The organism is Stenotrophomonas sp. SRS1, from assembly GCF_026130205.1.
In the GTDB taxonomy this organism is placed as follows: domain Bacteria; phylum Pseudomonadota; class Gammaproteobacteria; order Xanthomonadales; family Xanthomonadaceae; genus Stenotrophomonas; species Stenotrophomonas rhizophila_B.
This window is the reverse complement of sequence record NZ_JAINFD010000004.1, coordinates 339680-396776: the sequence shown is the minus strand read 5'-3', so window position 1 is coordinate 396776 and position 57097 is coordinate 339680. Positions and strand designations below refer to the sequence as shown.

Below are 57097 nucleotides of genomic sequence, written 5' to 3'. Positions count from 1 at the left end.
GCGGAGAACAAGGCCAAGCCGTTTGGCTTCGTACCGACCCTGCTGCGCGATGGCCCGGACGGCACCGAAGGCGCACTGGCGATCCTGCGCATGGGCGGCGAGAACGGCCAGGCGCTGGTGATGAAGAACACCAAGCAGGGCATGGGTCACGGCCACTTCGACAAGCTCAACTGGTTGTTCTACGACAACGGCCAGCGCGTGGTGACCGATTACGGCGCGGCGCGCTTCCTCAACATCGAGGCGAAGGCCGGTGGCATCTACCTGCCGGAGAACAGCAGCTGGGCCCGGCAGACCATCGCGCACAACACGCTGGTGGTGAACGAACAGAGCCACTTCGGCGGCGACTGGAAGAAGGGTCAGCCACTGGCACCGACGCCGCTGCTGTTCGCGGTCAGCGACGATACCCAGATCGCCTCGGCACGGATGGAGGGCGCCTACGACGGGGTCAGCTTCACCCGTACCCAGGCGCTGCTCTCGCACCCCTCGCTCGGCGAGCCGGTGGTGCTGGATCTGCTGCGTGTCACCGGCAGCAAGGCCGCACGCTATGACCTGCCGCTGCACTTCAATGGCCACATCATGGACGTGGGCTTCAAGACGCAGTCCGCGGTCGCCGCACGCCCGGTGCTGGGCAAGGCCAACGGCTACCAGCATGTGTGGATCGATGCGGCCAGCGAGCCGACCAGCGACGCACGCAGCCTGACCTGGCTGCTGGACGGCCGCTTCTATACCTACCGGTTCGCCAGCACCGCGCCCTCGCGCGCCCTGATCGGCGAGAGCGGTGCGAATGATCCCTTGTTCAACCTGCGCCGTGAGCCGATGCTGCTGCAGCGGGTGGATGGGCAGGCTGCCACCACGTTCTACGGCGTGCTCGAACCGCACGGCCAGTACGACGGCACTGCCGAAACCGTGCGGGGCGCCAACAGCCGCATCGACCGCCTCACCCACTACCGCGGCAAGGATGCGGACGTGCTGGTGCTCGACCTGGCCGGCGGCAAGCAGCTCGCCGTGGGCATCGCCGATGATCCGGCCGAGGGCGGATCGCATGAAGTGAGCGGCGGCGGACACAGCTGGCGCTGGGACGGTGGCTGGAAGCGCTTCGATACCGGCACCCGCACCGGCAAGGACGGCAAATGAAGGTCACCACGCAGGCCCGCACCTATGTCCGTTGGCTGATCGTGGCGCTGATCGCCATTGCCACGGTGATCAACTACATCGACCGCAACGCCCTGGCCGTGATGTGGCCGCAGATCTCCAAGGACGTCGGCGCGACCAAGGAAGACTACGCGCTGCTGGTCACGGTGTTCATGCTGTTCTATGCCGCCGGCCAGTTCGTGTTCGGCCGCCTGTTCGACATCATCGGTACGCGCCTGGGCTTCGCGCTGTCGATCGCGGTGTGGTCGATCTCGATCGCACTGCACTCGGTCACCCACTCCATCCTGTCCTTCAGCATCGTGCGCGCCATGCTCGGCATCAGCGAAGCCGGCGCGTGGCCGGGTGCGGTCAAGGCCAATGCCGAGTGGTTCCCGGCACGTGAGCGCGCGCTGGCACAGGGCGTGTTCAATGCGGGTGCTTCGATCGGCGCGATCGTGTCGGCACCGCTGATCGCCGTGCTGTTCCTGTGGCTGGGCTGGCGCGGCACCTTCATCCTGATCGGTGCGATCGGCTTCATCTGGCTGCTGCCGTGGCTGATCATCTACCGCGCCGGCCCGGACAAGCACCCGTGGGTGAGCGCGGCCGAGCGCGCGTTGATCCTGGATGCACCCACCGAACAACCAACCGTGCCGGTCCCCGAGTACGTGCCCAGCATGCGCCAGCTGCTGGGCCATCGGCAGACCTGGGGCATCCTGATCTCACGGTTCTTCCTGGACCCGATCTGGTGGCTGTTCGTGTCCTGGCTGCCGCTCTACCTGGCCGATACCTTCGGTTTCGACATCAAGCAGATCGGCATCTTCGCCTGGGTGCCGTATGTCGGCGCGATGATCGGCAGCCTCGGCGGCGGCTGGTTGTCCGGGCGCCTGATCGGCGCCGGCTGGAGCGTGGACAAGGCCCGCAAGGTGGTGATCACCCTGGGCGGCGCGATCATGGCCCCGGCGCTGCTGGGCGCGGTGCTGGCCACCGATCCGGTCTGGGCCGTGGTGACCATCGCCTTCGTACTGTTCGGCTTCCAGATCGCCATCGGCAACATCCAGACCCTGCCCGGCGACATCTTCAGCGGCAAATCAGTCGGCTCGGTCGCCGGCCTCGGCGGCATGGCCGCGGTGGCCGGCACGCTGATCACCACCTGGCTGGTGCCGGCCATGACCCACGACTCCTACGCACCCATTTTCATCCTGGTGGCGGCCCTGGTGCCGGCCTCCCTGCTGGCGCTGTGGCTGGTCACCGGTCGCGTGGAAAAACTCCACGGCCCGGTCGAGCGCCGCTGAGCCCTCTTCTTCCCTTTCCCCCAACGCATCACAGGAGTGTTTCATGACCCAATTCAAGGACAAGGTGGCGATCGTCACCGGTGGCGGCCGTGACATCGGCCGCGAGATCTCGCTCAAGCTGGCCGCGGCCGGTGCCAAGGTCTGCATCAACTACGCCAACGACGAAGCCAGCGCGCAGGAGACCCTCAAGCAGGTCGAAGCCGCCGGCGGCACCGCGATCGTGCATCGCGCCGATGTCACCGATGCCAAGGCCGTGGCGGCGATGGTCGCTGCAACCCAGGCCGCGTTCGGCCCGCAGATCGATGTACTGGTGAACGTCGCCGGTGGCATGGTCCAGCGCCGTCCGCTGGCCGAGATCGATGAGGCGTTCTTCCACAAGGTGATGGACCTCAACATGAGCTCGGTCTACCTGACCACGCATGCGGTGGTGCCGCACATGCCCGAAGGCGGCGCGATCGTGAACTTCGCCTCGCAGGCCGGGCGCGATGGCGGTGGCCCGGGTGCGGCGATCTACGCCACCGCCAAGGCCGCAGTGATGACCTTCACCCGCGCCATGGCCAAGGAACTGGGCCCGGGCGGCATCCGGGTCAATGCGCTGTGCTGCGGCATGATCGCCACCCGCTTCCATGACGAATTCACCAAGCCGGAAGTGCGCACCGCGGTGGCCGGCAACACCCCGCTGCGCCGCCAGGGCCGACCGCAGGAAGCCGCCGATACCGCGGTGTACCTGGCCTCGGATGCAGCCGGTTTCATCACCGGTGCCAACGTCGACGTCAACGGCGGCACCTACTTCTCCTGATTGACCCGCTGACCGCCTGGGAGGGCCGCCATGCTGCGCTGGATCACTGCATTCTCTCTTGCACTTGCCACCAGCGCCGCGGCGCTGCCCGCCCAGGCCCAGGTCTGGGTGCCGGCCTGGACCGCCTCGCCGGCGCCGGATCGTCTTGATGGCACCCCCGAGGCCCCGGTGCAGTTCGCGAACCAGACCGTGCGCCAGGACATGCGCCTGGCCAGTTCGGCACGCGCCCTGCGCTTCCGCATCAGCAATGAACTCGGCCAGGCCCCGCTGCATATCGGCGGGGCCTCGGCCCACCTCACCGGCACCGCCACCGCGGCCAAGCCGGTCACCTTCAATGGTCGCGGCGAGATCGTGGTGCCGGTCGGCGCCGCCCTGCTCAGCGATCCGGTCGCGATCACCGCGCCGGCGCTGGCCGACGTCTCGCTCACCGTGTATTTCCCGGATGCCACACGGCCGGCCGTGCGCCGCACCGCGCTGCGCATCGCCGATGGCCGCGCAGCCACCGTGGGCGACGCGGTCAAGCTCGCCTACCGCCAGAACGTGGTCTCCGCCGTGCTCGCCGAACGCGCCAGCAAGCCGGTGGTGGTGGTCGCCCTGGGCGACTCGATCACCGAAGGCGCCACTGCCACCCGCGGCAGCAATGGCGACTGGCCGGCGCTGCTGTCCGCCCGTCTGCAGCAGGCGTGCCCGGACCAGGTGGTGGTGGTCAACGCCGGCATCAGCGGCAACAAGGTGATGGATCACGGCCGCAGCCACAGCGCGTTGGCGCGGCTGGACCGCGATGTGATCGCACTGCCGAACGTGGACCGCGTGATCCTGTTCGAAGGCATCAACGACATCCGCCATGATGGCGGCGTCCCGCCCGTGGCCGGCCGCAACGCCGAGGACATGGTGCTGGGTTACCGGCAGATCGCCGAACGCCTGCACAGCAACGGCATCCGCCCGATTGCCGCCACGATCACGCCCTTCGGTGGTTCGGACCGCTACGAGCCGATCGCGGCCGCCACCCGCACCACGCTCAACACCTGGATGCGCGGCGGCCGCAGCGGCTTCGATGGGTTGATCGACTTCGACCAGATCCTGCGCGATCCGTCCAACCCGGAGCACCTGCCCGAGGAGATCACCCGCGACCACCTGCATCCCAACGACGAGGGCTACCGGCGCATGGCCGCGGGCATCGATCTGGCGCTGCTCGGGTGCCCGGCGCGATGAGTGGCCAGACCTTCGTGGTGGCACCAGACACCGGGCAGCGCTGGGACGCGCTGGCACTTGGGGAGGTGATGCTGCGCTTGGATCCCGGCGAAGGCCGGATCCGCAGCGCGCGCCAGTTCAACGTGTGGGAGGGCGGTGGCGAGTACAACGTCGCCCGCGGCCTGTGCAGCACCTTCGCCCATCGCACCGCGGTGCTCACTGCCCTGCCGCGCAACGAGCTGGGGCTGCTTGCCCAGCAGCTGATCCAGGCCGGCGGGGTGGATGCCAGCCAGATCGTGTGGCGCGACTACGATGGCATTGGCCGCAACACCCGGATGGGCCTGAACTTCACCGAGCGCGGCTTCGGGGTGCGTGCGCCGCTGGGTATGTCCGATCGCGCGTACTCGGCGGCCTCGCAGCTGCAGCCGGAGGCGTTCGACTGGGATGCGCTGTTCGGGCAGCACGGCGTGCGCTGGCTGCACACCGGCGGGATCTTCGCCGCGCTGTCCGAGCACAGCGCGCAGACCGCGATCACCGCGGTGCGGGCCGCGCGCCGGCACGGCGTGGCCGTCTCCTACGATCTCAACTACCGCGCCAGCCTCTGGAACAGCCATCCCGACCCGGATGCCGCGCGTCACGCCAACTGCGCCATCGCGGCCGAGTGCGACCTGTTGATCGGCGATGAGTATTCGTTCGCCGCATGCCTGGGCATGGACCTGAGCGATCTCGGTCGCCGCCACACGCCGATGGATGTCGGTCCGGCGGAGGCGGCCGCCGTGCGCGCGATGGCGCAGTTCCCGGCGTTGCAGGCGGTGGCATTCACGCTGCGCGACGCCGCCAACGCTGCCCGCCACGGCTGGGCCGGTGCGCTGCGCACGCGCTCGCAGCTGTATGTCTCCGACGCACGCGAAGTGGATCTGCTCGACCGTGTCGGCGGCGGCGATGCCTTCGTGGCCGGCGTGGTGCATGCGCTGCTCAGCGGCAAGGGCGAGCAGGCGGCCGTGGATCTGGGCGCGGCACATGGCGCGCTGGCGATGTCCACGCCGGGCGACTACGCCATCACAAGCCTGGCCGAAGTAGAGGCCGTGGCGCGGGGAGATGGCGCCGCCGCACGACGCTGAGCGCCCTGCGCGCGAGGACTCAGTGCGCGAGGACTCAGTGCGCGATCGAGAGGTGTTCCAGGGCCTTGCGCGTAGAGAGCGTCAGCGGCGCGGGCAGTGCATCCGCGGTGAACCAACCCAGCCCGAGCAGTGCCTCGGGCTCCTGCACGGACGCGATCGCGGTGTCCTGCGCCCGCACCAGATACACCGGGGCGACCCAGTGCTGGCCAAGCGCGGGCTCGAAATGATCGACCACGCACAATAGACGCTCCACCGTCACCTGAAGGGCGGTCTCCTCTTCCACCTCGCGGATCACCGCGTGTTCGACGGTTTCCATCCAATCGACCTTGCCACCGGGCAACCCCCAATGCCCCTGCTCGGGCGGGCGCCCACGCTGGACCAGCAGGATCGCGCCATCGGCACGCTGGATGACGGCACCACAGCCGAGGCGAGGCTGCTGCAGATCGGTGGATGGGGACATCGGGCATCTCCATGAAAGTGACTCATTATCCCTCGGGCCCCGTGCCTGGATCGCGCCCACGAAAAAGGCCCGGCAATGCCGGGCCTTTTCTGCCACGCCGATCAGGCACGTGGCGATGCGGTCACGCTGGGATTACCAGCTGAAGCGCGGGCCGACCGACCATTCCTTGTCACCATGGCGATCCATCTTGATGTCGCCATTGATGCCCCAGTTCTGGTTCAACTTCACCTGGCCACCCAGGCGGCCGTAGAACTGGCCATCCGGATTGACGCCGTGCTTCTTGCTGTAATCCTCGTAGCCGGCCATGGCATAGACTTCGGCGTGCTGGCCGAACGCGGTACGGATACCGGCTTCAGCGCTGTAGCCGTTGAAATCCAGGCCTTCCTTCGGGTCGAACTTGTTGTAGGCAACGCGGCCCACGAAGTCGGTGCTGTTGCCGATTTCCTGGTTGTAGCCGACGCCGACGCGCCACTGGTCAACCTTGAAGTTGCCGATGTCGGTCTTCTGCTGGTTGTACTCACCGAAGGCGTGGAAGTTCGGCAGGAAGGCATAGGAACCCTTCACGCCCCAACCATCGGCCTTGCCGCCATCTGCGTCGGTCTTGACGTAGTCGGCTTCAGCGTAGTTGTAGGACAGGCCTTCAGCCGCCGAAGCGGTGAACGGGAGGGCGGCAGCCAGGGCCAGAGCAATCAACGAAGTCTTCATGGGGGTACACCTTTATGTCTTGGACTACTTGCACCCGGCATGGAGGCCGGACTGCATCGGGAATGTAAATTCTCCGTTATTCGACACAACCCCCCCTGAAGTTGACCGCGTCCACAAAAGTGAATTTTGGGGCGGCGTTCAGACGCGCTCTGGCATACGCGCGTGGCCTTTCTCAGGCGATGAAGGCGTGAATGCCCGTACGGCGCGGCGCTCACGTGGGCAACTGAAAAGGAGGGGCCAAGACCGCGCGCGCGAACCACGCACGGAAAGGACTCTGGTCACGACGGTGCCCTTGCGGGGCGTCACGCGCTGGGGAAGCCGCTCTTGGGGAGTAATCGGCTAACGCGTCCATCCTCCTGAATGCACCGAGGTCCATGCCGCGAGGCACTGGACCGCAGGGCGCCGTGGGGCGTCCTGCCCGGCATCGCCATCATGTGCTGAATGCGTCAGATACAACATCAGGAAGTTCCTCACTCTGACTCAGAGTTTTCTGACCCGGCCCCGGTCAGCGGCGTTCACCCTCTGCGAAGGGCCGCCGGCGCACTGTCGATTGCCCGCCCCCTGGTTCGTCGACTGTTTTGAAGGCGCCCATCCCGGCGCGTCATCTGGAGTTCTGCCATGGCTTACATCGATGGTTTCGTACTGGCCGTCCCGACCGCGAACAAAGATGCCTTCCTCAAACATGCCCGCATGGGTGATGCGATCTGCATCAAACACGGCGCCCTGCGTGTGGTGGAGTGTTGGGGCGATGACGTCCCGCACGGCAAACAGACCGACTTCCATCGTGCGGTGGAAGCCAAGGAGGATGAAACGGTGCTGTTCTCCTGGATCGAATGGCCGGACAAGGCCACGCGCGATGCCGGCATGCAGAAGATGATGGAAGACCCGCAGATGAATCCGGAGAACAACCCGATGCCCTTCGATGGCAAGCGGATGATCTACGGCGGCTTCGTGCCCGTGGTGGAACTCAAGGGCTGAGCGGTTCTGCTATCGCTCAGCGCGGGTGAGCGGATTCGTCGTCGCTCTGGAATCCGCCGCCCGTGCCGCCACCACCGCCCATTCCTCCACCACCACCGCCGGTTTTTCCACCACCTTTTTCTGCCGCATCGCCCTTGCCTTTCGCACCGGCCGACGGCCGTGCCGGGCCCTGCCGCGGGATGGTGACCGAAGCGGGAATCGGATCCAGGTCCAGCGCCTGGCGGATGAAATCGCGCAGCGAGACCACCAGCTCGGCCGTGGGCACGGCGCGGCCTTGGGCCATCTCATGGGCCGCATGCGCAGCCAGGCGCACCTGCTCATCCGTGCCCAGCAGCACTATGTCCGACAGGGCTGCTTCCACCGCATCACGGATCCGACGCGCACGCTCGCCACCGCTTTCGACCTCCGCCGGCAGATGCAGCGCATCACCTTCTTCGCTTCCGTCGGGCAGTGCGCGGAAATCACGTCGATGGCGTGGATCGACGTCGAGCGTGCCGGTGAACGATCCTCCGAGGACTTTGTAAGCGGCGATCAGCGTGCGCAGACGCTCGTTGATCTGCCGGTTCTCGCGCTCGCGGCGCTGCTGCATGGTCTGCATGACCAGCAGCCGGATGCCGACGCCGATCAGGGTGATGACCGCCAACCCGACCAGGGTGGAGAGCATGGCCTGCCAGGAGCTGAAATCGAGTCCGCGCATTGGAGTGCTTCCAGAAGCCGATGGCCAGATTAGCAAGACGGTGTGCGCGGCATCGTCAAGGCTGCGCCATGCTCAACCTGTGCAGTACTGCTCCAGCTGTACGATCCGGGCCTGATAGGCGTCTTCCAGGCAGGCCGCATCGCTGCACTGGTTGCGCCGATGCTGCAGCCACTGCCGCTGATCGGTGCGCAATGCGACCCGGTCACCCCCACATGCAGGCGCATCGGCATAGGCGCGCGCCATGCGAACGTCCAGCGCCGCCAGGATGGGGTGCGCGCATAGCAGGTGTTCGGCAGGATGGCTCGCCCTCGCGCAGTCGAAACTGGGCCGCGCCGCGGCTTCGTCAGCCTCCCGGGCCATGCGCGCCATCATGCCGGCGTAGCCGCTTTCATCTGCAGGGGCGGCTTGTACAGCGATCCGCTCGACGGCAGCGGCCTCACTCTGCGGATCACTGGTCGCTGTCGATTCCGGACCCAGGTCGAAGCCATCGGTAGTCGCCGCCATCGGAGGAACTTCGGAGTCGGAATCCGCATCGCTCAGCTCTGGCGCGCCGACCTCCCTGGGGAGGCTATCGGCCGCAGCCACGTCACGTCGCCGCTTCTCGTTCTCGGCAGCCACAGCAGCAAGTTCCGAGAGTTCATTGGGCGTCACCAGGAACTGGCCCGCCGCCAGACCGTAGGTCACCTCGATGTTGTTCATCAGAATACGCCGCCACCACCCGGGGCGATCCTGTTCATTGCGGTCGATCACACGCTGCAGTGCCTGACGGGCAGCGGCATAGGCCTGCGGATCCGGCTCGGGAATCTGTGCGTAGGCATCTTCCAGCCGATCAAGCATCAACTGCGTGGCAGCGACGTTGTACTTGACGCGCATGGCAACGCACTTTGTCGTCGCCCCCGCACCGAAACACTCGGATCGGAACTCCATCGCCAGCATGTCCAGGCGAATCGCCCGACCCTGCTGGCAACCAGCAAGCACGACTACCAGCACAACCAACAGAATTTTCTTCAATGCGTTTCCCCTGATGCATCCAATGCTTGATGACCTGCGACAACGGGATTTCTGCAGACATATTGCTTCATGCGCGGGCGATAATGCGGCATCAAATAAAAGACGTCACGTCAGGAGTTTCCCTACAAACTCCATGCGCATGCGTTTGTTCCCTGCCGTTGACTTTAGGATATCCTTGCCCGCGAAAGGATACAGGGGGACGGCGTGGCCGCCGGAGCAGAACGAGGTGCCCATTGGCACCTGGATAATGAGTCGTGGGTGCAGGATGGAACCGGATTTTCTCTGGTCGCCATCGACACAGCCGTGCCTCCACCAACACTGAGCGATCTGGACTATCTGTCTGGCGCGCATCGCATGCCCGAGGGTGGTTATCTGCCGGGCAGCTTCCGGTTTTCTCCCTTTACCGGCCGACCGCTTGCGCGGCGCCCGGTGCAGCAGTGGCGGACCCCGTTTGGCGGGGATGACGGTGGACGCAGTTGCACCGCCGCCGTGACGGCCCCGCTACCCTCAACGCTTCAAGCGTTGTTCGACCAGCTGCAGCGAAGCGGCCAGTCAATGCAGGACGCCGCCGAGGTGATCAAGTCACCGCAGCCCAGTGGCCTGTTCTTCTTCACCAGCCACGCCGGTGGGCATCGCGATGGGTTGTTCGCGGCGAGCCGTTCCGGCCAGCTTTCGCTGTGGCAGAACGGTCACCGCCATTGGGTGACGCTGGCACCCCGCGGTGTCTCACTCGGCCGCAGCCATCTTGAAACATGGGCGAATGCGACATTGACGCTGCCGCGCGACGATGGCCATCAGATGATCCTGGCGACCGCCGCAGGTGCCGATTGCGTCAGCGTCGATGCGATGACGTTGAGCTACCAGATCGATCGCGCGGTCGGCCGCACCTTGGGTGCCCCCGGTCTGCTGGACGATATCGCCCTCGTGCCACAGGAACATGAGGGCCGATGGGGCCTTGCGATCCGTCGGCCCGGTGAGGCGTGGCAGCAGCAGCTGCTGATGCTGGATGCGCCCCTGCAGTTGCTTTCGGCACCGATCAGCGATCCGGCGCACCGGAGCCTGTTCTGGATCGGCACGCAGGGCGTGCTGAGCGTGCGTCTGGACGGCCAGGGCGACGCATCTGCCCGCTGGCAGAGCTGGCCCGAGGGCTACGAGGCCAACCCGGTTCTGGGGCCTCCGTATCGCGATGGCGAAGGTTTCTGGCAGCTGCTGTACGACACCCGGGACAAAAAGTGGATCGTCATCCGGCTGGACGCCGCCCTGCCCGAGCAGCGCGCCGCGCCACGCGGATCCACCAGCACCGGCCGTACCAGTTTTCAGTTCAATGTGCGCCTGGAGCGCCCGTGGGACGAGTTCGACCATGACCTGTATACGGTGAGCCATGTGGTCTATCCGTTCCTGGACATCGTCGAACCGCAGCTGATGCTGTCGCTCCATGCGCCGCTTCCGCAGCAACGCAGCCTGCTGTCATTCTTCGAGAGCCAGGCGACCGTGCATGCGACGTTCTGCCTGGAGCAGATCGGCGGTCGCGCACACACCTATGCCATGGACACGCCCTCGCCCTGGAACGCGCAGTGGTTCGTTCACGATGACGCGCTGTGGCTGTGGGTGGACGCGCGCGGCACCCTGCTGCGTTGGAGCCTGCCGCAATGACCGGGTCCGTGCTGAAGCGTCTGCTGGGCGTCGCGGTGCTGCTGGCCAGTAGCATCGGCACGACCGTCGGGGCCGCCGAGCTGCGGCAGGCGGTCCTGGTGCAGAACTCCGGCTGGATGGAGCCGTTCTACGTCGATGCCGAGTCGCCTTTCAAGCCGCTTGTCGCACAGCTGGCCCAGGCGGCGGCTGGTCAGGGCGAGGTCGTGGTGGGCGCGTTCAACCAGTCCGACGCCACCCATCCCTCGCCGGAGTGGGTGTATCGCGGACCGGGAAACCACCCGGGGCTTGGCCAGGCGATGACGCGCCTGCAGATGGCGCGCAAAGGCAGCGGCGCGCTCGCCGATACCGACTTCAAGGAAGCGCTGCTCGGTGCGATCGAGGTGGGCCTGGAGGGCCGCCCGGGCATCATCTGGATCGTCACCAACAACAAAAACAGTCCCAACAACAGTACCGAGGTCGTGGCCCGCAACCGCGAGTTCTACGAGTTGCTGCACGGTGAGGACGTCATCAGCCGGATCGTTGCGTTCCCGCTGAAGATGCCGGTACAGGGGCAGCACTACCGCGCCAACGGCTTGATGCTGTACGCCCTGGCTTACGGCGAGCCGGCGTCGGCCGCGCTGGATGCGGTACTCGCGAAACCGGCTCTGACCGCACTGCTTCCCGAGGGACATGTGCGCCTCAAGCCGCTGACCGAAGCGGCCGTGCGCTTCAGCCCGACCGGCGTGACGGATTCGCCTGGCATCGCTGCTGGCCTCGCCGCCGACGGCCACACCCTCGTGCTGTCGTTCGACGCCAGCACGCAGGTGCGCACCGCGCAGGTGCAGGGCCGGTTCGAGAATCTGTTCAATCCCTACCGCATCGTCAGTGCTGACACGTCATTGGTGACGCCGCCGGCGATCGGCCTGCGGGGCGAGATGTCCACGCATTCGCTGCAGGCGCTGGATCCCGGCAAACAGAGTGACCCGTTGACCCTGCGTCTGTCGCTGCCCCCTTTGCCGTCGCAGTGGTCGCGTGAGGTGCTGCTGCGCAGCGGCTATGAACGGCGCGGGGCGATCGATATCCACCTGGACAACCAGCAGCTGGAAGTGTCGCCGCAGTTCCGCGCGCACATGGCCGACCTGTTCCCCGGGGATGCACTGCCTGAGGTCTTCCTTCCTCCCGTCACGGCCAATGCCTCGGTCACCCGGGTTCCGCTGCTGCTTCGGGTGCAGTATCCGGTGTGGCCGGCCGTGGTGGTGTATGGCGGTGGCCTGCTCGCGCTGATCGGTGCGCTGCTGTTTCTCGTGCTGGTGACCGGCGCGCGCAAAGCAACGGTCTGGATCGACGATCAGCCCCAGCACCTCCGGCTCAAACCATTCACCACTACCGACGTGCGCGACGCCAACGGCACGCACGTTGCCACGGTCCGCCGCGGCGCGCTCAAGCCTCGTGTGAGCTGGGCCCAACCCGATACATCCATCCGCATCAACTAAGCGTTTCACCGCCAAGGACAGAGCATGAGCCAGAAGAGTTCCCTCCCCGCGCCAGTGACCGACCAGCCGGCCACCGCCACGCCGTCCGAACAAACCGCACCGGCGACAACAGCGGGAACACAGCAGCCGACCGCTACCTTCACCGGTGACTGGGACATCCAGGTCGGCGAGCAGACCAGCAGTCGCGATGCACTGATTGGTGGGGTCGTGCTGCTGGTGCTGGCCGTGCTGTTCTTCGTGGTGAAGAACGCGTATGCCAACTGGCGGGTCAAGGAGCGCGTCGCGCCGAGCCGCGCCAATGCGTCGGGCTGGTTTCTGTTCATCGGTCTGATGGCGGTTGCCACCGTGACCGTGCTGGCCTTCGTCAACGCCGGGCGGTTCCTGGCGCCGTTGTATCTGGTGCCGATGAGCGCCCTGGCCGGCGTGTCGTTGATCGCCTGGCTCGCCACCTTCTCCGCCAAGCGTTGATCCAGGGGTCCGCCGCATGAACGATGCCACCGAAAGCACCTCCCTGCCCGGCCAGCCGCCGCAGGTAACCGAGAAGATCCGTCCGACGCTGTTCATCGCCCTCGGCGGCACCGGCATGAAGGTCAACATCCGTCTGCGCCGCCGCATTCTCAATGCGATCTGGGGCGGCAACGCGAAGGTCGAGAACGTCGCTGACTTCCCGGTGGCACAGTTCATCAACTTCGATCTGGATGCCGGTGAGGTCACCCAGGACGGCAAGTCGGTCAAGACCGATGTACTGGCCGAGCAGGTGGCCTTCACGCCCGAAGAGAAGATCATCGAGCGGCTGGACCTCAACAAGTACACCCAGTCCGACGACGAACTGCGGCGTCACCGGGAGGTCGCCGAGTGGTTCCCGCTCACGCCCGAGCGCATCCGCCTGCTGGGCGTGGACCCAAGCAAGGGCGCAGGCCAGATCCGTGCGCTGTCGCGTCTGTACTTCTTCGACAAGTATCCGGTCATCCGGGACAAGCTGCGTGACAAGATCGAAACGCTGCTGAGCAACATCGGCGCACGCGCGGACAAGCTCAAGAAGCTGGGGCTGGAAGTGGAGCCGGGCAAGGTGCGGGTGGTCATCACCGGTTCGGCGGCCGGCGGCACGGGCTCCGGGTCGTTCCTGGACATGGGCTATCTGGCCAAGGCGATCCTCAAGGAGAAGAATGTCGAGGGCAAGGTCGACCTGTACATGGTCCTTCCCGGCGGCTTCATCACCACCACCAACCCCGACCGCATCCAGGCCAACGGCTACGCTGCCTTGATGGAGCTTGAGACTGCACTGCGCGGCAATGTGCTCGTCAAGCATTGGGATGCCTCGGACAACCTGCATATCGACAGCCGTCCGTACGATGATGTGTACATCGTCGACAACACCAACGTGGCGATGGCCAAGACGAGTGAACAGGAAGACATCTACGAGATGCTCTCGGATGTGTTCTTCACCGATTTCACCTCGCAGGACTTCGCCAACCGCAAGCGTTCGGTGGCCGTCAATCAGAACCAGCACAAGATCCGTGCCTATTCGGTCCCGTTGCCGCAGGACTATGGTGACGATACGGAACTGCGCTTCACCGCCAGCTACTCCGGCGTCGGCCAGGCCGTGCTTGATACCCAGGTGGAGGCGCGCCAGAACGTGCGCATGAACCGCCAAGTGCAGGCAATGCTCAAGGCGTTCTTCGGCATCGCCAATATCCAGGCCCCGGGCAACCGCCCCACCGATAAAGAGCGCGATGATTTCCTGCGCGAGCAGCTGGCGATCGTACCGCGTACCTTCACGGACATTCCGCAGTTCCTCTCCCGCGGCGATCTGGCCACGCTCAACGGAGAGTTCACGCACTACCAGGTGGCTGATGATCTGTTGAAGGTGACCGGCGACGCCAGCATCGGCGCGCAGATCGAACAGAAGGTCGAGAATGCGTTCCAGCAGCTGATGCACGGCAGCGCTGACCGTGACCAATGGCCGCTGCACGTCCAGGATGTGATCAAGCAGCTTGAGCGCGACACCAAGGGCAACCGGGTAGACAGCGCCGACCGCAACCATGAAGTCCGCATCAAGGAAAACCGCCAGCGGGTGTTGCTGTCGATCACCGATGAGGCTGAACTGCCTGCGCAGATCTTCCGCCGGCTTGACGATGATGAGCGCGGTGGCCTGGATTACACGCTGGCCTTGGTGGAGATGATCAAGGACCGGCTGGAGAACGAAGGCACCGGTATCGTTCCTGCGCTGGAACGCAATGCACAGCGCTTTGCCGAGATTTCCGAGAGGCTGCAGAACGCCGAGCTTGCGCGCGAGTTCGAACGCCTCAAGGAGACCACCGGCAAAGGCCTGCTCGCGCGTATCAGCGGCAAGGACAAGCAGGCCGAAACCGTGCTGGCGCAGATCAAGGAGACGATCCGGGACAGCCTGCTGTTCTACGTGCGCTCGGTCGCTTCGCGCGAGGCGGCCAACCTGCTGCGCGACGTCTCGGCCTGGCTAGGTGTCAAGGAAGCGGTCGATGCCCATGGTCGCCCGCTGTGGAGTGGTTTTGTGGGGCGCCTGCAGGACGGCCGCCAGTCGGTCGAGTCCCTGCTGCAACACGTCGAACGTGACATCGGCAAGATCGAAGCGGCCATCGCCGAGAAGCATGCGACCCTGATCGCACTCAAGGCGCCGCAGGATGAAGAGCAGCCGGCCATCGATCCGGCCGAGTTCCGTCAGTGGGCCAAGGAAGCGTTCAAGGACTTCGGTGGCTCGCAGACGCTGTTCCAGAAGCTGCTCAGCGACGAAGGCGCCCAGGAAGTGCTGGGCAAGCTGCGCAACAAGGCCGTAGCACAGCTGCCCCAGGCCGATACCCGTACTCAGACCGATCCGCTGATGCAGGCGCTGGCCGCGCTTACTCCCGAGCAGTTGCGCGAGACCTTCCGCCTGCTGCTGCAGCGCGCGATGCCATGGGTGCCGTTGAACCTCAATGGTGGCTTCGACATCTCCAAGGACCGCTATACCTGCCTGGTCGGGGTAAAGGATGCACGCCTGTTCCGCCGCCAGTACGGCGCGCTGCTGGAGCAGGCCGTGCCGCAGGGCACCGGCATGACCGCCAGCCAGATCGACTTCGTCGAGTCCGGCATTCCCGGCAAGCTGATCTGCTTCACCGAGCTGTCCGGCTTCCCGGTACCCGCACTGACGCCACTGCCGACCTACCAGGCCGCGTACCGCAAAGAGGCGGCGCGTATTCCGCTGCACATCCACAAGCGGGTCAGCCAGTTCGTGCAGCCCATCCAGTTCACCCAAGGCCAGTACCGGCAGTTTGCTGAGGATTTCAAGGTATACCTGCATGCCCTCGGCCTGGGGGTGCTCAAGCGCCGTGCCGATGGCAAGTACGAAATCACGCTGGAAGGCGACGGCTTCAGCATCGGCGATGAATTCTCCGTGCGGCAAAGTGGTCTGGACGGCAATGACAAGCGCAACATCGAAGAGCAGCTTCGTCAGCGCTCGGCCAATGTGCGCGACCCGCTGCAGCTCGCACTGCTGGCGCAGCTTTTCCGGCATTACGCCACCGTGGCCTACAAGCCGATCAAGCAGGAAGATCAGCAGGGTCGCGAAAGCCTGAAGAAGCGCTTCCCCTACAAGCTGAGCGAAATGCTGGCCACCGACTATCGGCAGAAGCTGGTGCAGGCCGCCGGCGACGACGCCGACCGGATCGAAGAACGCGCCCGTGCCTTGTTCGACGCCTGGACGCAGCCGGTTTCCGGCTCGTCGGCGGATGTCTACGCTGACGAGGTCGCCGCCGACCGGGGCGACAAGCGGCAGGTGAATGATGCCTTCGCCCAGATGCTCGGCGCTACGTCCCTTGCCGGCGCGGGCATGGCGGGTCAGGCCCCGGGTGCGGTACCGCCCCCTCCCCCGCAGGGCAGCCTGCCCGGCGCCCCTCCGCCGCCGCCACCGATGGTCGATTACAGCTACTACGTCGGCTACAACAATCAGTCGCTGGGACCGTATACGGTTCAACAGCTGCAGCAGTTCGTGGGCACCGGCAACATCAACCGCAACAGCCTGCTCTGGCGCGAAGGCATCGAGTGGAGCGCAGCCGGTGCACTGCCGGAGCTGGGCCATCTGTTCGCCCTTCCATCGGCCCCGCAACCGCCGGCTCCCCCGCCGCCGCCCTCCGGGTACTGAGGGCGCATCACCGCAATGACTGACGCCACCACCGCCTCCCCGATCTGCTGTGTCAACGACCAGTGCATGAAGCCTCTGCCGGGGGAGGTGCGCTTCTGCCCGTTCTGTGGCGTGTCCGCGCCTGAGGTGGCGACGCCGCCGGTCGTGACGCCGCCGCTCGCGGGCCAGGTTGCGGCCCCGGCGGCGGCCGTACCGCCGCCCCCGATTCCTGCGGCACCCTCGCCAGCGGCGCCGGCAGAGGTGGAATCAGCGCCTCCACCCGCCCCTGCGGCACCGCAGCCCTCATCTCCGCAACCGCCACCTGCACCGGGACCGAAGCGCTCGGCCAAGCCCCCTGCGCCTGCAGCGCCGATCTCACCTGCGCCCGTTCATCGACCGCGCTCACGCGTGCCGCTGGTGCTGGTCTGCCTGGTACTGGGCGGGGTGTTCTGGACGATCTTCCTGCGCGATCGAGGTGCGCCGCCAACCGTGCCGGCCGGCCGCATCGAGCAGCATCGTGCGGCTGTGGAGTCATGCCTCGCGCGCGCAGACCTGGCCTGTGCGCGCATCGCCTTGCTGGACATGCAACGCGAGCTGCCGGGTGACGAAAACTGGCGCGACCTGCAGGTGCGGGTGACCGCATTGGAAACCAACCTTGCCAAGCAGGCCGAACCAGCGCGCCCCACCCGCGCCACTGCACCGGCACCGGCGCCGACCGAGGCACCCGAACCGGTATACACCCAGATTGCGCAGACGCCACCGGCACCTGCAGCGGTCCCGGACCGGGCCGCACAGGTAGATGCGGCATCGCGCGAGCGCGCTCCCGTACGCTATCCACCGGAGGCAATGCGTGCGGGTGCACGCGGCAACGTTCTGCTTACCATCGCGGTTGCCGAAGACGGCACTGCAACGGCCATCTCGGTGACACGCACCAGTCGGGAGCGGTCACTTGACCGTGCTGCGCTGGAAGCCGCGCGTCGCTGGCGTTATCTGCCAGCCATCCGGGATGGCCGCGCGTATGCCAGCGCGATGCAGCTGGAGGTGAACTTCAGCCCGGACGCGGGTAACGCCTCAGACATGGCCGACCTGCGCCAACCTGACAACAGCTACCCGCCCAAAGCGCCGACGATCGCGCCGCCGTCAGCAGCGCCGGAGGCCGGCTTGCTGAGCAAGGCCCGGGTTGAGCTGCAGCAAGGCCGTTACGACGTCGCCGTGGCCTTGGGCGAATCGGCGCTGCAGGTCAATCCCGATTCAGCAGCTGCCCGCTCGCTCATCCGCCAGGCAAAGGCAGAGCGCGACCGTGTCATGCGCGAAACCACCATTGAATGATGCCCGCCCCACTTCCCACCAGGTGTTGACCATGAAAAAGGAATATTTCGCCCCCGCCTCGCTCGGCAAGGTGCTGTTGATCGGCCTCGCTACCGCCGGCACGCTTACCGGTTGCACCACGGGCAATCAGATGACCCGGTCGGACTGGGGCAAGTGCCTGGGCGCGATCGCGCTGGGCACCGGTGCTGGCGCGCTGGTCAACGGAGAGAAGGGTGCCTATGTCGGTGCCGCGGCGGGCATCGCCGCCTGCTTCGTGATCAACGCACAAAGCCGCCGCACCCGCAGTGCGGCCCAGGTGGAGTCGGACTACCGGTCGCGTTACTCGCAGCTGCCGGAGTCCGCCGAGGTCGTGCGTTACCAGACCAGCCTTCCCGGCAACAGCGTACGGCGTGGTGAACCGCTGAAGATCGTATCCAACATCGAAGCGGTCAGTGGCCGCCAGCAGCCGATCCGCGAGGTCAAGGAACAGATCCGGATTTACGAACCCGGCCAGTCCGAGCCGTTCAAGACCGGTGAGAAGATCGCCAGCGAGAGTTCAGGCAGCGGTGCATACGAGAACACCTTCACGGTGACCTTCCCGTCCAACATGCCTCAGGGTCGCTACAGCATCCAGACTGACGTGTTCGTCAATGGCGAACGGCTGGACAAGGGCAGCAACCAGATCCAGGTGGTCTATGACGGCGAGCGCCTGATGCGCGAGTTCGCCGCGATCGCGGCGCGCTGATGATGCCGGGGTGCCCCTCCGGGCGCCCTGTTTCCTTCTGAGGGACGACCACCCCGGCCACGTGCCGGGTTCGGCGATGAACGCATCGCATGGCATCCCACCATGCCGCTCCCGCCCTCAGGCAGGAGCAGCACGTTACAACTTACTTACTTGCGGGCGCGCTTGGCCGGTGCCTTGCGGGCAACCGGCTTGGCGGCAGCACGCTTGGCCGGGGCGGCCTTGCGGGCCGGGGCCTTCTTCGCCGGGGCCTTCTTGGCCACAGCCTTCCTGGCGGTAGCAACCTTCTTGCCGACGGTCTTCTTGGCCGCTGCGGTCTTCTTGGTCACGGCCTTCTTGGCCGTGGCGACCTTCTTGCCAACCGACTTGCGGGCAACGGCGGTCTTCTTGCCGGCCACCTTCTTGGCGGTCGCGGTCTTCCTGGTCACGGCCTTCTTCGCGGTTGCCGACTTCTTGGCAACAGCCTTCTTGGCGGTGGCGACCTTCTTGCCGACGGTCTTCTTGGCGACAGCGGTCTTCTTGCCGGCGACCTTCTTGGCCGCTGCGGTCTTCTTGGTCACGGCCTTCTTGGCGGTCGCCGACTTCCTGGCAACAGCGGTCTTGGCAGCGGCGACCTTCTTGCCGACGGTCTTCTTGGCGGCCGCGGTCTTCTTGGTCACGGCCTTCTTGGCGGTCGCGGTCTTCTTGGCGACAGCCTTCTTGGCGGTGGCGACCTTCTTGGTCACGGTCTTCTTGGCGGCGGCGGCCTTCTTGGTCACGGCCTTCTTGGCGGTCGTGGCCTTCTTGCCGGCAGCCTTGGTGGTCTTGGTCACGACCTTTTCAGCGGCGGCCTTCTTCTTGGCAACCTGCTTCTTGATGGCGGTGGCTTCGGCCTTGGCGTTCTTCTTGGCCGCTTCCAGCTTCTGCTTGGCGGTAGCCAGGGTCTTGCCAACCGACTTGGCGGCCTTGTCAGCCTTCTTGGCGACGGTCTTCTCGACCTTGGTCACGGCCTTTTTGACCTTGGCGACCTGGGTGGTGGCAGCCTTGCGTGCGCGCTTGGCGGTCTTCTTCACCGAAGCGACTGCATCTTCCGCAACGTGTGCGATGGTCTCGCCCACATTGGTGGCGGTTTCTTTTGCATCTTCGACGGTCTGCGAGAGAACCGTGGTCACACCATTACCGTTGCTCATTGAGTGCCTCCTAAGGGGCCTGGTTAGTCAAATCGCTGGCGATGCTATACCGGCGCGGTCCATCGTGGAACGGTCTTGATGCGATGCTCGTGCCAAGCCGACAGTAGCACCCTCATCGGCGGCAGCAAGCAATGCACCGGTCGCGTGCACGAAACCCCTTGAAAACAGCAGTGGCGTTCCAGCACGTGGCACGCGCGATGTATCTCGATGCGCATGTTGGCTGCATGCAATGAGCCGATGATCGGTCGTCGCACTTGATCCATTCCCTGCCCTCGCACCCGGCATTTGCGCTGGTTTCGATGACGCGGATGCGCCTTGCCGGTGCATGAGCCGGGTTCGCCTGGACGTTGCCAAGCACACCACGCCGCCCTCCTTCGCACCTCGCCACCGGCCCATATCGGCCCCGCCCTCCATGCCCAGGCAACGTCACCGGAAGACCGACGACGCCGCGAATTTCATCCCGGGTTTAGCCGGTTGCGGACACACTCATTCAGGTTGAATTACCGTATACGTGTTTTCCCTGCCCCCGCCCCCTCCGACACGGAACCGCCGGACCATGCGACCGCTCCCGACCCTGCTCACGCTCGCCCTCGCCGCTGCCTTCGGCGGGTTCACCGCCACGGCCATCAACGCGCACCTGGACAACCGTGCCGAAGCGGCGCCGGCCGCGTACACGATTCCCAGCGCGGCCGCGCTGCCCGCAGCGGTCGCCGGGCAACCTGTGCCCTCGCTGGCGCCGATGCTGGACCGTGTGATGCCGGCGGTGGTCAGCGTCAACACCAAGCAAGTGGTGCGCGTGCGCAACCCCTATTTCAACGACCCGTTCTTCCGCCGCCTGTTCCCGGAAGTGCCGCAGGAACGCATCAACGAATCGCTGGGCTCGGGGGTGATCATCGATGCCGCCGAGGGCTTGGTGCTGACCAACCATCACGTCATCGACAACGCCGACGACGTGCAGGTGACGCTGGCCGACGGGCGGACGGTGAAGGCTGAATTCATCGGCTCCGATGCCGATACCGATGTCGCGTTGATCCGCATTCCGACCGGCAACCTGACCGAGATCAAGCTCGGCGACAGCGCGCAGCTGCGCGTGGGCGACTTCGTGGTGGCGATCGGCAACCCGTTCGGTTTCAGCCAGACGGTCACCTCCGGCATCGTCTCGGCGGTGGGCCGCAGCGGCATCCGCGGGCTGGGCTACCAGAACTTCATCCAGACCGATGCCTCGATCAATCCGGGCAACTCCGGCGGCGCGCTGGTCAATCTGCAGGGCCAGCTGGTCGGCATCAATACCGCCAGTTTCAATCCGCAGGGCAGCATGGCCGGCAACATCGGCCTGGGCCTGGCGATCCCCTCCAACCTGGCGCGCGACGTGGTCGACCAGCTGGTCAAACACGGGGTGGTGGTGCGCGGCACGCTGGGCATCGAAAGCCAGAACCTGACCCAACAGATCGCGCAGGGCCTGGGCCTGACCGAGACACGCGGCGCGCTGGTCACCCGCGTGCTGTCCGGTTCCAGCGCAGCCGCTGCAGGACTGAAGCCGGGCGATGTGGTGGTGTCGGCCAACGGCCAGCGCGTGGACAGCGCGCAGGCGCTGCACAACGTGGAAGGTCTGCAGCCGGTCGGCAGTACGCTGACCCTGGACGTGCGCCGCGAGGGCAAGCCGCTGCAGATCAAGGCCACGCTGAAGGAGCAGGCGCGCGCGGTCACCGGCGAGTCGCTGGACCCGCGCCTGGGCGGGGCCACGTTCGTCGATCTTCCCGAGTCGCTGCGCCAGGCCGGCGTCAGCGGCGTACTGGTCAGTGACGTCAAACGCGGCAGCCGCGCGGCAGCCTCCGGGCTTGCGCAGGGTGACGTGATCACCGCGGCAACGGCAGGTGAGTTTGCCGACCTCGCCAGCTGGCGCGCCAACTTCCAGCAGCGCCCCGCGCAACTGGTGGTAAGGATCATCCGAGGAAACAGCGGCGGTCAGCTGGTCATGCGCTGAACGCGCACGCAGCCGTAACGTCGCTTACACCCGGGCGGTGCTATTACCTTGTGTTCGTTGCCGTCGGATCGTCCGCGGTCACCTTCCCCATCGCACAGCAGGAGATACACGATGAGCCCCACCAATACCGAGAACCTGAAGGAACACCTGGGCGAAGCCGGCTCGCACCTGAAGTCGGCCGCCACCGCCGCAGGCGGCGCCATCAAGGGCGCCACCGGCGCTGCCGGTGATGAGCTGCGCCTCGGCAAGGCCAACGTCAAGGCCGAGCTGTCCGATACCGCGCTGTCCGGCCTGGCCGCTGCCGAGTTCGGTGGTGCCGCCGCCAAGGAACAGGTCGATGCACTGATGGACAAGGGCAAGGACCTGGTCGACAGCGCCGCCGAACTGATCCGTGAGCGTCCGCTGGCCTCCTTCGGCGTGGCCTTCGCGGCTGGCTGGATCATCGCCAAGCTGGCCCGCAGCGGCGGCGACAAGTAAGCCTCGGCGTGAGCGATCAAGCCCAGTCGACCGCTCCCGGTGGCGCGGATACCCCGCCACCGGACAGCGGTGAGAAAGCACCACGCCTGGACGAGAGCATCCGCCAGGTCGGTGAGGCCGGCCGAGAGACCGTCGATTCGGCCAAGCACACGCTGCGTTCCCTGCGACGGTTGGCCTCGGCCGACTTCGCACTGGCGCGCAGCGCGTTTGGCCGGGCGCTGGCCTGGGCCGGCGTGGCGATCGTATTCGGCGCATCGGCCTGGTTGTTGCTGGCCGGTACGCTGATCGCCCTGATGCAGCGTTGGGGCCTGTCCTGGTTCCATTCGCTGCTGATCACCTCGATCGTCAGCCTGCTGGTCACCGGTTATGCGATGTGGCGGGTGTCGTTCTTCTTCCGTCATACCGGCATGCATGCCACGCGCCGCCAGTTGTCGCGGCTGGGGCTGTATGACGAGCCCAGCGATGAAGATCCGGATGCCGACGTCGATACCACAGGGGTGAAGCGATGAACTTCGAAGCCTTGCGGCAACGCGTCCAGCGCGCCGAGCTGGTGGTCGCGGTGCGGGTGGAGAAAACCCGCAGCAGCTGGTCCACCCTCAGCACCGTCTGGCGTACCGGATGGACACCGCTGCGCATCATCACCGTGGGTCTGGCCGGCGGCTTCCTGGCCGGCAAACTGGAACCGACCGGCCTCGGCGCGAAAGTGCAGGGCGCACGGTGGTTGCAGATGATCGGCTCGGTGTCCAATCTCGTCGCCAGCACCCAGGCGGCGTTTGCCTCGATGCAGGCCAGCGAAGCGGCTGACACCGCCGAGCAGGCGGCGGACAAGGTGGATGACGCCGCCGATCAGGCGCCGCGTCAGGCGGCTCCGGCTCCCGCAGCAGCAACGCCGCGGCTCAGCCCGGAACGGCGTGCCGAATCGGCCTCGCCCCATCAGCCGCAGCCAGCCGAGGCGGCCACGGATATCTCCGAACGCTGATCGCAGTGCGCTCAGCCGTCTCTTCCGAAGGCCCTGCGGCGTCGCCGTGGGGCCTTTCCTGGTCTGCACGTCCCCCACACGCCACGCGCACCCGGCTTGCCCAATAATGACGCTCCTTTCCCGTGTGCGACCCGCATGAGCGTTCCGCTTCCTCCTTCCGCCGAAGCCGTCGTCGCACCGTCCCCGCCGCGTCCGCGCGCCCCGATGTCGCTCGTAGTCCTGGCCACGCTGGCCGTCGCGTTCACCTTGTGGGCGGCGCAGGATGTGGTGCTGCCGATCCTGCTGGCCATGTTCTTCGCGCTGGTCGGCAACCCGATCCTGCGGATGCTGCAGAAGATCTGGATTCCCCGTTTCCTTGGCGCGGTGCTGGTGCTTGGCGTGGGCTTGAGCGGCGCCGCCGCACTGGGCGTGCAGCTGGTGGGCCCGGCGATGGAGTGGGCCCAGGAGGCACCACAGCAGCTGCGCAAGGTCGCCCGCCAGGTGCAGAACCTGACCAAACCGGTGCAGCAGGCCAACCAGGCCGCCGAGAACTTCGCGCGCGTGGCCGGTGGCGAAGGCAGCCGCCGGGTACAGATCGTGCGCACCCAGATGGATGATCCGTACAAGGTACTGACCCGTGCGCCGCGGTTGGCTGCTTCGGTACTGGCAGTGGTGCTGTTGACCCTGTTCTTCATGATCTACGGGCAGAGCCTGCAGAAGCACGCCATCGCGTTGTTCCCCAGCCGCCAGCAGCAACGGTTCACCACCGACATCCTGCGTTCGATCGAACGCGAGGTCTCGCGGTATGTCCTGACCATCACGGTGATCAACACGCTGGTCGGCCTGGTGTTCTCCGGCATCCTGCTGCTGCTCGGCATCTCGCTGCAGGAGGCGCTGCTCTGGGGCACCGTGGCTGCGCTGCTGAACTTCGCGCCCTACGTGGGGCCGCTGATCGGCGTGGCGCTGATGCTGCTGATGGGCTTCGTGGAGTTCAGTGATCCCTTCAAGGCACTGTTGCCGGCGGCCTGCTATCTCGCGCTGCATACCATCGAGGGCCAGGTGGTGACACCGATCGTGCTCGGCCGGCAAATGGCGATCTCGCCGCTGATCCTGATCCTGGCGCTGATGGTGTTCGGCTGGCTGTGGGGCATGATCGGCCTGCTGCTGGCGGTGCCGCTGCTGGTCTGCATCAAGCTGGTGCTGGCGCGGCTGGATGGCACCCAAGGCTGGGCCAAGCTGCTGGAATAAGCGGTTCAGGACCAAGGATACGGCTGGCCGCGCGATCCCCGGTGCTGCCAGAATACCGGCACCCTTTTTCGGATGGATCCCGGCCCTGATGTCTTCCTTCGCTACCCGTTGCCTCGCCCTCGCCGGCCTTGTCACTCTCGCTGCCCCGACGTTGGCCGCACCCCCGCCCAGCGCCGAGGTGGCCAGCCGCCAGCTGATCGAGGCGGTCACCTGCAAACGTCACCTGACGCCTGCGCAGTTCGCCGCGCTGGCGAAGGTGCTCAAGCCGACCGAGCTGCAGGCGTACGGCGAACTGTCCGATGGCGAGTATGCGCTGACCACGCCGCTGCTCGTGCTGGGCCAGCCAGTGAACCGCCTGCACCTGTACGACGGTGCCAACGGCGAGGACAGCATCGACAGCTACACCGCCTACTTCAGCACAGCCGGTATCGAACAGATCGCAGCGCTGGCGAAGATTCCGCGCAACGAAGCCGGCGACTACACCCTGGAAGTGGGCCGCCACGACCTGAGCGTGCGGCAGGACGAGGGCCAGGCATCCATCGCCTGCTCCTACGACCTGCGCTGAAGCACCTCATCTCGGCGCCTGCGCGCACCATGAAAGCCCGCGCGCGCAGGCGTAGAATGGCGGGGTGAATTTCCCCGTCCAAGCCATCACCCTCGACCTCGACGACACCTTGTGGCCGTTCGCCCCCATCGGCGCCCGCATTGACCAGGTGTTGTACGAGTGGATGCTCCAGCACAGCCCCGCCACCGCCGCGATGTACCCGGTGGCGGCGATGCGCGAACTGCGCGAGCGCTCCTTCCATGACAACCCGCACCTGCACTACGACCTGAGCGCGCTGCGCCGGTTGACGCTGAGCGAGGCGCTGGAGAAAAGCGGCGCCGATCCGGCGCTGCTGGAGCCGGCCTACGAGGCGTTCTACGCCGCGCGCAACCAGGTGGAGTTCTACCCGGATGCGATGGAGGCGCTGGCCCGGATCGCCGCACGCGTGCCGGTCGCCGCCCTCAGCAACGGCAATGCCGACCTGCAGCGGATCGGCGTGTCACACCACTTCTCCTTCCAGCTCGGCTCGCGCGAGCACGGTGCGGCCAAGCCGGCCGCCAGCATCTTCCATGCCGCCTGCGACCGCCTCGGCGTCGCGCCTGCCCAGGTCCTGCACGTCGGCGACCATGCCGAGATGGACGTGGTCGGTGCGATGCAGGCCGGCCTGCGCGGCTGCTGGATCAACCGCGAAGAACACACCTGGACCCACCCTTCACTGCAGCCCGATCTGCAGTTCGACACCCTGACCGGGCTGGCCGACTGGCTGGATGCGAACGCATCCGCCCAGCACGCGTAAGCCGCCGCCCAAGGAGCATTCGAGTCCCATGTCCCAGATCAACGGTTTCACTTCCGAAACGCGCAACGCCCTGCCGCTGCACGTGATGACCCGCGAGCAGTACGCCGGCTGGCGCGCGCAGCAGTCCGACGCGCTGGGCGCGTGGCTGGATGCGCAGCGGTTCAACGGCAGCGGTGGCAGCGTGGTCCTGCTGCCGGGCGAGCACGGCCTGGCCGGCGCCATCGTCGGCGTGGGTGACCCGGGGGATGTCTACAGCTACGCGCATGCGCCGTTCGCGCTGCCGGAAGGCACCGTCTGGACGCTGGCGGATGCACTGGCACCGGAGATCGAGACCCTGCTGCAGCTCGGCTGGGGCCTGGGCAGCTACCGCTTCGCGCGGTATCGCAAACCGAACCGCGCGCCGGCCCAGCTGGCCGCCACGCCCTCGGCTGAAGTGCGCGACGTGATTGCCGCCAGCCTGCGCGTGCGCGACTGGGTCAATACCCCGACCGAGGACATGGGTCCGCAGCAGCTGGAAGATGCCGCGCGCGAACTGGCCACCGCGCATGGCGCGCAGATCGAGGTGATCACCGGCGATGCGCTGCTGGAGCAGAACTTCCCGTCCATCCACGCGGTGGGCCGCGCCTCGCATCGCGCGCCGCGCCTGATCGTGCTGCGCTGGGGGACTGCAGGCCAGCCGCACGTGGCACTGGTCGGCAAGGGCGTGTGCTTCGATACCGGTGGGCTGGACATCAAGCCGGGCGATGGCATGCGCAACATGAAGAAGGACATGGGCGGCGCCGCGCATGCGCTCGGCCTGGCCGGGCTGATCATGGCCCAGCAGCTGCCGGTGCAGCTGACCCTGCTGATCCCGGCGGTGGAAAACGCGATCGGTCCGGATGCGTTCCGCCCGGGCGAAGTGATCGCCACCCGCAAGGGCCTGAGCATCGAGATCGACAACACCGACGCCGAAGGGCGCGTGATCCTCGCCGATGCGCTGACCTATGCCAGCGAGCAGCAGCCGGAGATCGTCCTCGATTTCGCCACCCTGACCGGCGCGGCCCGCATCGCGCTCGGCCCGGACCTGCCGGCGCTCTTCAGCAACGATGACACCCTGGCCCAGCAGTGGCTGCAGGCCGGTGAATCGGTGCGCGATCCGGTCTGGCGCATGCCGCTGTGGCGCCCGTACCTGCGCTACCTGCACAGCAACATCGCGGATCTGGCCAACGCCGGTTCGCGCATGGCCGGCTCGGTCACCGCCGCGCTGTACCTGGAGCGCTTCATCGCGGAAGGCCAGACCTGGGCACACCTGGACGTATACGCCTGGAACGACGGCGAGCGCCCGGGCCGCCCAGCCGGTGGCGAAGCGCTGGCGCTGCGTTCGGCGTGGGCGATGCTGAAGACGCGTTACGCCTGAGGCACGGCCGGGTACTGCCCGGCACGCGCTGAACCACACGATCCCCGCCCCGGCGGGGATCGTCGTTTTTGGAGAGTTGTCGAAAATGTGAATATCGGCTTGCGCCGTGTTCTGCGACGATGCCCGCTGTCGCCCACCCACACGCATCGTGAAGGCAGGAATCCGGACATGTCGCTCTTCGGCTACACCCGCGCTGGTCGCGAACCGGGCGGCCCACGCCCTCCCTCACCGTTGCTGTGGATCGCGCTGATCGCGCTGATCGCCGGCGGCCTGGTGCTGGCCTTTGCCTGGCTGGCCGGCTGGATCGGCCGCGACCGCGTCACCGCGCAGACCTTCACCGATGCCATCGAGGCGACCGGCCCCCCGCAGCCCGGCTTCCGCCGCGCGCATACCAAGGGTGTCTGCGTCAGCGGTGTGTTCCAGGGCACGCCGGAAGGCGCGGCACTGAGTTCGGCACGCGTGTTCCGCCAGCGCCAGGTACCGGTACTGGGCCGCCTCTCGATCGGTGGCGGCGACCCGCACGGTGCGGACAACAAGGCCCGCGTGCGCAGCATGGCGCTGCAACTGGTCAGCGACGATGGCCAGGAATGGCGCATGGCGATGAACAGCTTCCCGTTCTTCGCGGTGCCCACCGCCGAGGCCTTCCTGGAACAGACCCGCGCCGGCACGCCGGACCCGGCCACTGGCAAACCGGACCCGGCGAAGATGGCCGCCGTGCTGGAAAAGTACCCGTCCGCGCGGGCCTTCCAGCAGTGGGCCAAGACCGCCCCGTGGTCGAACAGCTGGGCCAACACCGCCTACAACGGCGTCAACAGCTTCCGCTTCACCGCCGCCGATGGCAGCCACCGCTTCGTGCGCTGGAGCATGCGCCCGCAGGCGCCGTTCGAAGACATGACGCCGGAGCAGCGCGCGCAGTCCGACGATGATTTCCTCAGCGAGGAGTTCGCCCAGCGCCTCGCGCAGGGCCCGGTGCGCTGGGACATGTGGGTGACCATCGCCAACGACGGCGACCCGATCAATGACCCCTCGCAGGTGTGGCCGGACGATCGCCGCCAGGTGAAGGCCGGCACGCTGACCCTGAGCAGCATGCAGCCGCAGGCCACCGGCGCCTGCCGCGACCTCAACTACGATCCGCTGATCCTGCCCAGCGGCGTGGCAGGCACGGATGACCCGATCCTGGCCGCACGCTCGGCGGTGTATTCGCAATCGTTCAATCGCCGCGAGCGTGAAATCGCCAGCGGCAAAGCGCCCGCCGCCACGGGCAAGGAAGGTACGCGATGAACCGTGATGCCGGCCATTTCAATCTCCTCGCACGCGTCCTGCACTGGCTTATGGCGGCGATGATCCTGACCATGCTGTTCGTCGGCGTGACCATGGTCGCGTCGCTGCACTGGCGGCCGATGCTGATCGATCTGCATCGGCCACTTGGCATCGCGATCCTGCTGCTGGTGCTGGTGCGCCTTTACAACCGCCTGCGGCATCGCCCGCCGCCGCTGCCGGCCGATCTGCCCGCCTGGCAGGCCGCGGCCGCGCATGCCTCGCACTGGGTGCTGTACGGGCTGATGCTGGCCATGCCGCTGGTCGGTTGGGGCATGCTCTCTGCTGGCGGCTACCCGATCGTGATGGGCGGCGGCGTACATCTGCCAGCGATCCTGCCGCACAATCCGGCGCTGTATGCCGCCCTGCGCAACGCGCACAGCCTGTTGGCCTATGTGCTGTTCGCCACGGTGGTGATGCACCTGTCGGCCGCGCTGTTCCACCTGTGGGTGCGCCGCGATGGCGTGTTCCAGGCGATGGCGAAGGGGCCGGAGAAAGAGCGCAACGACGATGCCGGATAAATCAGGCTGCCTGGCATCCTGGTAGCCACCGACCGCGTTACAACCAGCCCTTCTGCCGCGCCAGCCGATACGCTTCGATGCGGTTCGCCACGCCCAGCTTGCCGATGCACTCGGACAGGTAGTTGCGCACCGTGCCGTGCGAGAGGCCGAGCTGGGTGGCGATCTCGCTGGCCGAGCGGCCGTCGCCGGACAGGCGCAGCACCTGCCGCTCGCGGTCGTTGAGTGGATCGGCCTGCGACCACGCATCCAGCGCCAGCTGTGGGTCGATCGCGCGGCCGCCGTGCTGCACCTGGCGCAGCGCATCGGCCAGGCGTTCGGCCGGGGCATCCTTGAGCAGATACCCGCACACACCGGCATCCAGCGCACGGCGCAGGAAGCCCGACCGCGCGAAGGTGGTGACGATCACCACCTTGATCGGCAGGCCCTGGCGGGCGATCCGCTGCGCCAGTTCCAGCCCGGACAGGCCGGGCATTTCGATATCGGTCACCAGGATGTCGGGCTGCAGCTGCTGCAGCATCCGCCACGCGGCCTCGCCATCGGCCGCACTGCCCAGCACCTCGATGTCCGGTTCCAGCCCGAGCAGCGCGGACAACGCGCCACGCACCATCGCCTGGTCTTCGGCGAGCACGATGCGGATCATGATGCACCCCCGGCAGGCAGCGACGGTGCTGTTGGCACCTCCACCGGCGCCATCACGGCCGTGGTCGCGGCCGGCAAGGTAACCCGCACCGTCACGCAGGTGCCCTCGCCCTTTGCCGACTGCAGCGCCAGGGTGCCGCGCAGTGCAGCGACGCGTTCGCGCATGCCGGTCAGCCCGTTGCCATCAACGTGGACACCGCCGCGCCCATCATCGCGGATCTGCATCAACAGACTGCGTCCGTCCTGTTCGAAGGTGATCCACGCCTGCCGCGCCTGTGCATGGCGGGCGATATTGGTCACCGCCTCGCGCAGCACCAGCGACAGCGCACGCTCGGTATCGACCGGCATCGGCGGCGGCGGCGCGTAGTGCAGATGCACATGCTGGTACTCCAGCAGCAACCGGGCCGACGCGAGTTCGGCTGCCAGATCGCTGGCGCGGATACCGGTGACCGCGCTGCGCACTTCGGCCAGCGCCTGCCGCGCGATCGTTTCAGCCTCGTCTGCTTCGCGGCGTGAGCCGGCTGGATCGCGGTCGGCCAGCTTCCGCGACAGCTCCAATTTCAAGGTAATCAAGGACAACGTATGGCCCAGCAGATCATGCAGATCGCGGCCGATGCGCTCGCGTTCGGCAGTCGCCGCCAGCCGGCGCACTTCATCCTGGGACAGCTGCAGCGCTGCATCCTGTTCATGGCTCGCGGTTTCGAAATTGACCACCAGGCTGATGATCATCGCCATGCTCGGGATCCAGATCAGCGCCTGCCACGGATAGTGGGCCAACAGACCCACCACCACGAACAGCGCGTTCAAGCCCACCAGCTGCAGTAGATAGCGCCCGTAGCCACTGCGGCGCGAGACGCGCAGGGTGACACAGCCGAAAATGAAGTAGCTCACCGCCGAGGGGTACCACGCCAGCGGCACCAGCCCCAGCACCACCATCGACAGCGCATAGCGCGGTGCGTGGCAACGCGGTGCGAGCAGCACACCGGCGTACAGGACCAGGAACACCGGGTAGGTCAGCAGGGTCAGCGCCGCCCAGCGCCACGTGTAGCCAGCGCCGAACAACGGCGTCAGGAACACCCACAGCGTCCACAGCAGGTGGATCGCGTCCACCCACGGCGATCTGCCGCGCCGCAGGTTCTCGGCCACGGCCGAATCCGGCGCGGGGCGCAACAGGGAGGCGAGCCGACTGAAGGACACGGACGATTCCAAGGCAGAACGAACAGGCGCGATCATGCCACTTCAGCCGATCCGCCGCAGACGGCGTCGTCGTAGGGGACCTCCACGTCGTGAAGGCAAGGGAAGGCAGTGGGCTCGATGATGACGGACTCCCGGAGAGGACACCGACAGCTTCTGCCGCTGGCCGCGGCCGCCCCAGCGGCCGTCGTCAGCCCATGCAGGTGACAGCTGTCACTGCCGCAGCGCCACGCTGCCGGGCATGCTGTGGACCACCCCGGCCACGATGCCGGTTTGCCCCCCGGCCGCCGATGCGGTCACACTCGGCCCGATTCCCCGTCCAGACTCACGATGAACGCATCCGCTGAACTGCTCAAGGAACTCCGCATCGACCGCAAGGCCGGTTCACCGCCCCCGTCGCCCTCGCGACGTGTCCGCTGGATCGTGCTGGCGATCGTCCTTCTCATTGTGCTGGCCGGCCTGGCCTGGTTCGTGCTCGGTCGCGAGCGCCCGATCGCCGTGACCACCGCGCCCGTGGTGGCGATCCAGCAGGGCGGCGCCAGCAGCTCGGTGCTCGACGCCAGCGGCTACGTGGTCGCCCGGCGCATGGCCACCGTCTCGGCCAAGATCACCGGCAAGGTCCGGGAGGTGATGATCGAGGAAGGCATGCGCGTGGAAGAGGGCCAGGTGATGGCCACGCTCGACCCGATCGATGCCAACGCCCAGCGCAGCCTCTCCGCCTCGCAGCTCGAGGCCGCACGCAGCCAGCTGGTCGGCCTGCAGGCACAGGTCGCCCAAGCCGATGCCGAAGCCGGTCGCCTGCAGGCACTGGTCGGCCAGCAGCTGGTCTCGCGCTCGCAGTACGACCTGGCCATCGCCCAGCGCGACAACCTCCGCGCCCAGCTCAGAACCGCCCAGCGCAACACCACCGTGGCCAGCGATTCGCTGGCGATCGCCGACCTCGGCGTGGACAACAACATCGTGCGCGCGCCGTTCTCCGGCGTGGTCACCGCCAAGGCCGCGCAGCCGGGCGAGATCGTCTCGCCGCTGTCAGCCGGCGGCGGCTTCACCCGGACCGGCATCGGCACCATCGTGGACATGGATTCGCTGGAGATCGAAGTCGAGGTCGGCGAATCCTTCATCGGCCGCGTGCAGCCGAAGATGCCGGTCGAAGCCACCCTCAATGCGTACCCGGACTGGAAGATTCCCGCCGAGGTGATCGCGATCATCCCCACCGCCGACCGCGGCAAGGCCACCGTGAAAGTGCGCGTGGCGCTGAAGACGAAGGATCCGCGCATCGTTCCCGAGATGGGCGTGCGGGTCAGCTTCCTGGAAAGTGCCCAGCCCGCCGAAGCCGCCAAACCGCAGGGCGTACGCGTGCCGGCTTCGGCGATCGTGGAGCGCGAGCAGAAGACCGTCGCCTTCGTGGTCAAGGACGATGCGCGGGTGGAACAGCGCGCGATCACCGTGGGCACCACGCTCAACAACGACCGCCAGGTCACCCAAGGCCTGAGCGCCGGCGAGGTCGTGGTGACCACACCACCGGCCGAGCTGCACGACGGCAACAAGGTCACCGAAACCCCCTGACCGGCCACCGGCTGCGTCACGCGAGCCGCTCTCACGCTCGCGGCAAGTGCGATTCGCTCGTGCCGTCACGGCGCGCACGGTGGCGGCTGCCCGTCACCGCGGAAACCCGGCGGCCCTCGCCGGGGCGCGCCGGATGCCCTTTCTTCCCGATCCACGGAGAACCACCCATGTCCACCCTGGTTTCGCTCCGCAACATCACCAAGACCTACCAGCGCGGCCCCGAGAAAGTGCAGGTGCTGCACGGCATCGACCTGGACATCCAGGCGGGCGATTTCGTCGCGTTGATGGGCCCGTCCGGCTCGGGCAAGACGACCCTGCTGAATCTGATCGGTGGGTTGGATACGCCCACCGCCGGCGAGATCGAGATCGAAGGCGAGCGCATCGACCGCATGAGCGGCGGCCAGCTCTCGACGTGGCGCAGCCACCACGTCGGCTTCGTGTTCCAGTTCTACAACCTGATGCCGATGCTGACCGCCCAGAAGAACGTGGAGCTGCCGCTGCTGCTCACGCACCTGGGCGCCGCGCAGCGCAAGCGCAACGCCGAGATCGCGCTGACCCTGGTCGGCCTAGCCGACCGTCGCAGCCACCGCCCGAATGAACTCTCCGGTGGCCAGCAGCAGCGCGTGGCGATCGCCCGTGCAATCGTTTCAGACCCGACCTTCCTGATCTGCGATGAGCCCACCGGTGACCTGGACCGCCAGTCCGCCGAGGAGATCCTGGGGCTGCTGCAGCAGCTCAACCGCGAACACGGCAAGACCATCATCATGGTTACCCATGATCCCAAGGCCGCCGAGTACGCCACGCACACGGTGCACCTGGACAAGGGCGAACTGGCCGACGCGCCAGCAGCCCACTGACGGAGGATGCGGCGATGAAATACTTCTCGCTGGTCTGGGCACAGCTGTTCCGCAGCAAGACCCGCACCCTGCTGACGTTGTTGTCGGTGGTGGCGGCCTTCCTGCTGTTCGGCATGCTCGATTCGGTCCGGGTGGCGTTCAACTCCGGCGGTGACACCATCGAAGGCGCCAAGCGGCTGGTGGTCTCCTCCAAGCTCTCGATCACCCAGAGCCTGCCCCTGCGGCTGCTGCGCGATATCGAAGCCACCCCGGGCGTGCGCAAGGTCAACTACGCCATGTGGTTCGGCGGCATCTACCAGGACCAGAAGAACTTCTTCCCGAGCTTCTCGGTCTCGGACAACTACATGGACCTCTACCCCGAGTTCGAGCTGCCGCCCGAGCAGGCCGAGACATTCAAGAACACCCGCACCGGTGCACTGGTCGGTGAAGCCCTGGCCAAGCGTTTCGGCTGGAAGGTGGGCGACACCATTCCGATGCAGGCCACGATCTTCCCGCGCAAGGGCAGCAACGACTGGCCGCTGGAACTGAGCGGCATCTACCGGGCCAAGGACCGCAACAACGCCGGCGCGGAGAATCAGCTGCTGCTGCACTGGAGCTACTTCGATGAATCCAACGACTACATCAAGAACCAGGTCAGCTTCTACACCGTGCAGCTGGAGAACCCCGCGCACGCCTCGCGTGTGGCCCAGGCGATCGATGCGCTGTCGCTGAACTCCGATCACGAAACCAAGTCGCAGACCGAGGCTTCGTTCTCACAGGCCTTCGCCAAGCAGTTCGCCGATATCGGCCTGATCGTCACCGGCATCATGGCCGCGGTGTTCTTCACCCTGGTGCTGCTGACCGGCAACACCATGGCCCAGGCCGTGCGCGAGCGCATCCCGGAGCTGGCGATCCTCAAGACACTGGGCTTCAAGGATGGCACCGTGCTGGTGCTGGTAATGGTCGAGTCGGTGCTGCTGATCGTGCTCGGCGGGCTGATCGGCATGGGCCTGGCCTCGATCGTGATGCCGGTGATCAGCGCCAGCAGCCAGGGCATGATCAGCCTGCCCGGCGTGCCGGCGCAGACGTGGGTGGTGGCGCTGTGCCTGATGGCGGTGATCGGGATCGTGGTGGGTCTGCTGCCGGCATTGCGCGCGCAGCGGTTGAAGATCGTCGATGCACTGGCCGGGCGCTGAGGAGACCACCATGAACATGCACTGGATGTGGAACGTAGTGACTGTGGTGGCGCTGCTGGTCGCCCTGGTGGTGTGGATCGTGCTGCCGTGGTGGATGGTGCTGGCGATCGCCGTGCTGCTGGCCGCGTGGCTGGTGCTCACCCGCAGCGGCCGCTTGTCGCTGGCAGCCGCACGGATCGGCATCGCCAGCCTGCCGCAGCGCTGGGGCGCCTCCTCGGTGATCGTGGTCGGCATCGCTGGCGTGGTCGGCGTGCTGGTGGCGATGCTGGCCATGGGCGATGGCTTCAAGGCCACCCTGGAGCGCAGCGGCAGCGATGACGTGGCGATCGTGCTGCGCGGTGGCTCGCAGGCGGAAACCAACTCGGTGATCATGCGCGACCAGGTGCCGCTGATCGAGAACCTGCCCGGCGTGGCCCGCGGCAGCGACGGCAAGCCGCTGATCTCCGCCGAGTTGTCGCAGGTGATCAGTCTGCTCTCGCGCAGCGACCACAGCGATACCAACGTGCAGTTCCGCGGCGTCGGCGAGCAGGCGTGGGCCGTGCGCGACAACGTGCGCATCATCGCCGGCCGCAGGTTCAAACCGGGCCTGCGCGAGATCGTGGTCGGCAAGGGCGCGCAGGCGCAGTTCGAGGGCCTGGAGATCGGCAAGACCCTGCAGCTGGGCAAGCAGGAATGGACGGTCGTGGGCGTATTCGCCTCCAATGACGTGCATGAGTCGGAGCTGTGGTCGGACACGCAGACGTTGTCCACCACGTACAACCGCAGTGCGTATCAGTCGGTCAACGTGCGCACCGAAGGGGCGGCGGGCTTCAAACAGTTCAAGGACGCCATGGAGGCCGACCCGCGCCTGAAGCTGGATGTGGAGACCACCCGCGACTACTACCGCAAGCAGTCCGGCGGCCTGAGCAAACTGATCAGCATCCTGGGCACGGTGATCGGCGCGATCATGGCGATCGGCGCGGTGTTCGGTGCGCTCAACACCATGTATGCGGCCGTGGCGACACGGGCGCGCGAGATCGCGACGATGCGGGCGATCGGCTTCCGCGGCGTGCCGGTGGTGACCGCGGTGATGCTGGAGACAATGCTGCTGGCCCTGCTCGGCGGCCTGCTCGGTGGGCTGGTGGCGTGGCTGGTGTTCAACAACTACACCGTGTCCACGCTGGGCAACAACTTCAGCCAGGTGGTGTTCCAGTTCCAGGTCTCGCCGCAGCTGCTGTGGACGGGCTTGAAGTGGGCCTTGGGCATCGGCCTGGTCGGCGGGCTGTTCCCGGCGCTGCGCGCGGCGCGCCTGCCGATCACCACGGCGTTGCGTGAGACCTGAGCGATACGTTTGAACAACGCGCGTGCGCGTGGTCGCGCACGCGAAATAGCAACTCCGGAACCGCATTCGCAAGAGTGCGGTTCTTTTTTTGCCTGCAGTATTCACTGCGCGTTTAGTTGTAGCGCGCGTACGCAAAAGCGCAGCTGTACGCACGCTGCGACACGATCACGCACGCGCTCAAGTTGCCGCGTGCCTCGCCGCTATCGGTGCCTCTGCCCAACACAGCGCGACGTTTTTTTCGTGCGCAGCATGACGAAGTGAAAAAGGTTTCCTCTGAATGCGTGTTTTTGTCAGCCATCGTTCATTTACAGCGCTTTTTACGCTTTCAAATGAAAGTAAAAAATTTGAAAAGTCATTAGACTCCCGCCCCCCACGTCGTGGTGTGTTGTTCCCCACGCCGCCCGAACGGGCGAATGTTTTTACAGAGAAAGAGAAACGCACGGATGTATTTGAAGACCAATCCGCTGCGCAACGCGATCGCCATCGCGCTTGTCGCCAGCTGCAGTGCCCCCGCCTTCGCACAGAGTGCCGATGACGGCACCACCAACCTCGATCGCATCGAGATCACCGGCTCGCGCATCCGCCAGGCCAGCGTCGAATCGGCCCAGCCGGTCGTCGCGCTGAACCGCGCCGAGATCGAGAAGAAGGGCTACGTCAACGTCGCCGACATCCTGCAGGACGTCACCGCCGCCGGTTCGCCGAGCATGAGCCGTGCTTCCTCGCTGGAATCGGGCCGTGACTTCGGTGGCATGTACGTGAGCCTGCGCAACCTGGGCCCGGAACGCAGCCTGGTGCTGATCGATGGCCGCCGCATGGGCGTCAGCGCCGGCGGCTACTCCGATCTGGCCTCGATCCCGTCCTCGATCGTCGAGCGCGTGGAAGTGCTGACCGACGGTGCTTCGGCCCTGTACGGCTCGGACGCCATCGCCGGCGTGGTCAACATCATCACCCGCAAGAACTTCGACGGTGCCGAAGTCAGCGCCTACGTCGGCCAGTACAGCGAGGGCGACGGCCAGAAGACCGCGTACAGCGCGACCTTCGGCAAAACCTTCGACCGTGGCTGGGTCACCGTGGGTGGCGAGTACACCGACGAAGATCCGGTCCTGGGCGGCACGCGTGCCTTCACCGCGTACCCGAACGGCCCGCGCCACACCGGCGACGGCCTGAGCGGCGTCACCCCGTGGGGCTATGCGACCGTCAACGGCAGCAACCTCAGCGTGGGCCCGGGCGGCGATCCGACCCAGCTGGGCAATTTCAAGCCGGCGGACAAGGCCAACGACGCCAACACCAAGACCAACATGAGCCTGCTCACCGGTCTGCAGCGCAAGTCGGTGTTCGCCAACGGTGGCTTCTCGATTACTGACAACCTGCGTCTGGTCGCCGATGCGCTGTACAGCGAGCGCGAGTCCAGCAAGCAGCTGGCCGGCTACCCGTACCAGAGCACCGGTTCGCGTGCGCTGCTGTCCAAGGACAGCGCGTTCAATCCGTTCGGTCGTGACGTTGCCTTCGCGCATCGCACCGAAGAGCTGCCGCGCGGCACCGAAAACAACCTGACCACCAAGCGCGCCAGCCTGGGCCTGGAAGGCAGCTTCGAGACCGGCTCGCGGTACTGGGACTGGAACGTCAGCTACATGTACAACCGCAATGAAGGCGAGCGCATCGGCACGGGCAGCATGTACCAGCCGAACGTGAACCAGTCGGTTGGCCCGTCGTTCCTGGATGCCAACAACGTCGCCCATTGCGGCAGCGTTGGCAACGTGATCGCCGGCTGCACCCCGTGGAACCCGCTGGCCCCGATGGGCTACACCGGCCCGGGCTCGCTGAGCAACCAGGACGTGCAGGACTTCCTGTTCACCCGCTTCACCGACACGATGCAGAGCACCACCAAGGTGGCCAGCGCGAACATCTCCGGCTCGCTGTTCAGCCTGCCGGCCGGTGACATCCTGGGCGCACTGGGTGTCGAACACCGCAGCGAAGAAGCCAGCTACTCGCCGGACCTGATGGTCCGCAACGGCCAGATCGCCGGCACCACCGGCCAGCCGACCCAGGGCGATTACTCGCTCAACGAGGTCTACCTGGAACTGCAGGTCCCGCTGCTGGCCGACATGGCCTTCGCGCGTGAACTGTCGCTGGACATGGCCGGTCGCTATTCGGACTACAACAACTTCGGCTCGACCACGAACACCAAGTTCGGCCTGAAGTGGAAGCCGATCGACAGCCTGCTGGTGCGCGCCACCTACGGCACCGGCTTCCGTGCGCCGACCGTGGAAGATCTGTACGGCGGCACCACCAGCACGCGCGATTCGTACACCGATCCGTGCGACACCAGCTTCGGTGCGGCCGCCAACAACCCGCAGGTGCTGGCACGCTGCCTGGCCAACGGTGTCCCGGCCAACTTCCGCCAGCTCGCCGCTGACGGCACCGCCGCGACGGTACCGGGCCAGCAGGGTGGCACGGACTTCAGCTCGGGCTCCAACCCGGAACTGAAGCCGGAAACCGCGAAGACCTGGACCGTGGGCGTGGTCTACAGCCCGGAGTTCGTCTCGGGCCTGGACCTGAGCCTGGACTGGTGGAAGATCCGCATCAACGACGTGATCGTCGGTGAGTCGGCCACGGACATGCTCAACCAGTGCTACGTGCTGGGTGTGGACGCTGCGTGCGACCGCTTCACGCGCGCCCGTTCGGGCCGCACGATCGGTCAGGTCAACGGTCTGGACCGCACGCTGTTGAACGCGGGCTACCAGGAAACGGCCGGCTACGATCTCTCCGTGCGTTACCGTCTGCCGGAGCTGGCGATCGGCAAGTTCGCGGTCTCCTGGAACACCACGTACGTGGATTACCTGGAGCGCAAGAACGACAACGTCGACACCACGCCGGTGCGTCAGTACACGGGCTGGGAAGGCAACTTCCGCGTGCGTTCGAACCTCAATCTGGACTATCAGTTCGGCAACTTCGGTCTGGGCTGGACGGCGCGTTACTACTCCAGCATGAAGGAGAACTGTGCGTACACGACCGAGTGCAGCAATCCGGGCTTCAGTTCGGCGTACACGGGCCGCCAGGGCATCAACAAGGTGGGTTCGAACACGTTCCACGATATCCAGGTGCGTTATGTGCTGCCGTGGAATGGCACGGTGTCGATGGGCGTGAACAATGTGTTCGACCATCAGGGCCCGATCATGTACAGCCAGCCGAACAGCAGCTTCACGTACTACGGTGGGTTCGATATCGGCCGCTATATGTACATGAAGTACCAGCAGCGTTTCTGATCGGGTTCGCCTGATCACCCTTTTCTGATCCGCGGCTTACTCTCTCCAAGCCGCTGAGTGGAAGTGAGACGGCGCCTTCGGGCGCCGTCTTTTTTTTGATCTCGCGAGACTGCGGGAGGTGTGAGTTGAGACGCAACAGCAGAGCAACAGCAGCAGAGCAACAGTGCAAAAGCGCAAAAGCGCGTAGGGCTGCGGTCGCGCTGGTTGGGGCGGGCACGGGTGGGTCCGCGGGACCCGCTGCAAGTACGTCCATGTAGCTCGTATGCCGCCATCCATGGCGGCATACGGTCCCGCCAACCCACCCGTGCCCACCCTTTGACAGTGGGCTGGTGCGCAATGGAACAGCAGCACCGCGGCTGCGGCTTTTGATCTGCTCGGCTTTTGATCTGCTCGGCTTTTGATCTGCTCAGCGTTGATCTGCTCAGCGTTGATCCGCCCAGCTTGATGGGCTCAGCGTTGCTTTGCTCCGCCTCACAGACTCAGCTCCAGTTCGCTCGACCTGCTTGGCTGCGCTCTGTCTTGGCTGCGCTTCGACCGGCGTGGCTTCCACCGGATCAATACGCTCGGCGCTGCAGCAATGGCGCCGCAGCGCCGTGCCGCCTTTCGCTTTGGCTTTGGCCTTGGCCACCAGCCCACTGTCGGAGGCGGGGTGTGGGTGGGTGCGCGGGACCATATGCCGCCATGGATGGCGGCATATGAGCCCCCATGGATGGGTTCACGGCGGGTCCCGCGCACCCACCCACACCCCGCCTGGCCACGCACCCCGGCAAACCAGGGCTCAAGCTTTCAGGCTTTCAGCTTTCAGCTTTCAGCCTTCAGCGCTTCAACGCACCACCCGCCCGCGACCGCCACACACCGTCGCTGATGAACAGCAGCAGGCCGGTCCAGATCGCCGCGAAGCCCACCGCCTTGGCCGTATCGAATGGCTCGCGGAAAAAGAACACGCCCAACAACAACCCGATACTCGGCGCGATGTACTGCAGAATCCCGACCAGCGACAACGGAATCCGCTTCACCCCGTACGCAAACCCGATCAACGGCAACGCCGTCACCGCACCACCGAAAATCAACAACGCATCGGTGCGCCAGCCCCAGCCACTGAAGAACCCGCCGCCGTGCCCGTTCTCGCTCCACAGCGCGAACCCGATCGCCGGCAGGAAAAGATAGAGACTCTCCATCCCGAGCCCCGCCACCGGGTCCACCGAAATCATCTTGCGCAGCAGCCCGTACAGGCCGAACGAGCAGGCCAGCCCCAGCGCGATCCAGGGCGGCGTTCCCGCATCGAGGGTCAGCCATGCCACACCGAGCGCCGCGCAGCCCACCGCGAGCCACTGCAGGCGGCGCAGGCGCTCTTTGAGCACCACCACGCCGAGTACCACGCTGACCAGCGGATTGATGAAGTAGCCCAGGCTCGTCTCGATCACATGCCCGGCGTTGATCGCCCAGATGTACAGGCCCCAGTTGAAGGCGATCGCCACGCTGCTCAGCGCCAGCGTCGGCAGCGCGCGCGGCTGCGCGGCGATGGCCTTCCACCAGCCCAGGCCATTGCTCAGCAGCAGCCAGGCCACCACCAGCACCGTGCTCCAGATGATGCGGTGGGCGATGATCTGCTGCGACGGCACGGCCTTGAGCAGGTGCCAGTAGACCGGTACCAGGCCCCACAGGGTGAAGGTGAAGGCGGTGATCGCGAAGCCGCGGCGTTGTTCCTGCAGGCTGTGTTGGGCAGGCACGCTCACTTCGCGCGCGTCCGGGCCAGGGTCAGCACCACCACGCCGGCGAGGATCACGGCCATGGCGAGAAAGTCACGGCCGCCGAAATGCTCGTTGCCGATGATCACGCCCAGGATCACCGCGATCACCGGATTGACGTACGCATAGCTGGCCACCAGCGCCGGGCGCACGTTGTGCAGCAGCCATACGTAGGCAGTGAAGGCGACGATCGAGCCGAACACGCACAGGTAGGCCACCGCCAGCAGCCCATTCATGCTGGGCCAGGTGGTCGGGCGTTCGCCGCTGAGCAGGCCGAGCACGACCAGCATCACGCCACCGCAGAGCATCTGCCCGGCGGCGGTCATGAACGGGCTGGGCAGGTCCAGGCCGCGCGCCCAGATCGAGCCGAAGGCCCAACCGATCGGGGCGATCAGCAGCAGGATCAGGCCCTGCGGCGAGGCGGTCAGGCTGCTGCCGGCGTTGAGCCAGACCACGCCAAGGAAGCCGATCGCGATGCCCAGCCACTCACCGCGGCTGGCGTTCTGTCCGCGCATCGCGCCAAACAGCGCCATCCACAACGGCACCGACGCCACGGCCGTGGCGGCCAGGCCGGAAGACACCGTGCGCTCGGCCAGCACCACCATGCCGTTGCCCAGCACCAGCATGGTCAAACCCATGATCGCCAGGTTGCGCCACTGGCGCCTGGTCGGGGCAGGCGAGCCGCGCCAGCGCAGGACGGCGTACATCAGTGAGCCGGCGATGATGAAGCGGCCCCCGGAGACCATCGTCAGCGGCAGTGCGCCGCCTTCCAGCGCCAGCCGGATCCCGAGATAGGTGGACCCCCAGACCACGTACACCAGCAGCAGCGCCAGGACGACCAGGCCGCTGCGGGGAGCGGCCGACGGAGAGTGCGGTAGGACGGCCATGGGCCACCACGGTACGGGGGAACCCGAATTCTAGGCCGTTGCCGATGGCGCGGCACGCGTTGAGGTGGCACGCTGTTTTCATCAGGCCGCATCGTGATGCCTGACACGCACCCGTTTTTGACGTGCGGTAAGGTAACAAGTGCAATCAACGCTTCCCCGCCAGGACCCCTACCCTGTATGAGTACATCCGTCCCCGCCACCGCGGCACCTTCCGACCGGGCCGCCCTGCGGCGTTCCATCTCCAATACCCTCAAAGGCTCGGCCGGCAATCTGGTCGAGTGGTATGACGTCTACGTCTACTCGGTCTTCGCGGTCTACTTCGAATCCCAGTTCTTCTCGGCCGCCGACAAGAACTCCACCATGTACGTGTGGGCGATCTTCGCCGCCACCTTCCTGATGCGTCCGATCGGTGCCTGGTACTTCGGCCGCTTCGCCGACCGCTACGGCCGCCGCCTGGCCCTGACGGTGTCGGTCACGATGATGGCCGCCTGTTCGTTCCTGATCGCGATCACCCCGACCGCGTCGCAGATCGGCATCTGGGCGGCGGTGATCCTGCTGTTCGCGCGCCTGCTGCAGGGCTTCGCCACCGGCGGCGAGTACGGCACCAGTGCGACGTACATGTCCGAGGCCGCCATTCCCGGGCGCCGCGGCTTCCTGTCCTCGTTCCATTACGTCACCCTGGTCGGTGGCCATGTGCTCGCACAGCTGACCCTGCTGTGCATGCTGACCTTCTGGGACAAGCCGGAGATTTCCGCGTGGGGCTGGCGCGTGGCGTTCGGCATCGGCGGCATCGGTGCGATCGTGGTGTTCTGGCTGCGCCGGACCATGGACGAATCGCTGCAGTCCGATTCCATCGAAGCCGCACGCGATGGCCGCGCCAAGGCCTCCGGCTCGATGCGTGAGCTGTTCGTCAACCAGTGGCGTCCGCTGCTGCTGTGCTTCCTGATCACCGCCGGCGGCACCGTCGCGTTCTACACCTACTCGGTCAATGGGCCGAAGATGATCCAGAGTGCGTTCGCGGGCAATGACGTCATGACCGGCACGCTCATCAACCTCGGCGTGCTGACCTTCCTGATGGTGCTGCAGCCGATCGGCGGCTGGCTGTCGGACATGGTCGGGCGCAAGAGCCTGCTGGTGTTCTTCGGGATCGGCGGCGTGCTGTACAGCTGGTACCTGATCACCGAGCTGCCCAACCAGCATGATCCGTTCATGGCCTTCCTGGTGCTGGGCATCGGCTTCGTGATCCTGACCGGCTACACCTCGATCAACGCGGTCGTCAAAGCCGAGCTGTTCCCGACCCATGTGCGTGCACTGGGCGTGGGCTTCGGCTATGCGATGGCCAACTCGCTGTTCGGTGGTACCGCGCCGCTGCTGTACCAGGGCGCGCTGAAGACCGGCCAGGTGAACCTGTTCGCCGTGTACGTCACGGCGATCATCGCGGTGTCGCTGGTGGTCTACATGTTCTTCCTGACCAACAAGGGCCCGAACTGGCTCGATGGCACCCGCAAGTAAGCGCTGCCCCGCCCGCCCCGCGCTCGCGCGGGGCGGGGGAATGCTCGCGATGCTGGTCCCGGCGTTCGCCCAGGCCAGCACCGCTGCTCATGCAATCAGCGCCCCTGTGGGCGCTGCATTGTTTTGGGCGATGGCCCTGCTGGCGGCGCTGAGCGCCGCCGATGGCCTGCCTCAGCGGCGGGCCGATTCGCTCTTCTCGCGCTCGGCGCGGAACTCGGAGCCTTCTTCCCACTGCGGCCAGCGACGGCTGTTGGCCAGCTCTGCGCCCAGGTCGTAGACCAGCAGCGTATCGGCGGCGTGGCCACTCGGATCCCAGCTCGGGGTCCAGGCATCGCAGGCCTGGTGGTAGCAGGCGGCGAAGTAGGCATCCCGCAGTTCACGGCCCTTCTCGATTCCGCCCTCACGCATGTCCAGCCCCGGGCCGATGGTGATCGCCGGCACGCCGAGGCGCGCAAAGGCGAAGTGGTCGGCGCGGTAGAAGAAGCCTGCTTCCAGATTCGGATCCGGCGAGTAGGTGCGGCCACGTGCCTTGGCCACGCGCTCCAGGTCCCCTTCCAGCGAGACCCGGCCCTTGCCCCACGAGGCAATGTCGCGGGTCGGGCCGTCCGGGCTGAACATCTCGATGTTCAACACGGCAGCGGTCTTGTCCAGCGGGGCAAGCGGGTGCGCGGCGTAATAGCTGGCGCCGAGCAGGCCCTTCTCTTCGGCGGTCAGCGCCACGAAGTACAGGGTGCGCTGCGGCTGCGGGCCGGCAGCGAAGACACGGCCCAGCTCGAGCACAGTGGCCACGCCGGTGGCGTTGTCGATCGCACCGCGACGGATGCGGTCACCCTTGGCATCGGGCTGGCCGATACCGAAGGCATCCCAATGCGCGGAGAAGATCACCGCTTCATCAGCGTGCGCGCCGCCCGGCAGCTTGGCCACCACGTTGCGGGTGATCACCTGCTCGCGCTTGAGCTTGAAGTCCACCGAGAGCTGCGCATCGCCCAGGGCCACCGGCTTGAAGGCCGGCGTCATCGCGCGGCGCTTCTCGGCCTCGAAATCCAGGCCCGCATCGCGGAACAGCTGCTCGGCCAGGCTGCGCTGCATCCAGCCACGCACCGGCACGTGCTGGGCCAGCGCCTGCTCGCGGGTGCGTTCGATATCGAACAGCGGCGAGGTGCCCGAGCTCTTCACCGTGGCCCAGCCGTATGCGGCCGGCGCGGTTTCATGAACGATCAGCACGCCCTGCGCACCACGGCGCGCGGCTTCTTCGAATTTGTACGTCCAGCGGCCGTAGTAGGTCACCGCCTTGCCATCGAACGCGCCCGGCTGGTCGGCCTCGAAATCGGCGTCGTTGATCAGCACCACGGCGATCTTGCCGTGCAGATCGACGTCCTTGTAATCGTTCCAGTGGCGTTCGGGCGCATCGATGCCGTAGCCCACGAACACCAGCGGGGCGTTCTTGATCGCCACCGCATCCTGCGGACGCAGGCTCTGCAGCGTGACATCCTCGCCATTGACCAGGGCGCGCTGCTTGCCCTTCTGGCGCAGTTGCGCACGCACCGGGCCATCAACCTGCGCACGCACCATCGGCACCGGCTGCACCCAGCCGCCGTCGACGCCGCCGGGCTGCAGGCCGTATGTCTTGAATTCTTCGATCAGGTACTGGACCGTGCGCTCTTCGCCGGGCGTGGCCGGGGCGCGGCCTTCGAACTCGTCCGAGGCCAGGATGCGTACGTGCCGCGACAGAGCCTGCGGATCAATGCCGCCACCGGGCAGGTCATTGGCGGCGTGGGCCAGGCCGCCCACGAACAGGCAGGACGACAGCAGCAGCATGCGCATCGGATTCACGGCAGACACCAGGACAGAAAACGGGACACCGGAGTGTAACGTGACACCCTCGTGACCGTGCACTAGCGCCGATCGCGATCCAGCCAGCACGCCAAGCCCTGTGCGTTGAGTTCGATGTCCATCGCCAGCACCCGGGTCACCGCTTCGTCGTCCAACGGGCAGCCGTGGGCCTGTGCGCGCTCCAGGTACAACGCCGTCAGCGCCGCGACCAGACAGCGATGCCGATCCGGCCGACCGTCGCATTGGCGGCCGATCTCGACCATCGCATCGATCTGCTCGACGAGATCCACCGCCAGTTTCTGCGGCGGTGCCACGCGCCCGTAGTGGGTCAGGTACATGGCCTGCGGATCGTAGGCCAGCATCTTCGCGATCGACTGCTTCAGCGGCTCGGGATCGAACTGCACCGGCGATGACGTCGGCACGATGAAGGCCCCCTGCGCGCTGTCCAGCTCGCGGTAGGACAGCCCGAAGGTATCGCCGGTGAACCAGCTGCGGCTGCGCGCATCCCACACGCACAGGTGATGACGCGCGTGCCCGGGCGTATCCACGCACAGCAGCGGGCGGCCGGCCAGATCCACGGTATGGCCATCCTCGGCGATCACCACCCGGTCGGCAGCCACCGCCAGGATCGGCCCATAGCTGCGCGCAATTTCCGCCTCACCATAGACCTCGGTCGCACCGGCGATCAGGCGGGTCGGATCGACCATGTGCGGCGCGCCGCGCGGATGCACCACCAGCGTGGCGTTGGGCAGTTGCTGCATCAGCAGGCCGGCACCGCCGGCATGATCCAGATGCACATGGGTCAGGATCAGCCACTCGACCTGTTCGGGCGTGCAGCCCGCGCGCGTCAACGCGGCGAGCATCGCCGGGACGGCCAGGCCGGTACCGCAATCGATGAAGGCCGCCCGACCGTTCTCGACGATCAGGTAGGCGGCGTCGAAATCATCGCGCTGGAACGCGGTGTCGATCGTATGAATGCTGGGGTCGACGTGCATCACCACCTCCCTGGCGCGAAACGCCCCCATCTTACGTCGATCAGTGCAGCGGCTTCGATGCGGCTTTGGTCGCAGTCGCGCTCAGCAGTGGCCCACGCAGCAGCAGCGCGGCGACCATCACCGCCAGGAACGCGCCGTAGGCATAGAGCACCGCCAGCACCTGTCGCCAGATCGGCCCGGCATCGTTCTGGACCACGCCGATGTGGTGGCCCCACAGCATCGCCACGATGCTCAGCACGAAGGCCAGCACCAGCGCGGCGCCATCGAACAGGCGGCGCGCGGTGCCACGCGGCTGGCGCGGAAACAGCCAGTACAACGTGCCCAGCAGCACGAACCAGGGCAGGAACAACAACAACGACAACCAGGCCATCGCAGTCTCCCGTGCAGGAACACGCCCCTGCGGCGTGCAGGGGCATCATGCCATAGCCCGGTTGTCGGCCAGCGGCGGGTGTTACTCGCGCAGTGCCTGCAATGCGGCGAGCACCACGTCCACTTCGGCCTCGAGCTTGAACAATTCGCTCTGGAGTCCGTCGCCATGCTCGGTCTGCTTGAGCACGCCGATCAGCTGGCCGGCATCACGCGGCGAGTCGAAGCCCTCGCTCTGGATCAGCGGCGTGCCGTCACTGGCCTGCAGCTTGAAGTAGAAGCGGCCATCCTGTTCGCGGTACTGCTTGAACAGCGGCGGTGCAGCGCGTGCCGCCCTGCTTTCTTCACTGGGCACGTCACCGGCGGTGGACAGATCGCGCAGGCCCACCGCATGACGCAGCTCCTTGAGCAACGGCACGGCCAACTGCTCGCGCAGCTGCTGGCCACGACGACGCAGCAGCGCCTCGATTTTTTCCGGCTCGGCCATCAACGCGTCATAGCGCTCGCGCAGCGGAGTGATCTCGCTGTCGATGCGTTCGAACAGCTGCTGCTTGGCATCGCCCCAGCTGATGCCGTCGGCGAAGGCCTGCGCGAACGCCGCGGTCTGCTCCGGGGTGGCAAACGCCTGGTACATCTGGAACAGCGCCGAGCCTTCTGTGCTCTTGGGCTCGCCGGGCGCGCGCGAATCGGTCAGGATCGAGAACACCAGCTTCTTCAGCTCCGCGCGCGGGGCGAACAGCGGAATGGTGTTGTGGTAACTCTTGCTCATCTTGCGGCCGTCCAGGCCCGCCAGCGTGGCGACCTGCTCATCGATCACCACCTCCGGCAGCGGGAAGAACGCCTGCCCGTAGACATGGTTGAAGCGCTGCGCGAAATCGCGCGCCATCTCGATGTGCTGGATCTGGTCGCGACCGACCGGCACGCGGTTGGCCTTGAAGATCAGGATGTCGGCGGCCATCAGCACCGGGTACATGAACAACCCCGCGCTGACCCCGGCGTCGTCATCCAGCTGCTCCTCGCGGTTCTTGTCCACGGCGGCCTTGTAGGCGTGCGCGCGGTTGAGGATGCCCTTGCTGGCGATCACGGTCAGGAACCACATCAGCTCGGTGGTTTCCGGGATGTCGCTCTGCCGGTAGAACCACACCTTGTCCGGGTCCAGCCCACAGGCCAGCCAGCTTGCCGCGATCTCCAGCGTGGAGCGCTGGGTGCGCTCGGGCTCCTGCGCCTTGATCAGGCTGTGCAGGTCGGCCAGAAAGAAGAAGCTCTCGATATCCGAGGCCTGGCTGGCGGCGATCGCCGGGCGGATGGCACCGACATAGTTGCCCAGATGGGGCGTGCCGGAGGGGGTGATGCCGGTAAGAACGCGGGTCGTCATGGGGGAATCAGTGCTGACAAGTGAACCGCCCCAGTTTACCTGCCCGCGCTCAACCCCGTTGGCCGGGGCCGTGCGTTTGATACTGCACCTGCCCTGCGGAGCCTTGCCATGAAGCGTCTGATCCTGCCTCTGCTGGCCGTGCTGGCCCTGTGCGGCTTCAAACCCGGGCTCCCCCTGCGCTACGACACCGGTCCGGTCCACCTGACGGTGATCGACCGCGACAGCGGCAAGGCCCTGACCCAGCATCGCCAAGGCCCGCAACGCTGGGTGGCCGGGCAACAGGGCCACCGCTACAGCGTGCGCCTGCGCAACGGCAGCGCCGAGCGCGTGCTGGTGGTGCTTTCGGTCGATGGGCTGAACGCCATCAGCGGTGAGGTCGCCGCGCCCGGCCAGACCGGCTACGTGCTCAACCCCTGGCAGACCACGGACATCCACGGCTGGCGCAAGTCGTCGGAGGAGGTCGCCCAGTTCGTGTTCACCGATCCGGACCGCAGTTACGCCGGCCGCACCGGGCGCCCGGACAACATCGGCGTGATCGGCGTGGCGGTCTTCCACGAGGCTGGGCGGGTGTCCATGGCAGTCGCCCCAGCGGCGGCGGGATCGGCCGATGCCAAGGCGCGCCCACAGGCACGCTCGTCCTCACTGGAAAGTGTGCGTGTCACCGGCTCCTCCGCACCGGCACCCCAGCTCGGCACCGGTCATGGCGAGCGCGAGGCCTCGCGCGTGCGCAACACCGCCTTTGAACGCGATACCCCCTACCCGGCGCAGCAGGTGCAGGTCCGCTACGACAGCGAACGCAATCTGATCGCCCGCGGGATCATTCCACGGACGGGCACACCGGCACGCGGTGAACCCCAGGCATTCCCCAACCGCTACGTGCCGGATCCGCCGCCGTATCCAGGCCGCTGATCGCGAACGACGCGCATGAAAAACGGGCCGCTCTCGCGGCCCGTCCCGGTTTCAACCCCCGACGGCTGATCCGTCGTACTGGATCACCACTCAGTGGTAATCCGGATAATCCTTGCGCATGGCCGCTTCGAAGTCGCGGACCTCGGTTTCAGCACGGTCACGTGCCCAGCCATAGCGTTCCTGCAGGCGCCCTGCCAGATATTCGGCATTGCCTTCGGCCACCTTGAAATCGTCGTCGGTCAGGTCGCCCCACTTGGCCTGCGCCTTGCCTTTGAGCTGCGTCCACTTGCCGGAAATGATGTCTTTGTTCATGGGTTCGCATCCTTGATTGCAACGGCCATCTCGCCGTGCACTCAGAATGCGGCAGCACACGTTGGCATGCGGTCAAGCGGCGATGAAACACGCGCTCACGAGCTTGAATGGATTCACTACGGTCTCGTCCGCGGTGTCATCGCGCGGACATGAAAAAGGCCGGGAATTCCCGGCCTTTTCCGTTGACTGCTGATCCGCGGATCAGTTGCCCTTGGCAGCGTCTTCGACCGATTCACCGGCCTTCTGCACGTCCTTGCCTGCACCAGCAACGGTGTTGCAGCCGGACAGCATGGCCACCGAGAACATCGACAACAGCATCAGTGCGATAACACGCTTCATGGGGTTCTCCTGATTGTTCAAATTCAATACCGAAATCCGGTCCCGCCTGTCAGGAGAGCACGCCAGCGCAGCCCCCCTTCCTGACCTGCAGTGCCGTGGGTCGAAACACACAGCGCCGCGTGACGTGCAATCTGGCTGGAGAGGCGTGCAGCGGATGTGAACGCAGGAAAATGCGGTTCAGCCAAGCGTCCTCAATCGCGCATCAGGGTCGATTTCCCGAACAGGCTTTCGACCAGATCGACGGCCAGTTCGGCCGTCGCATTGCGGTTGTCCAGCAGCGGATTCAGCTCGACGATGTCCAGCGACCCCATGCGCCCGGTGTCGGCGATCATCTCCATCACCAGCTGCGCTTCACGGTAATTGACCCCGCCCGGCACGGTGGTGCCGACGCCGGGTGCAATGCTGGGATCCAGGAAATCCACGTCGAAGCTGACGTGCAGGTGCGTGTTGGCGTCGATGCCAGCCAGCGCTGCCTCCATCGTGCGCTTCATGCCGGCTTCGTCGATGTAGCGCATGTCATAGACATCCACCTGGTGCTGCTTGATCAGGCGCTTCTCTTCCTGGTCCACCGAGCGGATGCCGATCTGGTGCACCTGCTGCGGGCGGATCGCCGGGGCATCGCCACCCAGCCGGGTCAATGCGTCCGGGCCGAGCCCGCACAGGCAGGCCACCGGCATGCCGTGGACGTTGCCCGACGGGGTGACCTCGCTGGTGTTGAAATCCGAATGCGCGTCCAGCCACAGCACGCGCAGGTCCTTGCCCTGCTCGCGGCACCAGCGCGCGACCGCGGTGATCGAGCCGATCCCCAGGCAATGGTCGCCGCCCAACATGATCGGCATGCGCCCGGCCTGCAGCTCGGCGTAGGTGGCGTCCATCAGCGCACGGTTCCAGGCCACCACTTCGTCAAGATGGCGGTAGCCCTGCACCGGTGCCGTCCACGGGTTGCGCGGACCGGCCAGGTTGCCGAGGTCGCGCACCTCCACGCCGCGCGCGGTGAGCGCATCACCCAGGCCCGCGATGCGCAGGGCGTCCGGTCCCAGACCCGCGCCACGGTGGCCCGCCCCGATATCGGTGGGCACGCCAATCAGGGAAACCGGGGAATACATCGCCATCGCTGTTGCCTCCATTGCAAAGAGGACCAGCATAGCCAGCGCGGGGGGATACGACTCGCGGCGCTGCAGCAGTCGTCATCGACCGTGCATCAATGGTGCCGGCACCCGGATTCGAACTGGGGACCTACCGCTTACAAGGCGGTTGCTCTACCAACTGAGCTATGCCGGCATGGGCATCGCAGCGGGATGACCCGTCGCGGAGCCGGGATTCTAGCGCAAGCGCGCGCATTCCAGCGAGCGGTGCTGAGCTGCGCCGCTGCGCTGGCGGGCCACGGCGGGGTCGGTGCCTTCGGCAAGGGTCGCATCCAGCCACCACTGCGCGCTGCCATCGCCCCCGCTGGCGACCATGGTCGCCTTGAAACCGGCGGCGCTCAGGGCGGACAGGCGGCGATCCGCGCCTTCGCGATTGCGGTACTGGCCAAGCGCGATGGCGTTGGTGTCCTCGCCCTGGGCAATGATGTAGTAGTCGCTCACGCCGGCCGCGACGATGCGCTTGACCGTGGCCTGCGCCTCCTCACGGCTGGCGGCGGGCGGCAGCAGCACGCGGTAGCGGGTGGCGCCGGCATCGGCGACCTCACGCAGCTTGGCGCCACGCAGGGCACCCCCGGCGCGCGACTGGGCGGTCTGGGCCGTTGCGCGGTCCGTGAAGGGCCCCAGGCTCACGCATTGGGCGGGAGTGGGTGTCGCGGTGACGGGTGCGGGTACGGCGGCCGGTGTGGGCGCTGCGGCCACCGGGGCCGGTGCAGGGACGCTGGCAGCCGGCGTTGGCGCAGGCATGTCGGCCACGGCGGTGGCCGGCGCGGCGGTGGTCACCGGCGGCTGTGTCACAGGCGCGGACGCGGAGGCGGGCGTGACGTCCTGCAGTGCAGGCGCCGCGCTCACCGGCGTCGCCTTGGCCGGCGGCGCCTGCGTGCTCGGCAGCACTTCCAACTGCGCCACACCGACGGGCGATGCCGGCGGTGCGCTGGCCGGTTCGCCGCGCAGCAGCCACCACAGGGCGACACCGAGGTTGAGGATGACCAGGACGACGATCAGGGCACGGGTAAGCATCGGTTGATCCTAGCCTGCCGACGGCGGTTGATGCACGGCCCAGCGGGCCAGCCCATCAAGCACCAGCGCGGGCTGGAATTCGGCATCGCCGAGCAGCGGCAGCAGGGCCGGCGCACCGCCGCCGTGCACCAGCAGATGCGGCAACGCGCCGAGCCGCTCGCCGCCCTGCACACGACTGCGTTCGATCAGGGCCACCGCCGCCCCATCGCAGCCGGAGGCCAGCGCATCGGCCGTGTCATTGGCGAACTCGCTGTAGTCACCGCCCGCCGCCGGCAACTGCACGGCACGTGCATGCAAGGCTTCGCGCATCGTGGTGGGCGAGGCCGAGATGCGCCCGCCGTGATGCTGGCCCTCGGCATCCAGCAGATCGATGGTCAGTGCGGTGCCCACGCCGGCAATCAGCACGGCCTGGCCACGCGCGGCCACGGCCAGCAGCGCCAGGTAGCGGTCCACGCCGAAGCGGGTGGGATCGGCATAAGCGATCCGCACACCGGCGTAGTCGGCTTCGGTGCGCGCCACCCGGACATGGCGGAAGCGTGCCTGCAATACATCCAGCATGGCGGCGGTCAACGAGGGTGCGGCAACGCTGGCAACGTAGGCGGTGTCGCCCGACGGCAGCGCATCCAGTGCTGCGGCCGGCATCGCTTCAGCACCATGCGGCCACGCCTGCACGTCGCCCGCGCGCACGCCCTGCAGCGGCGCGAACTTGAAGCGCGAATTGCCCAGATCAAACAACCAGTCGCTCATTGCGCCCTCACGCTGACTTCGCCCGCATGGAAAACCCGTTCACCGCCGTCGATGCGCACACGCAGCGCCCCGTCGTCGGCCAGACCCAGCGCCGTGCCGGCAAACCGCACGCCGCCTTCTTCCACCTGCACCTCGCGCCCGGCCAGGCTGTCCAGCGCGGCATACCGGGCGAGGAACGGCGCGAGGCCGTCCTGCTCGAAGGCGTCCAGTGCGGGCAGCAGGGCGGCGAGGATGTGCGCGACCACCGCGTTGCGCGAGGTCTGTGCGCCGGAGAGCGTATCCAGATCGGTCCAGGGCTGGGTGATCTCCGCCGCGAACGCAGCGGGCATCCGGACGTTGACGCCGAGGCCAATCACCGCGCGCGCCGGACCGGCGAATTCACCGCCGCCCTCGATCAGCAGGCCGCCGAGCTTGTGCCCGTCGACGACAAGGTCATTGGGCCACTTCAGGGCGACGCCCGGATAGCCGGCCTCGCGCAGAGCCTCGGCCACCGCGACCCCGGCGACCAGGCTCAGCCCGCCCAGCCGCGACAGGCCACCGGCAAACCCGCGCAGCACCGAGAGGTAGATATGCGCCGCCAGCGGCGAGGCCCAGGCCCGCCCGCGGCGGCCGCGGCCACGCGTCTGACGCTCGGCCAGCAGGGCCATCGCCCCGCGCTCCGGCGCGCTGCAGCGCAGCAATTCGGTGTTCGTTGACGCGACCGACCAGGCCACCTGCAGGGAGGTCAGCTGGCCGCCGGCCGCGGCCGGCAACGCGGCCAGGACGGCCTCGGCGTCGAGTAGATCCAGCGGCTGCTGCAACTGGTAGCCGTCACCGGCGCGGCCGTCGATATCGACGCCAGCCGCCCTAAGTCCTTGAATCCGCTTCCAAATCGCGGCACGGGTCTGGCCCAGCTCGCGCGCCAGCGCGTCGCCGGACAGGCGCCCGGCGCCCAGTTTGGCCAGCAGTTGGCGGTCGTCCACGGCAGCTTCCATCGGGTAAACGGGAAAAGTATGCGGGAAAGCCGCCGCCAGCGCCCGCCCGGGGGCCTTCCAATCCCCCGGCCGAATCGGGCTAGAATCGAGAACTTGACCCGCCGCTGGATGTTGACGATGCGCCCGTTCGCCCATTGCCTGCTCCTCCTGATGGCCCCGCTGGCCGCGCATGCTTCCGATGCGCTCACCACGGCGGGCCGCGGCGCGTGTGTCTATTCGGCCAACGAGAACGAGCGCAGCGCACCGGCATCGGCTTCGGCGGCTGCGGCACCGGCCACGGTGAAGCCCAGCGCCAGCAGCGGTACCAGCACCGGCGGTGGCGGCGATGACGACGTGCTGCCACGCCTGCGCGCACCGAAGTGGCACAGCTTCCTGCCGGGTATGTTCCGCTGATCGAACGACTGTTGGGCTGGCTGCGCCGCACGCCACGCGAGATCGACCCTACCCTCTGGGACACCACCTGCCGCCGCGCCGCCTGGCTGCAGCAGCTGGACCCTGCCCGCCGCGAACGCCTGCGCGCGCTCGCTGCGCGCTTCCTGCACGAGAAAACCATCAGCCCCGCTGCCGAACTGCAGCTGGCGGACGCCGATGGCGTGTTGCTGGCCGCGTTGTGCTGCCTGCCACTGCTGGAAATGGGCGAGATCGGCCTGCGTGGCTGGTCGCAGCTGATCGTGTATCCCGAGGCGTTCCGCGTGCACCGAAGCCAGGTGGATGCGGCCGGCGTGCTGCACGAATGGGACGATGCGCTGATCGGCGAATCGTGGGACAGCGGTCCGCTGATTCTGTCGTGGGCCGACATCCAGGCCGACATCGCCGATCCGGAGGCGGGGTTCTGCGTGGCGGTGCATGAGATGGCGCACAAGATCGATGCACTGGACGGGGCGATCGACGGCACACCGCCCTTGCCGCGCGCGTGGCAGAAACAATGGGCGGCGGATTTCCAGCAGGCCTATGACGCGTTCTGCGCCGAGGTGGACCAGGGTCGCGAGACGCTGATCGATCCGTATGCCTCCGAAGCGCCGGAGGAGTTTTTTGCCGTGGTCAGCGAGTACCACTTCTCCGCACCGGCGCTGCTGGCCCGCGAGATGCCGGCGGTAGCCGCGCATCTGCAGCGGTTCTACGGTCCGTCACCGCTGATGCGGTGACGCGTTACGGCCCGGGCGGCAGCTTCACTTCGAAGCGTGCACCACCCAGCTCCGGCGAACGCTTCACCTGCAGTTCGCCGCGATAGTCCTTGATCAGGTCCTGCACGATCGACAGGCCGATGCCGTGACCCTGCACGCGCTCATCGCCGCGCACGCCACGCTGCAGCACCTTGGCGATGTCTTCCGGTGCGATGCCCGGGCCATCGTCATCCACCGACAGCACCAGGCCCGCGCGACGCGCACCGGGGGCCGGCAACGGATGCGCGGTCAGCAGCACGCGACGCTTGGCCCACTTGAAGGCATTCTCCAGCAGGTTGCCGAGCAGTTCCTGCAGATCACCGGGCTCGCCGTGGAAACGCGCGGCCGGGTCGATATCGAATTCGCACAGCACGCCCTTGGAGGCGTAGACCTTCTCCAGGCCCCGCACGATTTCTTCGGCATTGGATTCGATCGGCAACGGGGCGGAGAACAGCTTGTGACCGGACGAAGCCGCGCGCGCCAGCTGGTACGACACCAGGTTGTTCATGCGCCGCAGCTGCACGTCGAACTCTTCGCGCAGATCCTCATCGCGTGCGCCGCTGTCGAGCTGCGTACGCAACACCGCCAGCGGCGTTTTCAGGCTGTGCGCGAGATCGGCCAACGTGTTGCGCTGGCGTTCGAGGTTCTCGCGCTCGCTCTCGATGAAGGCGTTGATGCTGTCGGTCAGCGGCTCCAGCTCGCGCGGATGGCGTTCGCTCATGCGCTCGGTTTCACCGCGCTGGACCTTGGTCAGTTCGTTGATCACGCGCCGCATCGGGCGCAGGCTCCACTGCAGAATGACCGTCTGCAGCAGCAGCAGGATCAGGCCGATGCCGCCGAGGTAGAACCACACGCGCCCGCGGAACACGCGCAGCTGTGCGCCGAGCGCGCGCGAGTCTTCGAGCACGTAGATCGTGTACGGGAATTCGGTGGCCGGGTCGGCGTCGGCATCCCAGACCAGGCCCATGCCATAGCGGTAGGCCGAACCCTCGCTGCCATCGATCTGGATCATCGGCAACGGGCCTTCGAAGACTTCCTGGCGCGGGGCCAGCATGCCGCCGCCCACGGTCGGCAGCATCGGGCCTTCGGCAGACATGGAGTTGCCCTTGCCGTCCGGCATCACGACCTGCAGATAGAGGCCGCTGCCCGGGACGTCAAAGCGAGGATCCGGTGGCTGCTCGCGGATGTACAGCGAGCGGTCGCGGGTGAAGTCGATGCCGGCGGCATACGCCGTGGCGTAATTCTTCAGCCGCTCGCGCAGGTTGGCCTTCGCGGTATCGGCGAAGGCGGCGTCCAGCGCGTAGCCGGCCAGGGCCAGGAAGGCCACCAGGCCCACCGAGGCGGCCAACAGCTGGCGCGCCTGCAGTGAGCGCGGCCGCCAGCGTTTAAAGAACCACAGACGGCCGGACATCATCTATCGCCAGCCGCAGCTCAGCCTTCGTTGCGCGGAATGGCGAAGCGGTAACCGCGGCCACGCACGGTTTCGATCGGCTTGAGTTCGCCGTCGGCATCGAGCTTTTTGCGCAGGCGGCCGATGAAGACCTCCAGCACGTTGGAGTCGCGGTCGAAGTCCTGCTGATAGATGTGCTCGGTGAGGTCGGCCTTGGAGACCAGTTCACCGGCATGCATCATCAGGTACTCGAGCACTTTGTACTCGTAGCTGGTGAGATCCACGTTGCTGCCGTTGACGCTGACCGTCTGCGCAGCGAGATCGAGCGCGACCGGGCCGCACTCCAGCGTCGGCTTGCTCCAACCGGCGGCACGGCGCAGCAGCGCATTGACGCGGGCCAGCAGCTCTTCCACATGGAACGGCTTGACGAGGTAATCGTCGGCGCCCTGCTTGAGGCCCTCGACCTTGTCCTGCCAGCTCGAACGCGCGGTCAGGATGAGCACCGGGAATTTCTTGCCCTCGTCGCGCAGGGCCTTGATCAGCTCCATGCCCGACATCTTGGGCAGGCCAAGATCGATGATGCCGACATCGAACGGAACTTCGCGGCCCATGTACAGACCTTCCTCACCGTCCTGCGCAGCATCGACGGCAAAGCCTTCGCGCTTGAGCCGGGCTGCCAGTGTTTCCCGCAGCGGGGCTTCGTCTTCGACCAGAAGGATACGCATGAACTCTCCCTAGTGTCCTGGGTATGGCCCCATGGGGCCAGTGGGTAATGCAGATGACTGCGGACAACTATCCCTGTTCAGGGGTTATCGCCGCGTAGTGATGACATATCCGAGCGCGGCGTGCGGGGCTGTGAACGCGATGTCGCCGGATCGTCCATATAGCGGACGCGACCGCGATCATCCATGTACTTCACCCGGTTGATGTCGCGCCCATCGAAGGGCACGCGCTCGGCGCCGAGGATGTGTCCACCGGTAGTACGTTGAACCCGACGCACCGCATCGGACAGCGAGCGCTCCTGCGGACCGCCGCGTTCGGCCGTACGCATCATCTCGGCACGGCCCGCTTCCGGCGGCGGCATCTGCGCCCACGCACTGGTGGAGGCAGCTGCGCCCGTCGCCAGAAGGGCGAAGGCGGCAATGCGGCGGTGGCGGGTCACGGAGAACATCGGTCTGATCCTAGCGGAGCGCGGCTAAACGTTCAAAAGTTGTGAATCGGCAACCGCCAGCCTGGGCCGGCGCTTTACGAATCTTTAGCGA

Annotated in this window: 53 protein-coding genes and 1 tRNA gene (1 of these 54 only partly in view); 31 read left to right on the top strand and 23 right to left on the bottom strand. The window is 66.6% G+C overall.

Features of this window, described 5'->3' with window-relative positions; translation table 11 throughout:
* The 5 genes in view from K4043_RS16830 to K4043_RS16810 are tightly spaced (at most 43 nt apart) and all read left to right on the top strand, a layout consistent with a single transcriptional unit that may run on beyond the window.
* A protein-coding gene (locus tag K4043_RS16830; RefSeq protein ID WP_265310006.1) for an oligoalginate lyase crosses the window boundary here: on the top strand, window positions 1-1134 show its 3' portion. It extends 1107 nt beyond the left edge of the window; only the last 1134 of its 2241 coding nucleotides appear in the window; its start codon lies beyond the left edge, outside the window; it ends in the stop codon at window positions 1132-1134.
* Window positions 1131-2423, top strand: coding sequence for an MFS transporter (locus K4043_RS16825; protein WP_265310005.1), 1293 nt, complete (start codon window positions 1131-1133; stop codon window positions 2421-2423). Before K4043_RS16830 ends, K4043_RS16825 begins: the two co-directional genes overlap by 4 nt.
* Window positions 2424-2466: 43 nt before the next feature.
* Window positions 2467-3222, top strand: coding sequence for a glucose 1-dehydrogenase (locus tag K4043_RS16820; RefSeq protein ID WP_265310004.1), 756 nt, complete (start codon window positions 2467-2469; stop codon window positions 3220-3222).
* A 30-nt stretch (window positions 3223-3252) separates the two neighbouring features.
* Window positions 3253-4434: a GDSL-type esterase/lipase family protein gene (locus tag K4043_RS16815; RefSeq protein ID WP_265310003.1), complete on the top strand. Its 1182-nt coding sequence runs from the start codon at window positions 3253-3255 to the stop codon at window positions 4432-4434.
* Entirely contained in the window at window positions 4431-5534 is a 1104-nt protein-coding gene (locus K4043_RS16810) for a sugar kinase (protein ID WP_265310002.1), read from the top strand. The genes K4043_RS16815 and K4043_RS16810 overlap by 4 nt, the downstream gene beginning before the upstream one ends.
* A gap of 34 nt (window positions 5535-5568) precedes the next feature.
* On the opposite strand, the gene K4043_RS16805 is transcribed toward K4043_RS16810, so the two are convergent.
* On the bottom strand, window positions 5569-5994 hold the full coding sequence (locus K4043_RS16805; RefSeq protein ID WP_265310001.1) for an NUDIX domain-containing protein: 426 nt from the start codon (window positions 5992-5994) through the stop codon (window positions 5569-5571).
* A 132-nt stretch (window positions 5995-6126) separates the two neighbouring features.
* A complete protein-coding gene (locus K4043_RS16800) occupies window positions 6127-6699 on the bottom strand; it encodes an Ax21 family protein (protein ID WP_121044142.1) in 573 nt (190 codons plus the stop codon).
* 618 nt (window positions 6700-7317) lie between these two features.
* Between K4043_RS16800 and K4043_RS16795 the strand changes: the two genes are divergently transcribed.
* The gene (locus K4043_RS16795) at window positions 7318-7677 is read left to right on the top strand and encodes a DUF1428 domain-containing protein (protein ID WP_265310000.1); all 360 of its coding nucleotides are present in this window, start codon (window positions 7318-7320) and stop codon (window positions 7675-7677) included.
* Window positions 7678-7693: 16 nt separating this feature from the next.
* On the opposite strand, the gene K4043_RS16790 is transcribed toward K4043_RS16795, so the two are convergent.
* Together K4043_RS16790 and K4043_RS16785 are read right to left on the bottom strand one after the other, a co-directional pair.
* Window positions 7694-8374, bottom strand: coding sequence for a hypothetical protein (locus K4043_RS16790; RefSeq protein WP_265309999.1), 681 nt, complete (start codon window positions 8372-8374; stop codon window positions 7694-7696).
* 72 nt (window positions 8375-8446) lie between these two features.
* Entirely contained in the window at window positions 8447-9385 is a 939-nt protein-coding gene (locus K4043_RS16785; protein ID WP_265309998.1) for a lysozyme inhibitor LprI family protein, read from the bottom strand.
* A gap of 555 nt (window positions 9386-9940) precedes the next feature.
* Between K4043_RS16785 and K4043_RS16780 the strand changes: the two genes are divergently transcribed.
* The 6 genes from K4043_RS16780 (at window position 9941) to K4043_RS16755 (ending at window position 18698) form a co-directional block, all read left to right on the top strand.
* Window positions 9941-11038 carry a hypothetical protein gene (locus K4043_RS16780; protein ID WP_265309997.1) on the top strand — a complete coding sequence of 366 codons (1098 nt, stop codon included), beginning with the start codon at window positions 9941-9943 and terminating at the stop codon, window positions 11036-11038.
* Window positions 11035-12510, top strand: a complete 1476-nt coding sequence (locus K4043_RS16775; protein WP_265309996.1) for a hypothetical protein — start codon at window positions 11035-11037, stop codon at window positions 12508-12510. The genes K4043_RS16780 and K4043_RS16775 overlap by 4 nt, the downstream gene beginning before the upstream one ends.
* Before the next feature lie 24 nt (window positions 12511-12534).
* Window positions 12535-12978 (top strand): hypothetical protein, encoded by a 444-nt coding sequence (locus K4043_RS16770; RefSeq protein ID WP_265309995.1) that lies wholly within the window; start codon window positions 12535-12537, stop codon window positions 12976-12978.
* 16 nt (window positions 12979-12994) lie between these two features.
* Entirely contained in the window at window positions 12995-16666 is a 3672-nt protein-coding gene (locus K4043_RS16765) for a tubulin-like doman-containing protein (RefSeq protein ID WP_265309994.1), read from the top strand.
* A gap of 387 nt (window positions 16667-17053) precedes the next feature.
* Entirely contained in the window at window positions 17054-17974 is a 921-nt protein-coding gene (locus K4043_RS16760) for an energy transducer TonB (protein ID WP_265309993.1), read from the top strand.
* Between the two features lie 31 nt (window positions 17975-18005).
* Complete coding sequence (locus K4043_RS16755; protein WP_265309992.1) at window positions 18006-18698, top strand: hypothetical protein; 693 nt, start codon at window positions 18006-18008, stop codon at window positions 18696-18698.
* Window positions 18699-18844: 146 nt separating this feature from the next.
* On the opposite strand, the gene K4043_RS16750 is transcribed toward K4043_RS16755, so the two are convergent.
* Window positions 18845-19864, bottom strand: a complete 1020-nt coding sequence (locus K4043_RS16750) for a histone H1-like repetitive region-containing protein (protein ID WP_265309991.1) — start codon at window positions 19862-19864, stop codon at window positions 18845-18847.
* A 556-nt stretch (window positions 19865-20420) separates the two neighbouring features.
* On the opposite strand from K4043_RS16750, the gene K4043_RS16745 reads away from it, so the two are divergent.
* The 10 genes from K4043_RS16745 (at window position 20421) to K4043_RS16700 (ending at window position 29105) form a co-directional block, all read left to right on the top strand.
* Window positions 20421-21848: a Do family serine endopeptidase gene (locus K4043_RS16745; protein WP_123731162.1), complete on the top strand. Its 1428-nt coding sequence runs from the start codon at window positions 20421-20423 to the stop codon at window positions 21846-21848.
* 111 nt (window positions 21849-21959) lie between these two features.
* Window positions 21960-22325, top strand: a complete 366-nt coding sequence (locus tag K4043_RS16740) for a hypothetical protein (RefSeq protein ID WP_121044161.1) — start codon at window positions 21960-21962, stop codon at window positions 22323-22325.
* Window positions 22326-22333: 8 nt separating this feature from the next.
* A complete protein-coding gene (locus K4043_RS16735; protein WP_019185547.1) occupies window positions 22334-22834 on the top strand; it encodes a phage holin family protein in 501 nt (166 codons plus the stop codon).
* A complete protein-coding gene (locus tag K4043_RS16730; protein ID WP_123731161.1) occupies window positions 22831-23304 on the top strand; it encodes a protein sip-5 in 474 nt (157 codons plus the stop codon). The genes K4043_RS16735 and K4043_RS16730 overlap by 4 nt, the downstream gene beginning before the upstream one ends.
* Before the next feature lie 135 nt (window positions 23305-23439).
* Complete coding sequence (locus tag K4043_RS16725; protein ID WP_123731160.1) at window positions 23440-24531, top strand: AI-2E family transporter; 1092 nt, start codon at window positions 23440-23442, stop codon at window positions 24529-24531.
* Window positions 24532-24619: 88 nt separating this feature from the next.
* Window positions 24620-25096: a hypothetical protein gene (locus K4043_RS16720; RefSeq protein WP_123731159.1), complete on the top strand. Its 477-nt coding sequence runs from the start codon at window positions 24620-24622 to the stop codon at window positions 25094-25096.
* A gap of 64 nt (window positions 25097-25160) precedes the next feature.
* On the top strand, window positions 25161-25871 hold the full coding sequence (locus K4043_RS16715; protein WP_123731158.1) for an HAD family hydrolase: 711 nt from the start codon (window positions 25161-25163) through the stop codon (window positions 25869-25871).
* Between the two features lie 28 nt (window positions 25872-25899).
* Window positions 25900-27267 (top strand): leucyl aminopeptidase family protein, encoded by a 1368-nt coding sequence (locus K4043_RS16710; protein WP_265309990.1) that lies wholly within the window; start codon window positions 25900-25902, stop codon window positions 27265-27267.
* A 168-nt stretch (window positions 27268-27435) separates the two neighbouring features.
* Window positions 27436-28548 (top strand): catalase family peroxidase, encoded by a 1113-nt coding sequence (locus K4043_RS16705; RefSeq protein WP_265309989.1) that lies wholly within the window; start codon window positions 27436-27438, stop codon window positions 28546-28548.
* Window positions 28545-29105, top strand: coding sequence for a cytochrome b/b6 domain-containing protein (locus tag K4043_RS16700; protein ID WP_121044183.1), 561 nt, complete (start codon window positions 28545-28547; stop codon window positions 29103-29105). Before K4043_RS16705 ends, K4043_RS16700 begins: the two co-directional genes overlap by 4 nt.
* A 37-nt stretch (window positions 29106-29142) precedes the next feature.
* Here the strand turns inward: K4043_RS16700 and K4043_RS16695 are convergent, their stop codons facing one another.
* Together K4043_RS16695 and K4043_RS16690 are read right to left on the bottom strand one after the other, a co-directional pair.
* Window positions 29143-29745 (bottom strand): response regulator transcription factor, encoded by a 603-nt coding sequence (locus tag K4043_RS16695; RefSeq protein WP_123731154.1) that lies wholly within the window; start codon window positions 29743-29745, stop codon window positions 29143-29145.
* Window positions 29742-30977, bottom strand: coding sequence for a sensor histidine kinase (locus K4043_RS16690; RefSeq protein ID WP_265309988.1), 1236 nt, complete (start codon window positions 30975-30977; stop codon window positions 29742-29744). The genes K4043_RS16695 and K4043_RS16690 overlap by 4 nt, the downstream gene beginning before the upstream one ends.
* Window positions 30978-31268: 291 nt before the next feature.
* On the opposite strand from K4043_RS16690, the gene K4043_RS16685 reads away from it, so the two are divergent.
* The 5 genes from K4043_RS16685 (at window position 31269) to K4043_RS16665 (ending at window position 39123) form a co-directional block, all read left to right on the top strand.
* The gene (locus K4043_RS16685) at window positions 31269-32504 is read left to right on the top strand and encodes an efflux RND transporter periplasmic adaptor subunit (RefSeq protein WP_265309987.1); all 1236 of its coding nucleotides are present in this window, start codon (window positions 31269-31271) and stop codon (window positions 32502-32504) included.
* 167 nt (window positions 32505-32671) lie between these two features.
* Window positions 32672-33361 carry an ABC transporter ATP-binding protein gene (locus K4043_RS16680; protein WP_102788867.1) on the top strand — a complete coding sequence of 230 codons (690 nt, stop codon included), beginning with the start codon at window positions 32672-32674 and terminating at the stop codon, window positions 33359-33361.
* Between the two features lie 14 nt (window positions 33362-33375).
* Window positions 33376-34536, top strand: coding sequence for an FtsX-like permease family protein (locus tag K4043_RS16675; RefSeq protein WP_265309986.1), 1161 nt, complete (start codon window positions 33376-33378; stop codon window positions 34534-34536).
* A gap of 10 nt (window positions 34537-34546) precedes the next feature.
* A complete protein-coding gene (locus K4043_RS16670; protein ID WP_265309985.1) occupies window positions 34547-35857 on the top strand; it encodes an ABC transporter permease in 1311 nt (436 codons plus the stop codon).
* A gap of 443 nt (window positions 35858-36300) precedes the next feature.
* Entirely contained in the window at window positions 36301-39123 is a 2823-nt protein-coding gene (locus tag K4043_RS16665) for a TonB-dependent receptor (protein ID WP_123731148.1), read from the top strand.
* An 815-nt stretch (window positions 39124-39938) separates the two neighbouring features.
* Here K4043_RS16665 and rarD read toward each other — a convergent pair.
* Complete coding sequence (gene rarD, locus K4043_RS16660; protein ID WP_265309984.1) at window positions 39939-40859, bottom strand: EamA family transporter RarD; 921 nt, start codon at window positions 40857-40859, stop codon at window positions 39939-39941.
* Window positions 40856-41758, bottom strand: a complete 903-nt coding sequence (yedA, locus tag K4043_RS16655; protein ID WP_123731146.1) for a drug/metabolite exporter YedA — start codon at window positions 41756-41758, stop codon at window positions 40856-40858. Before yedA ends, rarD begins: the two co-directional genes overlap by 4 nt.
* 177 nt (window positions 41759-41935) lie before the next feature.
* Here yedA and K4043_RS16650 point away from each other — a divergent pair, with 177 nt between their 5' ends.
* Window positions 41936-43270: an MFS transporter gene (locus K4043_RS16650; RefSeq protein WP_123731145.1), complete on the top strand. Its 1335-nt coding sequence runs from the start codon at window positions 41936-41938 to the stop codon at window positions 43268-43270.
* 171 nt (window positions 43271-43441) lie between these two features.
* On the opposite strand, the gene K4043_RS16645 is transcribed toward K4043_RS16650, so the two are convergent.
* From K4043_RS16645 to K4043_RS16630, 4 genes are all read right to left on the bottom strand, one after another.
* Window positions 43442-45094 carry a M28 family metallopeptidase gene (locus K4043_RS16645; RefSeq protein WP_123731144.1) on the bottom strand — a complete coding sequence of 551 codons (1653 nt, stop codon included), beginning with the start codon at window positions 45092-45094 and terminating at the stop codon, window positions 43442-43444.
* A gap of 71 nt (window positions 45095-45165) precedes the next feature.
* A complete protein-coding gene (locus K4043_RS16640; RefSeq protein WP_265309983.1) occupies window positions 45166-46098 on the bottom strand; it encodes an MBL fold metallo-hydrolase in 933 nt (310 codons plus the stop codon).
* Window positions 46099-46138: 40 nt separating this feature from the next.
* Window positions 46139-46468: a hypothetical protein gene (locus K4043_RS16635; RefSeq protein ID WP_123731142.1), complete on the bottom strand. Its 330-nt coding sequence runs from the start codon at window positions 46466-46468 to the stop codon at window positions 46139-46141.
* Between the two features lie 81 nt (window positions 46469-46549).
* Window positions 46550-47839: a tryptophan--tRNA ligase gene (locus K4043_RS16630; protein WP_265309982.1), complete on the bottom strand. Its 1290-nt coding sequence runs from the start codon at window positions 47837-47839 to the stop codon at window positions 46550-46552.
* 108 nt (window positions 47840-47947) lie between these two features.
* Between K4043_RS16630 and K4043_RS16625 the strand changes: the two genes are divergently transcribed.
* Entirely contained in the window at window positions 47948-48748 is an 801-nt protein-coding gene (locus K4043_RS16625; RefSeq protein WP_265309981.1) for a hypothetical protein, read from the top strand.
* A gap of 90 nt (window positions 48749-48838) precedes the next feature.
* Here the strand turns inward: K4043_RS16625 and K4043_RS16620 are convergent, their stop codons facing one another.
* The 7 genes from K4043_RS16620 to birA all read right to left on the bottom strand — a co-directional run bounded on the left by K4043_RS16620 (window position 48839) and on the right by birA (window position 53282).
* Complete coding sequence (locus K4043_RS16620) at window positions 48839-49060, bottom strand: CsbD family protein (protein WP_019185523.1); 222 nt, start codon at window positions 49058-49060, stop codon at window positions 48839-48841.
* A 201-nt stretch (window positions 49061-49261) separates the two neighbouring features.
* On the bottom strand, window positions 49262-49399 hold the full coding sequence (locus tag K4043_RS16615) for an entericidin A/B family lipoprotein (protein ID WP_123731139.1): 138 nt from the start codon (window positions 49397-49399) through the stop codon (window positions 49262-49264).
* A gap of 191 nt (window positions 49400-49590) precedes the next feature.
* The gene (gene rocF, locus K4043_RS16610) at window positions 49591-50511 is read right to left on the bottom strand and encodes an arginase (protein ID WP_123731138.1); all 921 of its coding nucleotides are present in this window, start codon (window positions 50509-50511) and stop codon (window positions 49591-49593) included.
* A 93-nt stretch (window positions 50512-50604) separates the two neighbouring features.
* Window positions 50605-50680 (bottom strand) — tRNA-Thr (locus K4043_RS16605).
* A 41-nt stretch (window positions 50681-50721) separates the two neighbouring features.
* A complete protein-coding gene (locus K4043_RS16600; protein WP_265309980.1) occupies window positions 50722-51561 on the bottom strand; it encodes an SPOR domain-containing protein in 840 nt (279 codons plus the stop codon).
* A gap of 9 nt (window positions 51562-51570) precedes the next feature.
* The gene (locus tag K4043_RS16595) at window positions 51571-52308 is read right to left on the bottom strand and encodes a type III pantothenate kinase (protein ID WP_123731136.1); all 738 of its coding nucleotides are present in this window, start codon (window positions 52306-52308) and stop codon (window positions 51571-51573) included.
* Window positions 52305-53282: a bifunctional biotin--[acetyl-CoA-carboxylase] ligase/biotin operon repressor BirA gene (birA, locus tag K4043_RS16590; RefSeq protein ID WP_265309979.1), complete on the bottom strand. Its 978-nt coding sequence runs from the start codon at window positions 53280-53282 to the stop codon at window positions 52305-52307. The genes K4043_RS16595 and birA overlap by 4 nt, the downstream gene beginning before the upstream one ends.
* 117 nt (window positions 53283-53399) lie before the next feature.
* Here birA and K4043_RS16585 point away from each other — a divergent pair, with 117 nt between their 5' ends.
* Both K4043_RS16585 and K4043_RS16580 read left to right on the top strand, forming a co-directional pair.
* Window positions 53400-53675 (top strand): hypothetical protein, encoded by a 276-nt coding sequence (locus K4043_RS16585; protein ID WP_259260506.1) that lies wholly within the window; start codon window positions 53400-53402, stop codon window positions 53673-53675.
* Window positions 53642-54427 carry a M90 family metallopeptidase gene (locus tag K4043_RS16580; protein WP_265309978.1) on the top strand — a complete coding sequence of 262 codons (786 nt, stop codon included), beginning with the start codon at window positions 53642-53644 and terminating at the stop codon, window positions 54425-54427. The genes K4043_RS16585 and K4043_RS16580 overlap by 34 nt, the downstream gene beginning before the upstream one ends.
* A gap of 4 nt (window positions 54428-54431) precedes the next feature.
* On the opposite strand, the gene K4043_RS16575 is transcribed toward K4043_RS16580, so the two are convergent.
* The 3 genes from K4043_RS16575 to K4043_RS16565 form a co-directional block, all read right to left on the bottom strand.
* On the bottom strand, window positions 54432-55856 hold the full coding sequence (locus K4043_RS16575) for a sensor histidine kinase (protein WP_070474511.1): 1425 nt from the start codon (window positions 55854-55856) through the stop codon (window positions 54432-54434).
* Window positions 55857-55876: 20 nt separating this feature from the next.
* The gene (locus K4043_RS16570; RefSeq protein ID WP_019185514.1) at window positions 55877-56560 is read right to left on the bottom strand and encodes a response regulator transcription factor; all 684 of its coding nucleotides are present in this window, start codon (window positions 56558-56560) and stop codon (window positions 55877-55879) included.
* 77 nt (window positions 56561-56637) lie between these two features.
* Window positions 56638-57006, bottom strand: coding sequence for a hypothetical protein (locus K4043_RS16565; RefSeq protein WP_265309977.1), 369 nt, complete (start codon window positions 57004-57006; stop codon window positions 56638-56640).
* Window positions 57007-57097 lie beyond the last annotated feature (91 nt).

Coding starts and splice junctions, on each gene's coding strand:
- K4043_RS16825 (WP_265310005.1), top strand. CDS start 1,131: ATGAAGGTCACCACGCAGGCCCGCACCTATGTCCGTTGGCTGATCGTG.
- K4043_RS16820 (WP_265310004.1), top strand. CDS start 2,467: ATGACCCAATTCAAGGACAAGGTGGCGATCGTCACCGGTGGCGGCCGT.
- K4043_RS16815 (WP_265310003.1), top strand. CDS start 3,253: ATGCTGCGCTGGATCACTGCATTCTCTCTTGCACTTGCCACCAGCGCC.
- K4043_RS16810 (WP_265310002.1), top strand. CDS start 4,431: ATGAGTGGCCAGACCTTCGTGGTGGCACCAGACACCGGGCAGCGCTGG.
- K4043_RS16805 (WP_265310001.1), bottom strand. CDS start 5,994: ATGTCCCCATCCACCGATCTGCAGCAGCCTCGCCTCGGCTGTGGTGCC.
- K4043_RS16800 (WP_121044142.1), bottom strand. CDS start 6,699: ATGAAGACTTCGTTGATTGCTCTGGCCCTGGCTGCCGCCCTCCCGTTC.
- K4043_RS16795 (WP_265310000.1), top strand. CDS start 7,318: ATGGCTTACATCGATGGTTTCGTACTGGCCGTCCCGACCGCGAACAAA.
- K4043_RS16790 (WP_265309999.1), bottom strand. CDS start 8,374: ATGCGCGGACTCGATTTCAGCTCCTGGCAGGCCATGCTCTCCACCCTG.
- K4043_RS16780 (WP_265309997.1), top strand. CDS start 9,941: ATGCAGGACGCCGCCGAGGTGATCAAGTCACCGCAGCCCAGTGGCCTG.
- K4043_RS16775 (WP_265309996.1), top strand. CDS start 11,035: ATGACCGGGTCCGTGCTGAAGCGTCTGCTGGGCGTCGCGGTGCTGCTG.
- K4043_RS16770 (WP_265309995.1), top strand. CDS start 12,535: ATGAGCCAGAAGAGTTCCCTCCCCGCGCCAGTGACCGACCAGCCGGCC.
- K4043_RS16765 (WP_265309994.1), top strand. CDS start 12,995: ATGAACGATGCCACCGAAAGCACCTCCCTGCCCGGCCAGCCGCCGCAG.
- K4043_RS16755 (WP_265309992.1), top strand. CDS start 18,006: ATGAAAAAGGAATATTTCGCCCCCGCCTCGCTCGGCAAGGTGCTGTTG.
- K4043_RS16750 (WP_265309991.1), bottom strand. CDS start 19,864: ATGAGCAACGGTAATGGTGTGACCACGGTTCTCTCGCAGACCGTCGAA.
- K4043_RS16745 (WP_123731162.1), top strand. CDS start 20,421: ATGCGACCGCTCCCGACCCTGCTCACGCTCGCCCTCGCCGCTGCCTTC.
- K4043_RS16740 (WP_121044161.1), top strand. CDS start 21,960: ATGAGCCCCACCAATACCGAGAACCTGAAGGAACACCTGGGCGAAGCC.
- K4043_RS16730 (WP_123731161.1), top strand. CDS start 22,831: ATGAACTTCGAAGCCTTGCGGCAACGCGTCCAGCGCGCCGAGCTGGTG.
- K4043_RS16725 (WP_123731160.1), top strand. CDS start 23,440: ATGAGCGTTCCGCTTCCTCCTTCCGCCGAAGCCGTCGTCGCACCGTCC.
- K4043_RS16720 (WP_123731159.1), top strand. CDS start 24,620: ATGTCTTCCTTCGCTACCCGTTGCCTCGCCCTCGCCGGCCTTGTCACT.
- K4043_RS16710 (WP_265309990.1), top strand. CDS start 25,900: ATGTCCCAGATCAACGGTTTCACTTCCGAAACGCGCAACGCCCTGCCG.
- K4043_RS16705 (WP_265309989.1), top strand. CDS start 27,436: ATGTCGCTCTTCGGCTACACCCGCGCTGGTCGCGAACCGGGCGGCCCA.
- K4043_RS16700 (WP_121044183.1), top strand. CDS start 28,545: ATGAACCGTGATGCCGGCCATTTCAATCTCCTCGCACGCGTCCTGCAC.
- K4043_RS16695 (WP_123731154.1), bottom strand. CDS start 29,745: ATGATCCGCATCGTGCTCGCCGAAGACCAGGCGATGGTGCGTGGCGCG.
- K4043_RS16690 (WP_265309988.1), bottom strand. CDS start 30,977: ATGATCGCGCCTGTTCGTTCTGCCTTGGAATCGTCCGTGTCCTTCAGT.
- K4043_RS16685 (WP_265309987.1), top strand. CDS start 31,269: ATGAACGCATCCGCTGAACTGCTCAAGGAACTCCGCATCGACCGCAAG.
- K4043_RS16680 (WP_102788867.1), top strand. CDS start 32,672: ATGTCCACCCTGGTTTCGCTCCGCAACATCACCAAGACCTACCAGCGC.
- K4043_RS16675 (WP_265309986.1), top strand. CDS start 33,376: ATGAAATACTTCTCGCTGGTCTGGGCACAGCTGTTCCGCAGCAAGACC.
- K4043_RS16670 (WP_265309985.1), top strand. CDS start 34,547: ATGAACATGCACTGGATGTGGAACGTAGTGACTGTGGTGGCGCTGCTG.
- K4043_RS16665 (WP_123731148.1), top strand. CDS start 36,301: ATGTATTTGAAGACCAATCCGCTGCGCAACGCGATCGCCATCGCGCTT.
- yedA (WP_123731146.1), bottom strand. CDS start 41,758: ATGGCCGTCCTACCGCACTCTCCGTCGGCCGCTCCCCGCAGCGGCCTG.
- K4043_RS16650 (WP_123731145.1), top strand. CDS start 41,936: ATGAGTACATCCGTCCCCGCCACCGCGGCACCTTCCGACCGGGCCGCC.
- K4043_RS16645 (WP_123731144.1), bottom strand. CDS start 45,094: ATGCGCATGCTGCTGCTGTCGTCCTGCCTGTTCGTGGGCGGCCTGGCC.
- K4043_RS16640 (WP_265309983.1), bottom strand. CDS start 46,098: ATGCACGTCGACCCCAGCATTCATACGATCGACACCGCGTTCCAGCGC.
- K4043_RS16635 (WP_123731142.1), bottom strand. CDS start 46,468: ATGGCCTGGTTGTCGTTGTTGTTGTTCCTGCCCTGGTTCGTGCTGCTG.
- K4043_RS16630 (WP_265309982.1), bottom strand. CDS start 47,839: ATGACGACCCGCGTTCTTACCGGCATCACCCCCTCCGGCACGCCCCAT.
- K4043_RS16625 (WP_265309981.1), top strand. CDS start 47,948: ATGAAGCGTCTGATCCTGCCTCTGCTGGCCGTGCTGGCCCTGTGCGGC.
- K4043_RS16620 (WP_019185523.1), bottom strand. CDS start 49,060: ATGAACAAAGACATCATTTCCGGCAAGTGGACGCAGCTCAAAGGCAAG.
- K4043_RS16615 (WP_123731139.1), bottom strand. CDS start 49,399: ATGAAGCGTGTTATCGCACTGATGCTGTTGTCGATGTTCTCGGTGGCC.
- rocF (WP_123731138.1), bottom strand. CDS start 50,511: ATGGCGATGTATTCCCCGGTTTCCCTGATTGGCGTGCCCACCGATATC.
- K4043_RS16600 (WP_265309980.1), bottom strand. CDS start 51,561: ATGCTTACCCGTGCCCTGATCGTCGTCCTGGTCATCCTCAACCTCGGT.
- K4043_RS16595 (WP_123731136.1), bottom strand. CDS start 52,308: ATGAGCGACTGGTTGTTTGATCTGGGCAATTCGCGCTTCAAGTTCGCG.
- birA (WP_265309979.1), bottom strand. CDS start 53,282: ATGGAAGCTGCCGTGGACGACCGCCAACTGCTGGCCAAACTGGGCGCC.
- K4043_RS16585 (WP_259260506.1), top strand. CDS start 53,400: ATGCGCCCGTTCGCCCATTGCCTGCTCCTCCTGATGGCCCCGCTGGCC.
- K4043_RS16575 (WP_070474511.1), bottom strand. CDS start 55,856: ATGTCCGGCCGTCTGTGGTTCTTTAAACGCTGGCGGCCGCGCTCACTG.
- K4043_RS16570 (WP_019185514.1), bottom strand. CDS start 56,560: ATGCGTATCCTTCTGGTCGAAGACGAAGCCCCGCTGCGGGAAACACTG.
- K4043_RS16565 (WP_265309977.1), bottom strand. CDS start 57,006: ATGTTCTCCGTGACCCGCCACCGCCGCATTGCCGCCTTCGCCCTTCTG.